The organism is Roseobacter sp. HKCCD6576-2 (assembly GCF_013179285.1).
Classification (GTDB): Bacteria; Pseudomonadota; Alphaproteobacteria; order Rhodobacterales; family Rhodobacteraceae; genus Rhodophyticola; species Rhodophyticola oceani.
The window spans coordinates 1-55,093 of sequence record NZ_WVNW01000007.1 but is presented as its reverse complement, the minus strand read 5'-3'; the positions used below and the strand labels follow the sequence as shown (position 1 = coordinate 55,093).

Annotated in this window: 59 protein-coding genes and 1 pseudogene (1 of these 60 cut by a window edge); 34 read left to right on the top strand and 26 right to left on the bottom strand. The window is 61.1% G+C overall.

The genetic code is table 11. From position 1 onward, the window contains the following. On the bottom strand, positions 1 to 5,020 hold the 5' portion of the coding sequence (locus tag GTF44_RS18615) for an inverse autotransporter beta domain-containing protein (protein WP_171562379.1). 5,270 nt of this gene lie to the left of the window's left edge; only the first 5,020 of its 10,290 coding nucleotides appear in the window; the start codon lies at positions 5,018 to 5,020; the stop codon falls past the left edge of the window. 542 nt (positions 5,021 to 5,562) lie between these two features. On the opposite strand from GTF44_RS18615, the gene GTF44_RS18610 reads away from it, so the two are divergent. Beyond that, a complete protein-coding gene (locus tag GTF44_RS18610; RefSeq protein ID WP_171562378.1) occupies positions 5,563 to 6,090 on the top strand; it encodes an invasion associated locus B family protein in 528 nt (175 codons plus the stop codon). 97 nt (positions 6,091 to 6,187) lie between these two features. On the opposite strand, the gene GTF44_RS18605 is transcribed toward GTF44_RS18610, so the two are convergent. Genes GTF44_RS18605 through GTF44_RS18595 form a run of 3 tightly spaced genes read right to left on the bottom strand, consistent with a single transcriptional unit; the run spans position 6,188 to position 10,673 of the window. Further along, on the bottom strand, positions 6,188 to 7,219 hold the full coding sequence (locus tag GTF44_RS18605; protein WP_171562377.1) for a YeiH family protein: 1,032 nt from the start codon (positions 7,217 to 7,219) through the stop codon (positions 6,188 to 6,190). A gap of 12 nt (positions 7,220 to 7,231) precedes the next feature. Then, positions 7,232 to 9,013 (bottom strand): sulfoacetaldehyde acetyltransferase, encoded by a 1,782-nt coding sequence (xsc, locus tag GTF44_RS18600; protein WP_171562376.1) that lies wholly within the window; start codon positions 9,011 to 9,013, stop codon positions 7,232 to 7,234. Positions 9,014 to 9,038: 25 nt separating this feature from the next. Then, entirely contained in the window at positions 9,039 to 10,673 is a 1,635-nt protein-coding gene (locus GTF44_RS18595) for a GMC family oxidoreductase (RefSeq protein WP_171562375.1), read from the bottom strand. A 120-nt stretch (positions 10,674 to 10,793) separates the two neighbouring features. Between GTF44_RS18595 and GTF44_RS18590 the strand changes: the two genes are divergently transcribed. From GTF44_RS18590 to GTF44_RS18575, 4 genes are all read left to right on the top strand, one after another. After that, the gene (locus GTF44_RS18590) at positions 10,794 to 12,029 is read left to right on the top strand and encodes a TRAP transporter substrate-binding protein (RefSeq protein ID WP_145215805.1); all 1,236 of its coding nucleotides are present in this window, start codon (positions 10,794 to 10,796) and stop codon (positions 12,027 to 12,029) included. A gap of 123 nt (positions 12,030 to 12,152) precedes the next feature. After that, positions 12,153 to 12,821, top strand: coding sequence for a TRAP transporter small permease (locus tag GTF44_RS18585; protein WP_171562373.1), 669 nt, complete (start codon positions 12,153 to 12,155; stop codon positions 12,819 to 12,821). 1 nt (position 12,822) lies between these two features. After that, the gene (locus GTF44_RS18580; RefSeq protein WP_145215799.1) at positions 12,823 to 14,181 is read left to right on the top strand and encodes a TRAP transporter large permease; all 1,359 of its coding nucleotides are present in this window, start codon (positions 12,823 to 12,825) and stop codon (positions 14,179 to 14,181) included. Between the two features lie 15 nt (positions 14,182 to 14,196). Beyond that, the gene (locus tag GTF44_RS18575) at positions 14,197 to 14,988 is read left to right on the top strand and encodes an IclR family transcriptional regulator (RefSeq protein WP_171562371.1); all 792 of its coding nucleotides are present in this window, start codon (positions 14,197 to 14,199) and stop codon (positions 14,986 to 14,988) included. Positions 14,989 to 15,068: 80 nt separating this feature from the next. Here the strand turns inward: GTF44_RS18575 and GTF44_RS22580 are convergent, their stop codons facing one another. Further along, on the bottom strand, positions 15,069 to 15,989 hold the full coding sequence (locus GTF44_RS22580; RefSeq protein WP_171562369.1) for a helix-turn-helix domain-containing GNAT family N-acetyltransferase: 921 nt from the start codon (positions 15,987 to 15,989) through the stop codon (positions 15,069 to 15,071). 101 nt (positions 15,990 to 16,090) lie between these two features. On the opposite strand from GTF44_RS22580, the gene GTF44_RS18565 reads away from it, so the two are divergent. Continuing rightward, positions 16,091 to 16,279: a DUF6324 family protein gene (locus tag GTF44_RS18565; protein ID WP_145215790.1), complete on the top strand. Its 189-nt coding sequence runs from the start codon at positions 16,091 to 16,093 to the stop codon at positions 16,277 to 16,279. Positions 16,280 to 16,340: 61 nt separating this feature from the next. Next, positions 16,341 to 17,516, top strand: a complete 1,176-nt coding sequence (locus tag GTF44_RS18560) for a cation:proton antiporter (protein ID WP_171562367.1) — start codon at positions 16,341 to 16,343, stop codon at positions 17,514 to 17,516. On the opposite strand, the gene GTF44_RS18555 is transcribed toward GTF44_RS18560, so the two are convergent. Next, positions 17,509 to 17,961, bottom strand: a complete 453-nt coding sequence (locus GTF44_RS18555; protein ID WP_171562365.1) for an MmcB family DNA repair protein — start codon at positions 17,959 to 17,961, stop codon at positions 17,509 to 17,511. The two genes, GTF44_RS18560 and GTF44_RS18555, sit on opposite strands and share 8 nt — an antisense overlap. Before the next feature lie 109 nt (positions 17,962 to 18,070). On the opposite strand from GTF44_RS18555, the gene GTF44_RS18550 reads away from it, so the two are divergent. Beyond that, entirely contained in the window at positions 18,071 to 18,394 is a 324-nt protein-coding gene (locus GTF44_RS18550) for a helix-turn-helix transcriptional regulator (protein ID WP_171562364.1), read from the top strand. After that, a complete protein-coding gene (locus GTF44_RS18545; RefSeq protein WP_171562363.1) occupies positions 18,391 to 18,807 on the top strand; it encodes an SRPBCC domain-containing protein in 417 nt (138 codons plus the stop codon). Before GTF44_RS18550 ends, GTF44_RS18545 begins: the two co-directional genes overlap by 4 nt. A gap of 265 nt (positions 18,808 to 19,072) precedes the next feature. Here GTF44_RS18545 and GTF44_RS18540 read toward each other — a convergent pair whose 3' ends face one another. Next, a complete protein-coding gene (locus tag GTF44_RS18540; protein ID WP_145215776.1) occupies positions 19,073 to 19,381 on the bottom strand; it encodes a hypothetical protein in 309 nt (102 codons plus the stop codon). A gap of 203 nt (positions 19,382 to 19,584) precedes the next feature. On the opposite strand from GTF44_RS18540, the gene GTF44_RS18535 reads away from it, so the two are divergent. Next, positions 19,585 to 20,868, top strand: coding sequence for an alkaline phosphatase (locus tag GTF44_RS18535; RefSeq protein WP_171562362.1), 1,284 nt, complete (start codon positions 19,585 to 19,587; stop codon positions 20,866 to 20,868). Positions 20,869 to 20,936: 68 nt separating this feature from the next. Here the strand turns inward: GTF44_RS18535 and GTF44_RS18530 are convergent, their stop codons facing one another. The 7 genes from GTF44_RS18530 to GTF44_RS18500 all read right to left on the bottom strand — a co-directional run bounded on the left by GTF44_RS18530 (position 20,937) and on the right by GTF44_RS18500 (position 25,219). Continuing rightward, positions 20,937 to 21,479, bottom strand: coding sequence for a hypothetical protein (locus GTF44_RS18530; RefSeq protein ID WP_171562361.1), 543 nt, complete (start codon positions 21,477 to 21,479; stop codon positions 20,937 to 20,939). An 81-nt stretch (positions 21,480 to 21,560) separates the two neighbouring features. Then, the gene (gene nusB / locus GTF44_RS18525) at positions 21,561 to 22,046 is read right to left on the bottom strand and encodes a transcription antitermination factor NusB (protein ID WP_145215767.1); all 486 of its coding nucleotides are present in this window, start codon (positions 22,044 to 22,046) and stop codon (positions 21,561 to 21,563) included. Continuing rightward, a complete protein-coding gene (locus tag GTF44_RS18520; RefSeq protein WP_171562405.1) occupies positions 22,043 to 22,591 on the bottom strand; it encodes a 6,7-dimethyl-8-ribityllumazine synthase in 549 nt (182 codons plus the stop codon). Before GTF44_RS18520 ends, nusB begins: the two co-directional genes overlap by 4 nt. Further along, positions 22,591 to 23,727, bottom strand: a complete 1,137-nt coding sequence (gene ribB / locus GTF44_RS18515; protein ID WP_171562360.1) for a 3,4-dihydroxy-2-butanone-4-phosphate synthase — start codon at positions 23,725 to 23,727, stop codon at positions 22,591 to 22,593. The genes GTF44_RS18520 and ribB overlap by 1 nt, the downstream gene beginning before the upstream one ends. Positions 23,728 to 23,835: 108 nt before the next feature. Next, positions 23,836 to 24,408, bottom strand: a complete 573-nt coding sequence (locus GTF44_RS18510) for a hypothetical protein (RefSeq protein ID WP_171562358.1) — start codon at positions 24,406 to 24,408, stop codon at positions 23,836 to 23,838. Further along, positions 24,405 to 24,632, bottom strand: a complete 228-nt coding sequence (locus tag GTF44_RS18505; protein ID WP_171562357.1) for a hypothetical protein — start codon at positions 24,630 to 24,632, stop codon at positions 24,405 to 24,407. The genes GTF44_RS18510 and GTF44_RS18505 overlap by 4 nt, the downstream gene beginning before the upstream one ends. Continuing rightward, on the bottom strand, positions 24,629 to 25,219 hold the full coding sequence (locus tag GTF44_RS18500; RefSeq protein WP_171562356.1) for a riboflavin synthase: 591 nt from the start codon (positions 25,217 to 25,219) through the stop codon (positions 24,629 to 24,631). Before GTF44_RS18500 ends, GTF44_RS18505 begins: the two co-directional genes overlap by 4 nt. A 165-nt stretch (positions 25,220 to 25,384) precedes the next feature. Here GTF44_RS18500 and GTF44_RS18495 point away from each other — a divergent pair, with 165 nt between their 5' ends. The 3 genes from GTF44_RS18495 to GTF44_RS18485 all read left to right on the top strand — a co-directional run bounded on the left by GTF44_RS18495 (position 25,385) and on the right by GTF44_RS18485 (position 29,953). Then, positions 25,385 to 26,659 (top strand): capsule biosynthesis protein, encoded by a 1,275-nt coding sequence (locus tag GTF44_RS18495; protein WP_253261350.1) that lies wholly within the window; start codon positions 25,385 to 25,387, stop codon positions 26,657 to 26,659. A gap of 86 nt (positions 26,660 to 26,745) precedes the next feature. Further along, positions 26,746 to 27,879 carry a polysaccharide biosynthesis/export family protein gene (locus tag GTF44_RS18490; protein WP_145215752.1) on the top strand — a complete coding sequence of 378 codons (1,134 nt, stop codon included), beginning with the start codon at positions 26,746 to 26,748 and terminating at the stop codon, positions 27,877 to 27,879. A 7-nt stretch (positions 27,880 to 27,886) separates the two neighbouring features. After that, positions 27,887 to 29,953: a capsular polysaccharide biosynthesis protein gene (locus GTF44_RS18485; protein ID WP_171562355.1), complete on the top strand. Its 2,067-nt coding sequence runs from the start codon at positions 27,887 to 27,889 to the stop codon at positions 29,951 to 29,953. Here GTF44_RS18485 and ribD read toward each other — a convergent pair. Both ribD and nrdR read right to left on the bottom strand, forming a co-directional pair. After that, positions 29,950 to 31,056, bottom strand: a complete 1,107-nt coding sequence (gene ribD, locus GTF44_RS18480; protein ID WP_253261349.1) for a bifunctional diaminohydroxyphosphoribosylaminopyrimidine deaminase/5-amino-6-(5-phosphoribosylamino)uracil reductase RibD — start codon at positions 31,054 to 31,056, stop codon at positions 29,950 to 29,952. The genes GTF44_RS18485 and ribD overlap by 4 nt on opposite strands. 3 nt (positions 31,057 to 31,059) lie before the next feature. Beyond that, positions 31,060 to 31,527, bottom strand: a complete 468-nt coding sequence (nrdR, locus tag GTF44_RS18475; protein WP_171562354.1) for a transcriptional regulator NrdR — start codon at positions 31,525 to 31,527, stop codon at positions 31,060 to 31,062. A gap of 227 nt (positions 31,528 to 31,754) precedes the next feature. Here nrdR and GTF44_RS18470 point away from each other — a divergent pair, with 227 nt between their 5' ends. Beyond that, positions 31,755 to 31,958, top strand: coding sequence for a dodecin family protein (locus GTF44_RS18470; RefSeq protein ID WP_145215741.1), 204 nt, complete (start codon positions 31,755 to 31,757; stop codon positions 31,956 to 31,958). Here GTF44_RS18470 and GTF44_RS18465 read toward each other — a convergent pair. Next, positions 31,955 to 32,371, bottom strand: a complete 417-nt coding sequence (locus GTF44_RS18465; RefSeq protein WP_171562353.1) for a secondary thiamine-phosphate synthase enzyme YjbQ — start codon at positions 32,369 to 32,371, stop codon at positions 31,955 to 31,957. The two genes, GTF44_RS18470 and GTF44_RS18465, sit on opposite strands and share 4 nt — an antisense overlap. 52 nt (positions 32,372 to 32,423) lie before the next feature. On the opposite strand from GTF44_RS18465, the gene GTF44_RS18460 reads away from it, so the two are divergent. Beyond that, on the top strand, positions 32,424 to 33,098 hold the full coding sequence (locus GTF44_RS18460) for an SDR family oxidoreductase (protein WP_171562352.1): 675 nt from the start codon (positions 32,424 to 32,426) through the stop codon (positions 33,096 to 33,098). A 26-nt stretch (positions 33,099 to 33,124) separates the two neighbouring features. Here GTF44_RS18460 and GTF44_RS18455 read toward each other — a convergent pair whose 3' ends face one another. Continuing rightward, positions 33,125 to 33,349, bottom strand: coding sequence for a hexameric tyrosine-coordinated heme protein (locus tag GTF44_RS18455; protein ID WP_145215732.1), 225 nt, complete (start codon positions 33,347 to 33,349; stop codon positions 33,125 to 33,127). A 113-nt stretch (positions 33,350 to 33,462) separates the two neighbouring features. Between GTF44_RS18455 and GTF44_RS18450 the strand changes: the two genes are divergently transcribed. Further along, positions 33,463 to 33,927, top strand: a complete 465-nt coding sequence (locus GTF44_RS18450) for a MarR family winged helix-turn-helix transcriptional regulator (RefSeq protein WP_253261348.1) — start codon at positions 33,463 to 33,465, stop codon at positions 33,925 to 33,927. Here GTF44_RS18450 and GTF44_RS18445 read toward each other — a convergent pair. Beyond that, positions 33,924 to 34,598 (bottom strand): DUF2161 domain-containing phosphodiesterase, encoded by a 675-nt coding sequence (locus GTF44_RS18445; protein ID WP_171562351.1) that lies wholly within the window; start codon positions 34,596 to 34,598, stop codon positions 33,924 to 33,926. The genes GTF44_RS18450 and GTF44_RS18445 overlap by 4 nt on opposite strands. A gap of 160 nt (positions 34,599 to 34,758) precedes the next feature. On the opposite strand from GTF44_RS18445, the gene rpmB reads away from it, so the two are divergent. The 3 genes from rpmB to GTF44_RS18430 all read left to right on the top strand — a co-directional run bounded on the left by rpmB (position 34,759) and on the right by GTF44_RS18430 (position 36,041). Then, positions 34,759 to 35,046 (top strand): 50S ribosomal protein L28, encoded by a 288-nt coding sequence (gene rpmB, locus GTF44_RS18440; RefSeq protein ID WP_145215729.1) that lies wholly within the window; start codon positions 34,759 to 34,761, stop codon positions 35,044 to 35,046. A gap of 104 nt (positions 35,047 to 35,150) precedes the next feature. Continuing rightward, positions 35,151 to 35,501 (top strand): hypothetical protein, encoded by a 351-nt coding sequence (locus GTF44_RS18435; RefSeq protein ID WP_171562350.1) that lies wholly within the window; start codon positions 35,151 to 35,153, stop codon positions 35,499 to 35,501. A 48-nt stretch (positions 35,502 to 35,549) separates the two neighbouring features. Further along, a complete protein-coding gene (locus GTF44_RS18430) occupies positions 35,550 to 36,041 on the top strand; it encodes a copper chaperone PCu(A)C (RefSeq protein ID WP_171562348.1) in 492 nt (163 codons plus the stop codon). 116 nt (positions 36,042 to 36,157) lie between these two features. Here GTF44_RS18430 and GTF44_RS18425 read toward each other — a convergent pair whose 3' ends face one another. After that, entirely contained in the window at positions 36,158 to 36,850 is a 693-nt protein-coding gene (locus GTF44_RS18425) for an NAD-dependent deacylase (protein WP_171562346.1), read from the bottom strand. Positions 36,851 to 36,892: 42 nt separating this feature from the next. Between GTF44_RS18425 and GTF44_RS18420 the strand changes: the two genes are divergently transcribed. After that, positions 36,893 to 37,360, top strand: coding sequence for a low molecular weight protein-tyrosine-phosphatase (locus GTF44_RS18420; protein WP_171562343.1), 468 nt, complete (start codon positions 36,893 to 36,895; stop codon positions 37,358 to 37,360). Here GTF44_RS18420 and GTF44_RS18415 read toward each other — a convergent pair. Continuing rightward, on the bottom strand, positions 37,318 to 37,596 hold the full coding sequence (locus tag GTF44_RS18415) for a hypothetical protein (protein ID WP_171562397.1): 279 nt from the start codon (positions 37,594 to 37,596) through the stop codon (positions 37,318 to 37,320). The genes GTF44_RS18420 and GTF44_RS18415 overlap by 43 nt on opposite strands. A gap of 141 nt (positions 37,597 to 37,737) precedes the next feature. Beyond that, positions 37,738 to 38,787: a Glu/Leu/Phe/Val dehydrogenase gene (locus GTF44_RS18410; RefSeq protein WP_171562341.1), complete on the bottom strand. Its 1,050-nt coding sequence runs from the start codon at positions 38,785 to 38,787 to the stop codon at positions 37,738 to 37,740. A 127-nt stretch (positions 38,788 to 38,914) separates the two neighbouring features. Here GTF44_RS18410 and GTF44_RS18405 point away from each other — a divergent pair, with 127 nt between their 5' ends. Continuing rightward, positions 38,915 to 39,370, top strand: coding sequence for an Lrp/AsnC family transcriptional regulator (locus GTF44_RS18405; RefSeq protein ID WP_171562339.1), 456 nt, complete (start codon positions 38,915 to 38,917; stop codon positions 39,368 to 39,370). Here the strand turns inward: GTF44_RS18405 and GTF44_RS18400 are convergent. Together GTF44_RS18400 and GTF44_RS18395 are read right to left on the bottom strand one after the other, a co-directional pair. Then, a complete protein-coding gene (locus tag GTF44_RS18400; protein WP_171562337.1) occupies positions 39,367 to 39,615 on the bottom strand; it encodes a ParB N-terminal domain-containing protein in 249 nt (82 codons plus the stop codon). The two genes, GTF44_RS18405 and GTF44_RS18400, sit on opposite strands and share 4 nt — an antisense overlap. Before the next feature lie 372 nt (positions 39,616 to 39,987). After that, complete coding sequence (locus tag GTF44_RS18395; protein WP_171562336.1) at positions 39,988 to 41,202, bottom strand: hypothetical protein; 1,215 nt, start codon at positions 41,200 to 41,202, stop codon at positions 39,988 to 39,990. A 188-nt stretch (positions 41,203 to 41,390) separates the two neighbouring features. Here GTF44_RS18395 and GTF44_RS18390 point away from each other — a divergent pair. Next, positions 41,391 to 41,501 (top strand): annotated as a pseudogene (locus tag GTF44_RS18390) (GTP-binding protein); the annotation flags it as partial. A gap of 166 nt (positions 41,502 to 41,667) precedes the next feature. Continuing rightward, the gene (locus GTF44_RS18385; RefSeq protein WP_171562335.1) at positions 41,668 to 42,489 is read left to right on the top strand and encodes a DUF2189 domain-containing protein; all 822 of its coding nucleotides are present in this window, start codon (positions 41,668 to 41,670) and stop codon (positions 42,487 to 42,489) included. A gap of 559 nt (positions 42,490 to 43,048) precedes the next feature. Here GTF44_RS18385 and GTF44_RS18380 read toward each other — a convergent pair. After that, positions 43,049 to 43,951: a helix-turn-helix transcriptional regulator gene (locus tag GTF44_RS18380; RefSeq protein ID WP_171562334.1), complete on the bottom strand. Its 903-nt coding sequence runs from the start codon at positions 43,949 to 43,951 to the stop codon at positions 43,049 to 43,051. Between the two features lie 639 nt (positions 43,952 to 44,590). On the opposite strand from GTF44_RS18380, the gene tsaA reads away from it, so the two are divergent. The 11 genes from tsaA to GTF44_RS18325 all read left to right on the top strand — a co-directional run bounded on the left by tsaA (position 44,591) and on the right by GTF44_RS18325 (position 53,752). Then, on the top strand, positions 44,591 to 45,076 hold the full coding sequence (gene tsaA / locus GTF44_RS18375; RefSeq protein WP_216365171.1) for a tRNA (N6-threonylcarbamoyladenosine(37)-N6)-methyltransferase TrmO: 486 nt from the start codon (positions 44,591 to 44,593) through the stop codon (positions 45,074 to 45,076). Beyond that, entirely contained in the window at positions 45,076 to 45,888 is an 813-nt protein-coding gene (locus GTF44_RS18370; protein ID WP_171562332.1) for a molybdate ABC transporter substrate-binding protein, read from the top strand. The genes tsaA and GTF44_RS18370 overlap by 1 nt, the downstream gene beginning before the upstream one ends. Position 45,889: 1 nt before the next feature. Further along, positions 45,890 to 46,918, top strand: a complete 1,029-nt coding sequence (locus GTF44_RS18365) for an iron ABC transporter substrate-binding protein (protein WP_171562331.1) — start codon at positions 45,890 to 45,892, stop codon at positions 46,916 to 46,918. Then, entirely contained in the window at positions 46,891 to 47,916 is a 1,026-nt protein-coding gene (locus GTF44_RS18360; protein ID WP_171562330.1) for an iron ABC transporter permease, read from the top strand. The genes GTF44_RS18365 and GTF44_RS18360 overlap by 28 nt, the downstream gene beginning before the upstream one ends. Continuing rightward, on the top strand, positions 47,916 to 48,740 hold the full coding sequence (locus tag GTF44_RS18355; protein WP_171562396.1) for an ABC transporter ATP-binding protein: 825 nt from the start codon (positions 47,916 to 47,918) through the stop codon (positions 48,738 to 48,740). Before GTF44_RS18360 ends, GTF44_RS18355 begins: the two co-directional genes overlap by 1 nt. A 43-nt stretch (positions 48,741 to 48,783) precedes the next feature. After that, positions 48,784 to 48,933 carry a hypothetical protein gene (locus GTF44_RS18350; RefSeq protein ID WP_171562328.1) on the top strand — a complete coding sequence of 50 codons (150 nt, stop codon included), beginning with the start codon at positions 48,784 to 48,786 and terminating at the stop codon, positions 48,931 to 48,933. 42 nt (positions 48,934 to 48,975) lie between these two features. Next, positions 48,976 to 49,728 (top strand): putative sulfate/molybdate transporter, encoded by a 753-nt coding sequence (locus GTF44_RS18345; protein WP_216365170.1) that lies wholly within the window; start codon positions 48,976 to 48,978, stop codon positions 49,726 to 49,728. A gap of 377 nt (positions 49,729 to 50,105) precedes the next feature. Next, the gene (locus GTF44_RS18340; protein WP_171562326.1) at positions 50,106 to 50,423 is read left to right on the top strand and encodes an integrase; all 318 of its coding nucleotides are present in this window, start codon (positions 50,106 to 50,108) and stop codon (positions 50,421 to 50,423) included. A 306-nt stretch (positions 50,424 to 50,729) separates the two neighbouring features. Next, a complete protein-coding gene (locus tag GTF44_RS18335) occupies positions 50,730 to 51,656 on the top strand; it encodes a LysR family transcriptional regulator (protein WP_171562324.1) in 927 nt (308 codons plus the stop codon). 131 nt (positions 51,657 to 51,787) lie between these two features. Next, complete coding sequence (locus GTF44_RS18330) at positions 51,788 to 52,801, top strand: TAXI family TRAP transporter solute-binding subunit (protein ID WP_171562322.1); 1,014 nt, start codon at positions 51,788 to 51,790, stop codon at positions 52,799 to 52,801. 138 nt (positions 52,802 to 52,939) lie between these two features. Next, the gene (locus GTF44_RS18325) at positions 52,940 to 53,752 is read left to right on the top strand and encodes a TRAP transporter large permease subunit (protein WP_171562320.1); all 813 of its coding nucleotides are present in this window, start codon (positions 52,940 to 52,942) and stop codon (positions 53,750 to 53,752) included. 239 nt (positions 53,753 to 53,991) lie between these two features. On the opposite strand, the gene GTF44_RS18320 is transcribed toward GTF44_RS18325, so the two are convergent. Continuing rightward, on the bottom strand, positions 53,992 to 55,020 hold the full coding sequence (locus GTF44_RS18320) for an IS110 family transposase (RefSeq protein WP_171563527.1): 1,029 nt from the start codon (positions 55,018 to 55,020) through the stop codon (positions 53,992 to 53,994). Positions 55,021 to 55,093 lie beyond the last annotated feature (73 nt).

The window sequence follows — 55,093 nt, the reverse complement described above, 5'->3', positions numbered from 1 at the left end:
ATACGCCCGTGCCCGCGGTGGTCGTGACGCTGGCGGTAGTCCCGCTCAGATTGATCGTGCCACCGCCGCTGGCATTGAAGCCAGTGGCCGCGCCGGTGGTAAGGTCGATCCCACCAGAGAAGGTGATCGTCGCGCCGCCATTATTGGTCAGATCGATTGGCGTGTCCGTGTTGGTGACATTCGTGGCACTGACCAAGCCTTCGAAGCCAAACGTGCCACCTGTATTGCCACGCAACTCAACGGCGGATCCGTTACCCAACTGGGTGATCGGACCGCTGAATGTGACCGACCCGCCGGCCACATTGCTGATCTCGACAGCACTTGCTGTTGCTCCTGCGGCCCCGACGCCCTGGATTGTCGCGCCGATCACAATTGTCGCGCTGCCAGAGCTGATATCGACAAGCCGGTCTCTGCTCGTCGCTTGCCAGGTGCCACCCGTGACGTTGATCGTACCGGCTGCGTTCTGAATGGTGAACACATCGGGATTGGCATTGCTGGGCGCTGTCACAGTGATATCGAAATCCGTGAAACTGATCGTGCTGGACGCCGCCTGGTTTTGTATCAAGACGGGGAAGCCGGTACCTGGACCGTTATTGGTGTAAGATCCGCCGCCGATCGTGACGTCGCCCTGCGCGTCTCGGATATCGAGACCCCGGCCGACGGAGTCGACGATGGTGAGATTCGCGAAGCCAATATCGCCGGTGTTGTTGACCAGCGACGCCCCATCTAAGGCTGCGTTTTCCACATTGGTCGTGCCATTGAATGACGCATCGACCGAGCTGTTTAGGATCACGATACCCTGGGACGTGGGCGCACTCACATTCGTTGCACCGGACACCTGGAAGCTGCCGGCGGTACCGACCAACGCAATGCCACTGGTGCCCCCGGTCGAACTCACATCGGTGAAAGTAATTCCCGCCGTCATGCCGTTAAGGTTCACGGCCTGACCCGCCGTGCTGGTCACACTTGCCGTCGTGCCGGTAACACTGATCGTGCCGCCACCGGTGGCGGTGAAGCCCGTGCCACCGACCGTGTCGATATCCAGATCACCGGCAAAACTGATCGTCCCACCGGTGTTGCTTGTGACGTTGACGCCAAGCGCCGTGCTGGACGCGTTGACCGTCACATCGCCGTTGAAGGCTACCGTCCCCGCACTTTGACCGGTCACCGTAAGGCCGGTTGTCGCGCCAGTCGTCGAATTCAACGTCGAATTGGCGTCAAACGTGACATTGCCGGAGTTGTTGCTGAGAGATGCAACGCCGCCATTGCCGCTGATATCGACATTGTTGAAGGCGAGATCACCGCTTGAGTTCGATACACTCAGACCATTGGTGCCCGTCTCGACATTGGTCACCGCAATGTCGGCCAGCGTCAGTGTGGTCGTGATACCGCCGATGTCGACGGCAAAACCACCCAGCCCCGACCCATCGATGTCGAACCCGCCGACCATGCTGCCATCGGCCCCGACAAGGGTCAGCACGCTGTCTGCCAAGGCGACACTGTTGCTTGCCGTCACGGTGTTGCCGGTCAGGGTGCCGCCCACTGGGCCAAGATTGCCGGTGATATTGACAGGCTGGATCAGACCGAAGGAAATCGGTGTGTTGCCGCCGAAGCCGATGATATTCTGGCCAGCGTCCAGCGTGAAGCCGTCCGTCCCGCCGCCACTCATATCGATGGCGCCGCCCGCATCCCCGACAAAGACAAAGGTCTGATCCGTATCGGCCAGCGCTTCGGCATCGGCGACGCTGATCGTCACAACATCCGCGCTCAACCCGTTGGTGCCCGCCGTGATCGTGCCGCCTGCGGTGGAGACAAAGACCGGTGTTGTCGGAGCAACCGGGAAGTTCGCCACATCGCCCGACCCGATAACCACATCAACGAAGTTAAAGGTCGAAGATCCAAGCGTGCCGCCGCCCGCATCCACGGTAAAGGACCCCGCCAAACCGTTCACATCGATGCTGGAACCGGTGTCGGTTGCGCTTTCGCCATCACCAAAGGTGAACTGGACGGCGGCGGTGCTGTCGATGACAACGCCACGATGCAGATCGGTGATCGAGCTGGACGCGCCACCGGCGACCTGCTCGCCAAGTGCAACCGTCTGGTTGCCGGTCAAGCCCGTCAGGTTGACGCCAATCGAGTCACTCGACGTGGCGGGGCCAGAGATCGCCACCGATGTCGTCGTGAAGGCCCCGCTCAACGTCGCGCCTGAGAAATCGATCCCGGTCTGGGTGGTGCCCACGCCCACATCGGTGATCGTCACCGCGCCAAAGCTGATCGCGCCATTGGTGCCGGACACATCGATGCCAGCCGCGTTGGTATCAGTTCCCATGTCAATCGAGACAGGCCCACCAAAACTGACCGAGCCCGCATTGCCCGAGAGCGAAATACCGTTGCCCGGACGATCCGTGATCTGCACTGAGGTGCCCGTCTCAAAGCTCACCGCACCGGCATTGTTCACCAGATTGATGCCGCTTCCGGTGAGCGAAATCGCCGATCCGGTGAAATTGACAGCGCCGCCGGTGGAGTTCTGCACCAAGATGCCGCCTGGTGCCGCGCCGGTTTGGGTGATTGTGCCGGAGATCGTGGTTGTGCCACCCGTTGAATCGACAACAACCGCAGCGCCATCATCCCCGGATTTGATGATATCCGCCCCGATATCGACTGTGGCCGCACCACCTGTTACCCGCAGGGCATCGCCCGCCACCGGGGCGCCGCTGCCGTTGTCTTGGATGATCGTCCCATCCGTGATGGCGATCGAAGCGCCGGCAGTGTTATTGATAATGCTAACCGCATTGCCACCCGCGCTTACGCTGTCGAACTGCGTGAAGGTGAAGCTGCCGCCAGTGTTGGTGGCCACGGTCAGTGCCGAGGTCGTCATCGGGTCGCCAACCGTCCCGATATCGGCATCGCTGACGGTCACAGTGCCACCAGAATTGTCGGAGATGTCGATCCCGCTGCCGGTATCGGCAATGGCCCCAGTCACATTGACCGTACCACCGCTATTATCCGTGAAGCTAAATGACTGACCGACTGTGTTCGTAATCGTCGCGCCAAAATTGACATTGATATCGGAGTTGGTGATCGCCAATCCGGCCGTGGTCGTGCCGGTGATCGCGCCGCCGGTCACGTTGAACGTGCCGGTGGCCGTATCCAGCAACACGCCATGCGCGCCGCCACTGGCATTGACCGTATCCAGGGTCATGTTGAGTGTCACCGGGTCGATATCAACCGCGGTGCCGCCGGTCGTGTTGATCGTGCCGCCGGTGTTGCTCAGCGCGAAGCTGCCGAGTTTCCCCGCATCATCACGCACAAACAGACCCGCGCCGCCGGTATTGGTGATATTAAGCGTACCAAACGCAAGATCGCCCAGAACCTCATTCAGGTTCAGACCAACACCGGTCACCGGAGAACCTACTGAGCCAATTGTCAGGTTACCGCCACTTACCTGGCTGATCCCGTTGCCCGGATTACCGTCGGCATCGAAGGTCACGTTATCGAAGCTGACTCCGCCCGTGCCGGTCACCGTGTTATCGGCAAATCCGGTGACGACCAAATCGCCCGCATTGGTGCCCGAGACATCGATCGCAGGGCCAGCGCCCGTTGTGCTCGCGGTCGTATCGCTGACATTCAGCAGCAAGCCACCCGCTGTCGTGCTCGACGCCGTCAGCGCCGCGCCCGCGCCCCCGTTCAGGGTCGAATTGCTGATGGTCGCGGTCGCGCCGCTGCTCCCAACCAGGTTGATCCCGCCGCCATTGGCCTGCAGGTTGTCTATCGTCAAGTCTTCGGTAAAGCCGGTCGCACTCAACGCGGTTGGCCCGCTTGTGCTGATACCCGAAACGGTTACGCCACCAAAACTACCCACATCGACGCCCGCAATCGTCGGTCGCCCTCCTAAACCGCTGAGTGTCAAGACACTCGCAGCCGCATCACTCAATTGGACCGTCGCCGCGCCTGTATCGCCGCCGCCCACAAGCTGCTGCCGATCCGCGCCAAGCGTCAAAACCGATCCAATCGCCCCAGCCCCATCGACAACGATGAAGATATCACCTGCGCCCGCTTCGGCGTCAGCTTGTGCACCTGCAAATGTGCAGGCTGCAGCATCGGATGTGCAATCCCCGGCTCCCAGATCCGCCGCAGCCACAAAATATGCGTTCAGCCCCTCACCCGAACCCACATCGGTCAATTGCGTGGCGGTAACGTTATCCACCTCTTCCAAATCGGTGAAAATCCAATCGCGTCGCTGCGCGCCACGAGTGATTTCCCGGTTCAGATCGGTCAAGCTGCGGTCCGAGCCGCCCCGTCGACCTCGCTGCCCCAATGGAATGTCCAGACGCAGAAACGCAACAGTGTCGCCCCCCCGGCGGCTATCGTCACGATGCTCCGCGCCGATGCTGAAACGTCCACCGTCAATCCCGAAAGGATTGTCGAAATCGACCCCAAGCCCGATGGACCCACCCTCGAACCGGTCGCCATTCTCGCCGAAATTGTAATAGCCGCCGTTCAGTCGAAAAAGCGTGTCGTCCGATAGCGGGAATTTCAAGCTCGCGGCCAGATCGAGACCGGAATAGGAGCGCTCAACGCTGCTCCGAGTTCCGCTTTGGTTAACAATCTGGGTGCCTTGGACGATAACGCCGCTCAAGGCCTGATTGGTTAGGCTATTCGCGTCTTCGCCAGAGAGATAATAATTTGCAAAAAGATCGAACCGTTCAGTGATCAGTTCGGCACCGAGCGATCCTTGAACATAGGTTTCATCGTTCTGCGATTCCAAAACATCAACAAACGCATTGAGACCAACTATTGCTTCGCGGCCAAACACGCCATTGCGCAGTATCTGACGATAGCCAATACCGACCGATCCTTGCCGCGCCGAGCCGCTCCCGAACTGGCCGCGCAGATCAAAGAAAACCAGTGAGTTGTCATATTGAATCGCCGGGATAAAGAACCGCAAGCTGCCCGACTGCACACCGGAGGATGTGGTCTGAACGCCGCCAGACGCACGTGGCGCCCAACGCGACACCATAGCAAGCCCCCCGTTCACGCCGGACGTGGAGGGCTGCCCTTGCGACACAAGATAACGATCGACAACCGCCGTAGGCAGCGTCCGATCAAATCCTTGCCCAACGGCCTGACCATGGGCAGTCAAAAATACCGTGAGAGATAAGAGGCCCGACCGGAGAATAGTGGACGACCGGAAACAAGCCAAAGAGGCGATCCGACGACGCTTCATATTAACAAACAATCCGACGCATTATCGGAACCCTGAACTCCCAAAAGGACGGATCGCCTTCGCGGTATATATCCCGACCTTAAACACTTCCCCTACGTCACGATAAGACCACTGAAAGGCTAACTATGCAAATGCTAACTGAATAACTGAATTCGAGTATCTCAATAATATCTCTCATGTTCCCGACCGAGACACGCTCGCGGGTCTGACTGGGTCTGACGGGTTGACCCCCTCGCGCATTTGACTTCTGATCTCGAATTAATGGCCAGATGTCCCCGACGCCGGGCCCATATGCGGGGACAAATGCGCCAATGTTGCCTAGTTTGGAGAAGACGATGCAGATCATTCGAACCCGCGATTTCCTGTCCGCACTGGCGCTTCTGGCATCGGTTGCGACCACGCCAAGCGCACTGGCTCAGGCCACCGGCGGCGCCGATGCCGCGCCGCAAGCGGTTGCCGATAGCTCCGGCTGGGGTGTGCAATGCAACAATACCGGCGACAGGTTGCAATGTGCGGCGCTGATGAATGTTGTGTCGGCGGGCGATGGCCAGCGGATCTTGAGCGTGTCGCTTCAAGAATCCGAAGGGGACAACAACCCGACCTTGATCGTGCAACTGCCGCTAGGGCTGAACCTGCCGCGGGGCATCGATCTTAGTGTCGATGGCGGCACCGCTGAGACATATACGATCAATACCTGCCTTCAGACCGGGTGCTTTGTGGTCCAGGAGGCCGACCAATCGTTGATCGACCAGATGATCGCTGGCGAAACGCTCTCGGTCGTGATGGAGTCGAGCAGCGGTGACGAGACACAGCTTGACCTCTCGCTCACCGGGTTCTCCGTCGCGATAGACCGCCTGAACTAAGCCGCCGACTTCGCCAGGAATGGAAACCTGGTTCTGGCGACCCTCTTTCGTACTACGTGGCACCCTCCGGCGTCGGCGCGGCGCTGCACGCGACCTATCAGGAGAGTTCTAGAAAGCTGATACCCGCCAAGACAAGCGCCGCCAGAAACAGGGTCTCGGCAAAGATCAACACGATCGGCGCGGTCCCCACTTGCAGGACATTTTTGAGATCGGTCTTCATACCAACCGCGGCGATGGCTGTCAGCAGCGCCCAACTGGACAGCGCGGCGAGAAAGCCGCCGATAACCGGCGGGATCACTCCAAAGGAATTCAATGTCGCGAGCGCCAAAAAGCCGAGCACGAAGCCGGGAATGATCGGTGGGCGATGACCATCTGTCTCGGCTTCGCTTTGGCGCCAGACAAGCGCGATGATAACCACGACCGGGGCCAGGAAAGACACACGGATGAGCTTAACCAATGTCGAGGTCTCGCCGGCGGTATCCGAGATCGAGAACCCTGCACCGACCACTTGCGCCACATCGTGGACAGTGGCCCCAATAAACGCCCCTGCGGTGACATCGTCGAAGCCAAGGCAGTTGGTGAGGATGGGATAAACGATCATTGCAACGGTCGACAAAACCGTGACACCCAGAACGGTAAATAACAGATTTCGCTCGGACTTTTCGTCCTTTGGCAAAACGGCCGCAATCGCCATGGCGGCCGACGCGCCACAGATCGCCACAGCACCCGCTGTCAAAATTGCAAAGCGCGGCCCTTGGCCAATAAAGCGCGCCAGGACCACGCCGAAGATGATCGTCGCCACAGTGCCGAGAACCAAGAGGCCGATCATCCCCCAGCCAAGCGACATCAGCATCTCCACGCTGATCCGCGCGCCCAGGATCGCGACGCCAAACCGCAAGACGGTGCGGGCGCCAAACGCAATCCCAGGGGCAGCTTTGCCAGATTCACCCAGAAAATTCAGCGCAATGCCGAAAAGCAGCGCCATCAACATCGCTGGCGCGCCGTAATGCTCGGCCACAAACTGCGCCGCCAAGGCGACCAAGGCGGCCACCAAAATGCCCGGCCATAGCGGCTTAATGCGCTCCCCCAAATTCTGGAGGAACGCAGGCAGGTTGTTTCCTGGGATCATTTTGACGCTTTCTTAGACCCGTTGTTGCGGACGCATATCGCTGGCGGAAATCCCTGCCACCGTGACGGGTTTTTTCATCGCGTCGCGGCGGAACGGCTCCCCCAGCTCTTGGTTCAGCACCACCTCGATAAAGGTGGTGACGCCCTCTGTCATCTGCTCTTTGACGGCAGTGTTCAGAACCTCGGTCAATTGCTCCATCGACGTGGCTTGCACGCCTTTCAAGCCGCAGCCTTTGGCGATCTCGGCGTAGTTCACACCCTCGTTCAACTCGGTACCGACAAAATTGTCCTCGAACCAAAGCGTGGTGTTGCGTTTCTCGGCGCCCCACTGGTAATTGCGGAAGATGATCATGGTGATCGGCGGCCAATCGCCCCGGCCACAGGCGGTCATCTCGTTCATCGAAATCCCGAATGCCCCGTCGCCCGCAAAGCCGATCACTGGCACGTCCGGGCAGCCGATCTTCGCCCCGAGGATCGCCGGCAAACCATAGCCACAGGGGCCAAACAGCCCAGGGGCGAGGTATTTACGGCCTTTGTCGAAGCTCGGATACGCATTGCCGATGGCACAGTTGTTGCCGATATCGGACGAGATAATCGCGTCTTTCGGCATCGCCGACATGATCGCACGCCAGGCTTGGCGCGGGCTCATCCGATCCGGCTGACGGTTGCGGGCGCGCTCGTTCCAGGTGACGCCTTCGTCATTGTCCTCTTCGTGGTCGAGGGAGGAGAGTTCCTGCGCCCATCGGGATTTGGTCATGGCAATCAAGTCTTTGCGCTGTTTGCGGCCCTTGTCGCCCGCACCGGTGCCGAGTTTCTCCAGCAACTGCTCGGCCACGCGTTTGGCATCGCCTTGGATCGCCACATCGACCTTCTTGGTCAGGCCGATCCGGTCGGAGTTGATATCCACCTGGATGATCTTGGCCTCGGTCGGCCAGTAGTTGATGCCATAGCCCGGCAGCGTCGAGAAGGGGTTCAAACGGTTGCCGAGCGCCAGAACCACATCGGCCTTCTGGATCAACTCCATGGCCGCTTTCGAGCCGTTATAGCCAAGCGGGCCGACAGCCAGCGGATGGGAGCCAGGGAAGGCATCATTGTGCTGATAACCACAGGCCACGGGGGCATCAAGCGCTTCGGCCAACTTCACACTGGCGTCGATCGCATCCGACAGGATCACACCGGCCCCGTTCAGGATGACCGGGAACGCCGCGTCGCTGAGCAGTTTCGCCGCATTGGCCACGGCCTGTTCGCCGCCCTGCGGGCGTTCCAGACGGATGATCTGCGGCAGGTCGATATCGATCACTTGGGTCCAGTAATCGCGGGGGATGTTGATCTGCGCAGGCGCCGAGCCGCGCCAGGCCTTCTCGATCACCCGGTTCAGCACTTCGGCCATCCGCGAGGGGTCGCGCACCTCTTCCTGATAGCAGACCATATCCTCGAACAGCTTCATCTGTTCGATCTCTTGGAAACCGCCCTGCCCGATGGTCTTGTTGGCCGCTTGCGGCGTGACCAAGAGCATCGGCGTATGGTTCCAATAGGCCGTCTTCACCGGCGTCACGAAATTGGTGATGCCCGGCCCATTCTGCGCAATCGCCATCGACATTTTGCCCGAGGCGCGGGTGTAGCCATCAGCAATCATCCCGCCAGAGGTTTCATGGGCGCAGTCCCAGAACTTGATCCCCGCCGCCGGGAACAGATCAGAGATCGGCATCATCGCCGAGCCGATAATCCCAAAGGCATTGTCGATCCCTTGCATCTGCAAGACTTTCACAAATGCTTCTTCAGTGGTCATTTTCACTGGCGTATTCCTTCGCGTTTCGGGGTTAGGCGTGAACCGGACGGGCGGCACCCGCCCGGCGATCTTCAAGGATCAGATCGGAGGCTTTCTCGCCGATCATGATCGCAGGAGCGTTGGTGTTGCCCGAGACGATCTCGGGCATGATCGAGCAATCGGCGACGCGGAGACCATCAATCCCGTGGACCCTGAGCCGCGCATCGACGACCGCGTCATCGCCACTGCCCATCTTGCAGGTGCCCGTTGGGTGATAGATCGACACCGAGTTATTCCGTGCCCAATCAAGCGTGCCCGCATAATCGTCCATCTCAAGCGCAGCAGTGGGCCGGAACTCTTCAGCAATTTTGCTGTCGAGCGGCGCGTGCCGGGCGATTTTGCGCGCGATCTTGACGCCTTCAACGATGGTTCGGCAATCGGTCTCGGTCGCCAGATAGTTGGGGTGGATTTTCGGGTAGACGCCTGGATCATGCGAAGCCAAGCGGATCTCACCCCGGCTTTCGGGACGCAACTGACAAACCGACATGGTGAAGGCCGAAAATGGGTGCACACCCTCCCCCGGGCTATCCGCCGACCAGGGTTGGATATGGAACTGAATATCAGGCGTTTCCACATGGTCGCTGGTGCGCAAGAACCCAGTGGCGAGGCTTGCGGCCATCGTCATCGGGCCGGAGCGGAACATGGCGTATTTTAGGGCAATACGCGCTTGGTTGAACAGGCTCCGCACCTCATCGTTTAGCGTCGGCTCATTGCATTTGAAAACCAGACGCGCTTGCAGATGGTCCTGGAGGTTCTTGCCCACGCCCGTCCTGTCGCGCAGAACATCGATCCCGTGATCGCGCAACTGATCCGCCTCCCCGATGCCAGAACACATCAGGATTTGCGGCGAGCCAATGGCGCCAGAGGACAGGATGACCTCCGCATTGGCACGCACGATCTGTTCTGCGCCGGATTTGTCGCGATAGACCACACCCGTGGCACGGCCATCTTCGATCAGAACCCGTTGCGTCTGCGCATGGGTCAAGATGGTCAGGTTCTGGCGCCCCCGCGCCGGTTTGAGAAACGCAACCGCGCTTGAGCAGCGGCGGCCCTTCTCGGCGGTCAGTTGGAAATAGCCGACGCCTTCTTGGGACGCCCCGTTGTAATCGGGATTGAACGGATAGCCCGCCGTCTGCGCCGCCGCGACCCAAGCGTCGCAGATCGGCCGTTGCAGCCGCATATTGGAGACTGCAAGCGTCCCTTGATCACCATGGAACTCATCGGCGCCGCGCTCTTGCTTCTCCGAACGCTTGAAAAGCGGCAAAACATCGTCCCAGCCCCAGCCCGGATTGCCCATTTGCCGCCAGCGGTCGTAATCCTCCGGCTGCCCCCTGACATAGAGCAACCCGTTCAGCGACGACGATCCGCCGAGCACCTTGCCGCGCGGCCAATCAAGCTGCCGTCCGTTCAAACCAGGGTCCGGTTCGGTGCGGTAACACCAATCCACCGACGGGTTATGCATCGTCTTAAAATATCCGACCGGAATATGAATCCAAGGGTTCCAGTCACGCCCGCCCGCCTCAAGCAGCACCACTTTGATCGACGGATCGGCAGACAACCGATTCGCCAAAACACAGCCCGCAGAGCCCGCCCCGACAATCACATAATCTGCTGATATATCAGACATTTTTTGGGACTCCCTGCCTATCCTTTGCGCAGAAGAAAGATTTTCCTTGCCAGACCGAACATAAAATGAGCAATATTGAGACCGCAAGTATCATTTTTGCGCAATAGGGAGGAAGAGGACATGAAGGCTGCAAAAGTCCTTCAGCAGATCTCGCGTCGGGATCTGCTCAAACTGACAAGTACATATGGGATGTCATCCGTTGTGATGGGGGCCGCCACGTTCACTGGTGCCATCACGCTGCCGTCGCTCGCGCGGGCAGTGGAATCGACCTATGAACGCCGCTATTCGCGTGAGCCCGAACATCAGCTCACCCTCGGGGCCTCCGGCTTCAATGCGCGAAACCTGTTGATTGAGCGGGCCGGTGTTCTGGAATTCGCCCGCGACCTTGAGGAGCGGACCGACGGGGCGATCCGGATCGAGTTTATCGGCGATAACCAGATCTGCGGCCAGTTGAACTGCCTGGAGAAAACCCAACTTGGTGTGGTGGATATGTATGCCGCCTCGACCCAGAACTCCGCTGGTGCCGCGCCGTATCTGAACGTGCTGGATTATGCGTATATGTTCCGCTCGCGCGCGGATCAGTATCATTTCCTCTACAGCCCGGACTCGATGCGCCTCTTGCGCGATCCTCTGGAACAGCGCCATGGCGTGAAGTTCCTGTTCAGCCACGCAGAACTGCGCGGCATCCAGCTTGGTCAGTCTTTTGCCGACCGCCCAACGGTAACCTCGCTGGAAGAGCTCTTCGGCACGCGGAACCGGGTTACCGGCACGCAGCTTGGCCGGATCGCCATGCAGCTTCTGAACCTGAACCCGACACCGATTGCCTGGGAAGAGACCCTCGACGGTCTGCGCCAAGGCCTGATCGACGGGGCAGAGACTTGGGCCTCGGCCGTGGCGTACGCCAACATGTCGCCGGTGGTCAGCCAGTCGGTCGATCTGAAATTCTTCTGCGGCACCGAGCATACCGGCATGTCGGCGGAGAAATTCGACGCGATGTCGGGCGAACTGCAAGATGCAATCATGGAATCCGCCTATCTGGCGCAGGTCCATGTGCAGGCGGCCAACGAGGCCGCGCTGGTCAACACCGTCGGCTTCTCCGATCCGGTGCTGCCCGGCACGATCTTCGCCGAAAACGATGTGCGTCCGGCCTTCTTGCCCGACGATCAAATCCGGATGGCCGAAGAGATGTGCTCGCCCGAGTTCAACCCAGAACCCTGGGCACAGTGGCGTGAACGCCTCAACGGTTGGGCGGGTGGCATCGACACCTACCAGGAAATCTACGACATCGCGCGGCAGATCCCGGCAGATACCCGCGCCGAGAATGTCGAGCCGCGGCGCTGGTGGCGCACGGCCTGATCCTGGCCTAACATCGCAATATGGGAGGGCGGTCCGCGCCGCCCTCCTGACCAAGAAACGGCCTCCCGCACAAAATGAGGCGGCCGATCTAAGATTAAACGTGTCAAAAGGGAGGGGCCGCAGATGGCTGACTGGTTTGCCGGCGCAGGCGACATATTCTCAGCGTTTTTTGCCAATGATGCCTGGATGATCCGCCAAGCGCTGCGGACGCCCGCGGCTTGGCCCGTTGGGCTCTTGGCCACCTTGCTTGGTGGCCTGATCTTCTATCTGCTTTATCGCTTTATCCCTTGGGTCGAGCGCAAGCTGGAACCCACCATCATGGTGACCTCCTATCTGATGATCGGCGCGATCATCTTTGTCGAGGTGATCCGCCGCTTCACCATCGGCGAGCAGGCACCCTGGTCCACCACGATCCCGCCCTTTCTGTTCCTGATCATGACCTGGGTCGGCTGCAGCTATAACGTCAAACTGCGCACCCATCTGGCCTTTGCCGAATTCCGCTCAGCGATGCCGCGCGCCGGACAGTTCGCGGCGCTGACGATGGATGCCCTGCTCTGGATCGGCTTCTCCTGGGTCGTTCTGGTAACGTCATCCCGCCTGGTTGCGAACTCCGCGTCGAATTTCCAGATCATGCTGGGCACCGACAATATCCTGCAATGGTGGTTCCTAGTCTCGGTTCCACTCAGCTTCTTGATGCTGGTCGGTCGGGTGATCGAGAACTGGCTCATCGATCTCAAGAACTATCGAGAGGGCAACACCCTCATCGAGCAAGCCGTGATTGGAGCCGATTGATATGAGTGACGGAACCATCATCACATTGATCTCCATTGGGGTCACAATTCTCTTCATGCTGGGCACGCCGGTCTTTCTGGTGATTGGCTATTGGGTCATTGGCATGTCCTTCGTCCTTGGCCTGCCGCTCGACAATATCGGCGCGGCGCTGTCGGACGTGTTTACCGACGGCTTCGCGCTTCTCGCCATGCCGCTCTTCATCCTGACCGGTGATTTGATCAACCGCTCTGGCATCGCGCGACGGCTCTCGGATTTCGCCTATGCTTGCCTCGGTTGGATTCGGGGCGGGCTTGCCATGGCCGCGCTTGGCGCCTGCGGGCTCTTCGCGGCGATCTCGGGGTCAAACTCGGCCACCACGGCCACGATCGGCTCCATGTTGCATCCCGAAATGGTCAAAGGTGGCTATGACGAGCGCTTCTCGGCGGCGACCGCCGCGGCCGGCGGCACGGTCGGGATTATCATCCCGCCGTCGATCATCTTCATCGTCTATGGTTTCCTTCTGAACCTGCCAATCTCGGATCTCTTCGTGGCCGGGATCATCCCAGGGTCGCTGATGGTTCTGGCGATGATGCTTGCCTGCTTTATCATCTGCTTCATGAATGGCTGGGGCTATCTGATCCCGCTCAGCCCGCTGCGTGTTCTGAAAACCGGCGTCGGCGCATGGCTTGGCTTCTTCGCCATCGGCCTGGTGCTTTGGGGCATCTATACCGGCAAGTTCTCCCCGACCGAGGCGGCAGGCGTGACCGTTGGGTTCTGCGTGTTGGTGGGCTTCATCTGCTTGCCGCTGCACAAACTGATGGGCAGCACCGAGGCACGACCGGTTGAAAACCGCTCCACGGTCGAAATGCTGGTCGTCCAAGGCTTCAGCCCGCTTGAACTGCCCTCGATCACCATGCGCTCGTCGCAGATCACCGGCATCCTCGCACCGCTGATCGCCGTTTCGGTCGTGATGCAGCAGATCCTGTCGGTCCTCGGCGCGCAACAGATCATCGGCGATTTCGTGACGTCGATGGGCGGCTATTACGCGATCTTGTTCACCGCCATGGCGATTGTGTTTGTCTGCGGCATGGTGCTGGAAAGCTTGCCGGTGACGATCATCCTCGCCCCGATCCTGGCGCCCATCGCCCATTCCGTCGGCGTGGAGCCAGTGCAATTTGCGGTGATCTTCCTGGTCGGCGCGTCGATCGGCTTCATCACGCCACCTTACGGGCTCAACCTCTATGTCGCGTCTGGCGTTACAGGCGTGCCATATTTCCGATTGCTCCGTTACACTTGGCCTTATCTCGTCGCGCTGATTACCGTATGGATCATCGTGGCCCTGGTGCCATCGCTATCAACGGTGCTACTGCCGGGGATCTAAGACGAAGAGGCGAAAATGGACGGCGACAGCCCGCGCGACACGATACCGACCAATCTGAGGCTTCTGATGGTCTTGGAGGAGGTGGCGAAAGCCGGGGTTCCGGTAACGCCGACCGAGGTGAATGCCGCGCTGGAACTGCCCAAACCGACGATCCATCGCCTCTTCGCAACCCTTGAGGAAGAGGGATTCCTGCAACGCGATATGGACGGGCGGACCTATTCGCCCGGCCCAAGGGTCCGAACCCTGGCAGGCGGCATCCTCTCATCCCTGCGTATTCGGACGGCGCGGCAGGCTATCCTGAAACGGCTTAGCAAGGAGATCGGCGAAACCTGCAACATCGCGCTCCCAGACCGCGATGCGATGATCTATCTGGAGCGGGTCGAGACCGAATGGCCACTCCGCATTCAGTTGCCGCAAGGCACGCGCGTGCCGTTTCACTGCACCGCAAGCGGCAAGATGTATCTCAGCTCGCTGGCCAGCAACCACTTCCGGCGTTTCATCAATGCCAGCGACCTGACCCAACACACACCGAATTCCATCAGCGACTCCGCGACCCTGCGCCGAGAGATCAACCAAGTTCGGCAACAGGGATACGCGCTCGACCGTGAAGAGTTCATGACCGATATGATCGCGTTGGCGGTGCCCATTCTGGATACCAATGAGCGGCTGATGGCGACACTGTCGTTCCACGCCCCCCGGCAGCGGTTCGATATCGACAAAGCCCTGACCTATATCGACGCGCTTCGCGAAGCCTCGCAAGAGCTGTCGCTCCTGGTGAAAACACCGCTGGACGATAGCGGATCATAGTCCGGCCGGCGGCGATCACCTCCACTCAGGTGGCCATCGCGTTTTGGTCGGAACACCGCTTCTTGGGGACAGAAAAGACTTCAGCCCGCCAAGTCAATCGACCATTGCTGCTCCACCAGATCGACGCCAAACGACGTCACGGGCACCGCACTGTCGAGAGAGAACCCGTTTTTGCGGTAAAGCGCGCAGGCCGCTTCGTGGCTCTCATGGGTCCAGAGCACCATCCGCCGGTACCCTGTTGCGCGCGCATAGCTCATGCAGGTGTCCAGCAAGCGTTGGCCCAAGCCCAGCCCCCGCGCCTTGGGCAACAATAGGAACATCCGCAGCTTCGCCAGGCCCGGTTCCGGCCCTTTCACGCAGAAGATCGAACCCAACCGCGCCCCATCCTGCCAGGCGATCCATCCACGCTCGCACGCCGGGTCGCGATGCCGGATGAAATCGGCCAGGATCTCGGCGACCAGCGCCTCGAAACTGGCGTCAAACCCTTCATCACGCGCGTAAAGAACGCCATGCTGCTCAACCAACCAACCCGCATCGCCAATCGCCAAATCGCGCAGTTCCACCTCGGGCAAAGGCGCCGATTGCCTGGCTAGGCTCGCCTCGACCGCCTCCATCCGCGCCACCAGTTGGTCCAGTTCCGCCTCTGGCATGCCATCGACCCAGCTTTCGATCTGCGCCCGAGACAGCGCCGTCAGCTCCGCCGCCCGGATCAGGCCATCGCGGGTCAGCCCCAGGATGTGGGCCCGGCCGTCCTGCGGATGTCGCGTCTTTTCCACCAAGCCGGATTTGCTCAACCGGCTCAGCAACCGGCTCAGATACCCCTCATTCAGGCCGAGATGCTGCGACAGCGCACCGGCGGTCCAGCCGATCCCGTCTGCCAGCTCAAAAATGACGCGGGCTTCCGCCAAGCTGAGGCCCGCTTCCAAATACCCCTGGCGCAGGAGGCCCAAACGGCGTGTATGGGCCCGGTTAAAGGCTCGGATTCGGTCAATTTCATCCATCACGGCGCTCCATTAACTTGCTTAAGGCAAGTATTTGCCTCTTGCCCGGGATTCGACAAGGGGCTACCTGGAGCGCCGCACCCAAGCGCGGAGACCCGCTCATGAGCATCAATAAAGAAAGCGACCTGGCCGCGAATTTGCAGATCGGCCCAACCAGTTTGGGCATGGTCCGCATCTATGTGGAGGCCGAGGGGATCGATCTGCCATTGGATTTCGACCCGGAAGAGGCGCTCGAAATCGCCGACGAACTCCGTGCCGCCGCCGAAGCCGCCAGAAAGATGGCCAAATAGGCCAAGCACCGACTTGATCCCCGTCAAGGTGGAGAGAAAAGGCTGCGCCTAGGCTGCCGAGATGGATCTCGCGCTGACCTTTCTCACCCTGGGCGGTCTGTTTCTGGCCGGTCTTGCCGCCGATGAAATCGGTCGGCGCACCCGCCTGCCCCGCGTCACATTGCTTTTGGCGGTCGGGCTGATCGCTGGACGCTCCGGTTTCGACCTGATCCCGCGCGAATTCGAGGCGCTGTTCGAGTTTCTCTCCGTCACCGCATTGACCATGGTCGCTTTTGTCATGGGCAACGCCTTCACCGCCCAGAAAATGCTGCAAAACGGCCGGGTGATCCTTTGGGTCTCCGGCGCAATCGTCACGGCGACTCTCATTATCGTTGGCGGCGGGTTGATCTGGGCCGGGCTGGCACCGGCGACGGCGCTCATCCTGGCCTCCATCGCCACCGCAACGGCACCTGCCGCGACGCAAGACATCATCCACCAATCCGGCCAAACCGGCCCTTTCCCGGACACGCTCAAGGGTATCGTGGCCGTGGACGATGCTTGGGGGTTGATCGTCTTCAGCTTCATCCTTGTCTTCGCAGCACAATGGACCGGGCAGAGCAGCGATGGCATCCTTCTGGGGGCCGCGCGGGAGACCCTGGGCGCGCTGGCGCTCGGCGCAGCGCTTGGCCTGCCAGCCGCCTATCTAACCGGCCGTCTGAAACGCGGCGAACCACAACAGACCGAGGCGCTTGGCCTAGTGTGCCTGACCGCTGGTCTCGCGATCTGGTTCCATGTGTCCTTCTTGCTGGCCGGAATGGTGGCCGGTGCCATCGTTGCCAACCGCGCCCGGCATCATGAACGCGCCTTTCATGAGATCGAAAACCTGCAATGGCCCTTCATGCTGTTGTTTTTCATCTTGGCGGGCGCATCGCTGGAACTGGGCATGTTGGCCGAAATCGGCGCGCTTGGCGCGGCATATGTCGTATTGCGCATCGTGGCGCGCATCCTCGGCGGCTGGCTGGGGGCGAAACTGGGCGGCGCGGCGCGGGCGCAGCGGCCATGGTTCGGGGTCGCCCTTATGCCGCAAGCCGGCGTGGCGGTCGGCATGGCGCTGGTGGCCTCCGAGACATTCCCAGAGCTTGCCCCGGTGATCATGACCTTGACGGTCGGCACAACGGTGGTGTTCGAACTGCTTGGCCCGCCGCTGACCCTTTTGGCGCTAAACCGGGTTGAGCGCAGTAAGACCTCAGTCAGATAACCCCGTCCGGGTCGCGCATCCCCTGCAAGCGCAGCGCGGCGTGACGCGCAAATCTCTGCGTCAGCGCCTTGCGCCGCGCCCCCGCAAGCTTGGTCTCGGGCCCGAAGCGCAAAATCTCGGCATCATAGGCATCGGCAATGATCAACCCCGTGCCCTCGGGCAGCAAATCCGTCGGAAATGCCTCATCCACGGCCCAGAAATACCGATCCGCCCAATCGAGATAGCCTTCCCATTTCCCGTCCGAGGTGAAATCCGCGCGGGAGGATTTGCACTCCACCACCCAAAGCTCCCCCTTCGGCCCAAGCGCCATCACATCCACCCGCTTGCCGCGCTCCGGCGTGAATTCTTCCAGCACCGCAAAATCATGGGTTCTCAGGTGACGGCAGACGCCCCGCGCCAGAAGCTGACCAGGGCGAAGCGTTGGAGCGGTGTGATCGTCGGGCATGAGTCAAACATGAACAATACGTGAACAAAAATCAAGAAGGATAGCACTTGACATAATACCATTTGGTTTCATAATTGCGAAACCAAATGGTATTACTTTAAGAGCCCCGATGACTGTTACTCCACAACCCGCCTTCCGCGCCCTCGCCGATCCGACTCGGCGCGACATCCTCGCGCTTCTTAAAGCACAGGAGATGACCATCGGCGCGGTGGCCGAGCGCTTCGACATGACCCGCCCCGCGATCAAGAAGCACCTGAGCATTCTGGAAGCGGGCGATTTGATCACCATCACGCCCCGGGGGCGCGAGCGGATCAACGCCATCAATCCTGACGGCTTTCGCGCCGTACACAGCTGGCTCGAGATTTTCGATGCCTTCTGGGATGACCGGCTCGCGGCCCTCAAATCAGCTGTTGAAAAGGACCAACATCAATGAGCACCCATCAAATTGAGAAAACCTTGATCCTCGCCGCCCCGCCCGCCGATGTCTGGACCTTTCTGACGGACCCGGAGAAATTGGCGATCTGGTTCCACCGGCCCGAGGCGGCGCTTGATCAACCCGGCCCTTTCGCGATGGGCGGCAGCGATGGCGACCCGCTCTGTTGGGGCGAGGTGCAGGAGGCCGAGGCGCCAAACCGGCTCCGCTATAGCTTCACCGCCCGGCCAATGGACGGGTTGATGACCGATGTGACCTGGACACTGACGGCCATAGAAGCCGGCACAAGACTGCATTTGTTGCATGATGGCATCCCGCAGGGCGCGGCGTCCTTTGGGCTACTCACCGCCTTTGACAGCGGATGGGACGATCACTTGGTCCGATTCCGCAAAGCGATGTCATCGGACGCCTAGCCCCTTGCCCAAGCCCGCCCGTAGGCTTATCTGCCTCAGCAGGCGGGCACTGCTCTTCGCGTCATATGGGGCACGATTCCGGTGGCCTTACACATCTCCGAGGGAGCTGGCTCTGTGCGGATCCTGGTCCGTTTACCTGGCGCCCACCTGTATTAACAGGTCCTCGGGAATGAAAACCCCGACGGTTGTCGTGGTCCCGTCTACTTCAAACGCAAAACGCCAGCCCGATACGGCTGGCGTTTTGCGTTTGATCTTGTGGAAGCGGTCAGCGGCGCTCGTCCACCCGCACCGGGATCGCGACATGATCCAGAACCGGCAGGTCATCACGTTTGCCGCCGTCCTCATCATCGTTTTCTTCGCCCATCGACATGATTTTATAGCCGATTTGCACCGACCCGAAGGTGATCGTGCAAAACACCACCAGCATCAGAACCGCAATTGGCCCCTCACTTGTATGCGTCACCAGATGCCAGAGATTGGCGACATTGAACCAAAGCAGCATCCCCACAAAGGCCAAGGCCACCAGGAAACCATAAAACGCATGGCGCAGGATGAGACGGATGTGATCGGGCATAAGCAGGACTCGCGGTTCAACAGCAGCTACTGGTCAACATAGTGGCCCGCCTAACAAGGGCAAAGGAAATTCCTAAACCTGCGGTCATTGGGCACGTCTCCGCGATCTGTCGCAATTCTTTCACACGGCTCCGGCACATCAATATCGCCGCCCAGCCTATCGCCAAAGCGGATTCAATAGCTCAACCCTATGGGAGCAATATCATGAAACTTGGTTATCTCGGCGCCTCCGCCATCGCACTCTCTTTGGGCCTCAGCGCCCCTGCCGCCGCCCAGGAAACCGGCAATGTCATCTTCTTTCACCCTGATGGGTCGGGCGTGAACCACTGGCTCGCCGCGCGGATGCATACCGTCGGCCCCGATGGCGAACTGAACTGGGACCGTCTGCCGGGCCTCGGCGTCTATACCGGCCATATGGCCGATCGCGTCACCGGAACCTCCCACGGCGGGGCAACTGTGCATGCGTATGGTGTAAAGGTCATCGGGGACAGCTTCGGCCTGAACGGCACCGAAGAGATCACCGCCGCTTCTGGGCAACAGATGTCCATTGCCGAGGAAGCCCTGGCCGCTGGCCGCGCGGTCGCCCTCGTGCAAACCGGCCATATCGCCGAGCCGGGCACCGCCGCCTTCGTCGCCTCCAATGAGAGTCGCGGCAACACCCATGAGATCGCCGCCTCGGTGATTGAGTCGGGTGCTCAGGTGATCATGGCCGGCGGCGAGCGTTTCCTGCTGCCCGAAGGCACGGAAGGCCGTCACGGCATGGGTGAACGCACCGATGGCGTGAACCTGATCTCGCGCGCCGAAGAGCTTGGCTACACAGTGGTCTATGACCGTGACGAGCTGATGGCGCTGAACACCGAAACCACCGATATGGTGCTCGGCGTCTTCGCCCATAACCACACGTTCAACGACCAGGAATGGATCCGCAACGAGATCGATGGCGTGCCGACCTACTGGCCCGATGCGCCGACCATCGCGGAAATGAGCGACGTCGCCCTGGCGATCATCAGCCGCGATGAAGACGGGTTCTTTGCGGTGATCGAAGAGGAAGGCACCGACAATATCGCCAACAACATGAACGCCGCAGGCACGTTGGAAGCGCTGGCCCGCGCCGACGAAGCCACCGGCGTGATGCTCGACTTCCTCGACCAGAACCCCGACACACTTCTGGTGATGGCGGCGGATTCCGATGCGGGCGGCTTGCAGGTGGTTCATGCCGATGAACCCGGCATGCTTGATGCCTCAACCCGCGGCGGCGGCATCCTGCACGGCGTCGAAGGGCAGTTCGGCAATGCCTTCATCACACCCGCGGATGCCAATGGGGTTCAACACCCCTTCGGGATCGGTTGGGTCGGTTATAACGATGTGGCCGGCGGCATCCTGGTGCGCACCGCCGGGTTCAACTTTGACCTGGTGGAGCCGCTGATGGACAGCACAGATGTCTACACGCTGATGTACCGGACGCTGTTCCAAGTCCCGATCGACTGATCCGAAGCGCAAGACATCCAAGGGCCGCGCGGGACACCGGGCGGCCCTTTTCGCGCGTACTCAAACCCCTAACGCCGCACCACTTGCCTAAGCGCGAACGACACGAGCAGCACCGCATAGAGCCCCACAAACATCCAGATCAGACCAAGATAGAGCGCCGGCCCACCAACAGACTGCGTCACGAAGAGAATATGCACGAGGCAGAGCAGAACCGTGACAGCCGTGAACAGGACACAGGCAGAGGTCAAAGGATGATCGGGCAAGCCCCTGAGCCAAGCAATCACATGCCCGGGCCGGGTCCGGGGCAACGCTTTTGCCCGGGTGAGAGCCCGTTTGACATCCGCCTTCACGCCGTCGAAATCCCACAGCGCCAGCGCACCGAAGATGATGCCAAGCCGCAGCAACAGATGCACATAGGCGAAGGTCCCGGTTTTGGGTGTGTCATGGCCGGTCAGCATCATCACACTGGAGAACACAGTGAACAGCGCAAACCCCATGCTGAGGTCTACGAAGGTATCCTCATCGCCCACCAACCAGCGATAGGCGGCTTTGATACGTTTCCATGCTCCGGTCATCGGCAAGGCCTCGGCAACTGCAACGGTCCCATTCATATGGGGGCCCTTTTGCCCTGTGGAACGGCTGGACGCCCGGCGGGATGCTTTGTCGCGACCTCTGGCCCGTGGCCGCGATGCTCAGAACGCCTCGGGCTTCGCCTCGCGCGCCATATGATCCAGCACAGCGTTCACGAATTTCGGCTCGCGCCCTTCGGGGAAAAACGCCCGCGCGACGTCGACGAACTCAGTGATCACGACCTTGGGCGGGGCTGCGCCCTCGACCAATTCCGCCCCGGCGGCGCGGAACAGGGCCCGCAAGGTCGGGTCAATCCGGTCAATCGGCCATTTGGCCACCAGCGCCCGGTCGGTCATCTGGTCGATCTTGGCCTGCCAATCCACCGCGTCGTCCAACAGCTTGCGGAACAAATCCACGTCGCCCTCGGCCATCGCGTCGCCTTCGATCTCTTCGCCGAACCGGAAGGTCTCAAACTCTTTCCGCACCAGATCGGCGCTTTGGCCGGAATGCTCCATCTGAAACAGCGCTTGCACGGCATAAAGCCGCGCCGCGGATTTCATCTGGCGTTTTTCGTCTCGGCTTGGCCCAGTCGGGCGGGGGTCTGTCATGCGGTCGTGGGCCCTTTGCTGTCGCCCGCGATCTGAATGCTCTCACCGCGCGGCTTGAATCCGACGCCGCCTTTAGGCTTCCCATAGCCCCGCGTCAACGCGATGAGGTGCAGCGCCGCCGCCGCCGCGCCGCCGCCTTTGTTCATTTGCGCCGGATCGGCGCGCACAGCCGCCTGTTCGTGGCTTTCCACCGTCAGGATGCAATTGCCGATACAGGCCCCGGCCATCCCCAACATCGTCACGCCCCGGTTCGATTCCTCGCACACCGTGTCGTAATGCGTGGTCTCGCCCCGAATGACGCAGCCAAGCGCCACATAGCCATCGAAATTCGACTGCCGATGCGCGATGCCGATGGCGACCGGGATTTCCAGCGCGCCTGGCACCTCGACCACCTCATAATCTGCGCCAGCGGCCTCCAGCATCGCTTTCGCACCGGCCAATTGCCCGTCGGCGATGTCTTTGTAATAGGGCGCCATGACGATCAGCACTTTCACCGGCGCGTCAAATTCCGGCAGGGGCAATTCGTAATGCGACGGGCCTGCCATCATCCGATCTCCGAGATTTTGCGGGTGCCGATAATATTCAGCCCATAGGCTTCAAGCCCCACCACTTTCGGTTGCGGCGAGTTGGTCAGAAGCACCATATCCGACAGGCCAAGCGAGGAGAGGATCTGCGCCCCAAGCCCGTATTGCCGCAAAGTCTGTGGCGAGACCTCATGCTCCGCGGTCAGTTTCATATGCAGATCGCGCAACAGCACCAAAACGCCCCTGCCCTCCTCGGCAATCAGGGTCATGGCATCGCCAAACTCCCCGGCCCGCCCGGTGCCGCCCGTGCCGATCACATCCAGCATCGGGTCAAACGCATGCATTCGCACCAAGACCGGATCGGGTGTCGTGATGTCGCCTTTGATCAGCACGATATGTTCCGCGCCTTGCGTCTCGTCGGTATAAATCCGAAGCGTCCACTCGCCGCCGAACTCGCTTTCGATGGTCTGCTCCTGGCGCACCTTCACCAGATTGTCGTGACGGCGGCGATAGGCGATCAGATCGCTTATCGTGCCGATTTTCAGATTGTGCCGCTGCGCGAACGCGACCAGATCGGGCAACCGCGCCATCGAGCCGTCTTCATTCATGATCTCGCAGATCACGCCAGAGGGGTTCAGCCCCGCGAGCCGGGAGATATCCACCGCCGCCTCGGTATGCCCCGCACGCACCAGCACGCCGCCTTCGCGGGCGCGGAGCGGGAAGACATGGCCCGGCGTCGCGATATCGCTTGCGCCTTTGCCGGAATCGATCGCCACAGCCACGGTGCGAGCCCGGTCATGGGCCGAAATCCCGGTCGACACACCTTCGCGCGCCTCGATCGAAATCGTGAAAGCCGTCTCATGGCGGGACGAGTTGTAAGACGACATCAGCGGCAGGCCGAGCGCATCAATCCGCTCGCCGGGCAGCGACAAGCAAATCAACCCGCGCCCATGGGTCGCCATGAAATTAATCGCCTCCGGCGTCGCCATCTGCGCCGGGATCACCAGATCGCCTTCATTCTCCCGATCCTCGTGATCGACCAGAATGAACATCCGCCCATTGCGGGCATCTTCGATGATCTCTTCGACCGAAGATACCGCATCGGACCAATCCTGCTCTACAGGGCCGGGCTGTTCGAATGGGATTGGGTCAGACATGCAGGTTCCTCCAAGTTGAGGCTCAGATACCCCAGGGGCGGCCACCTTACCAGGGGCCGATCCGGCAAAACACCCGTCGGACACGACGTCATAACCTGGTTTGCGTCCCTAAGCGGCGGGCTGAAAGAACCGATCCGCGGTTAGGATGCCCGCCATCTGCCCGCCGCCGCACCATTCGCGCTCCACGCTTGTCGCGGCCACCAAGACCACGCCATCGGCGGGCAAGTTGCTCTCGCGAAGTGTCGCCTTGATCCGGTCCCGCATGGCCGCCCAGCTTTCGGTGAAACCGGGCGCCGGGGCCGTCATGTCAATCAGACCGGGATTGGCGGCCAGAACCGCCTGGGGATGCGACGGCCCATAGACCGCAACCACCCGCTCCGCCGCGCCATCCAGCCCGGCCAGTCGGCCTTGCAACCGTTCCGGCACCGCGATCCGCTGTGGCCGCAACTCCAAGGCGTTTCCTGAGAAGAGAAAGCCGACGATATCCCGCCCCGAGGTCGCCCGGATCGTGGCATAGGTTTTGTAGTCCAATCCCAAGCGTTTGGCCCGCGCCACCCGGATGCGCACGATCTGCAGCGGCAGGTTCGGCAGCAGCTCTCTCCGCGCCTTGCCCCAGGCATGTTTGCGAAACCCGAAACCCGGTTCCATCGATGGCCCGCCATTATGACCCAATCCGCTCATCGCGCGACCTCCTCGCTCGTCCATCCCACTGCCGCACGCGCCGCATCCAGCGCTTCGGCTTCCTCTGCAAACGGCCCATGCGGCGGGTCCAGACGCCGCCAGCCATGGGCGTCTTCCGGATCGCGGCGGCATTCCGACCAGAAAAACCCGGCCGCAGCCTGCAGAATATCGACACACCGCTGTTCGCTCCAATCATTGATGGAAAGTGTGACAACCGGTTTCACCCACCCCACTCCTGCAGCCGGGCGACATAGCGGGCCAACGTGTCGATCTCCAAATTAATCTGGCCGCCCACCGCCGCATCGCCCCAGGTTGTGACCTCTTTGGTATGCGGGATCACATTGATGCCAAACTCCGCGCCGTCCACCTCATTCACGGTCAGCGAGGTGCCGTTCAACGCCACCGAGCCTTTTGGCGCGATAAATTTCGCCAAGGCCTCCGGCGCGCGGAAGGTCAACCGGGTGCTGTCACCCTCATCCACCATCCCCACCAGTTCGGCCACACCATCCACATGGCCGCTGACGATATGGCCGCCCAACTCATCGCCAACCTTCAAGGACCGCTCCAAATTGATCCGCTGTCCCTCGGCCCAGGTGCCGATATTGGTTTTCGACACCGTCTCGGCAGAGATATCCACGTCGAACCAGCCTTCGCCAAGCGCCACCGCCGTCAGGCAAACCCCGTCGCAGCAGATCGAAGCGCCCAGATCGATCCCGGTCGTGTCATAGCTGGTGCCGATCCGCGCTCTGAGATCGCCACGATGCTCCAGCGCCTGAACGGTTCCGATATCGGTGATGATGCCCGTGAACATACGCGCCCTCCATTTCCCTTTTTCACCTAACGGGCGCGGGCATCGGCGGCAAGCCATGGCCGCCTTAATCCAGACCAAAACCCGCCCTCATCAGGCCAGACCGCTATGCAACTCTGTTTCAACACGATAAGCGGTATCAGAGCATTTGCTCGGGGAAAGTGACTGTTGCACAAGGTTTTTCTGTTCTTGCAAGGCCCACATGGGCCCTTCTTCCACCGGCTTGGCAGGATGCTGCGTGCCGCGGGGGCGGATGTCTGGCGCGTCGGCTTCAACCAAGGCGACAGCGCGTTCTGGCATCACCGGGAGAGCTATATCGCCTATACTGGCACGGTCGAGGACTGGCCCGATCATTTGCAAAGCCTGATCGCGGACAAAGGCGTGACCGATCTGGTGCTTTATGGCGATACCCGACCGATCCATTCCGAAGCCGTAACCATCGCCAAAGCGCGCGGCCTGACCGTGCATGTCTTCGAGGAAGGGTATCTCCGCCCCTATTGGATCACCTATGAACGCGGCGGCGCGAACGGGCATTCGCGGCTGATGAGCACCTCGGTAGCCCAAATGCGCAAAGCTCTGAAACGGCTTGATCTGGATTTGCCCGACACGCCTTCAAAATGGGGAGATATGCGGCAGCATATCTTCTATGGCGCGCTCTACCATTGGTTCGTGATGTTCTTGAATATGCGTTATCGGCATTTCCGTCCGCATCGCAACATCACCGTGGGCCGAGAGCTTTGGCTCTATCTGCGCCGGATCACATTTATGCCATTTCTCTGGTTCGATCGGGTGCAAGCCACCTGGCGGATCAAGACCGGCGGCTTTCCCTACCACCTGGCACTGTTGCAACTCGAACATGACGCAAGCTTCCGCGACCATGGGCCGTTTGACACGATGGCCGACTTCCTCGCTGTCCTGATCGAAGGCTTTGCCGAAGGTGCCCCAGCGCATCACCACCTGGTTTTCAAGGCCCATCCGCTTGAGGATGGCCGGGTGCCGATCCGGCAAGACATCCGCCGCCTTGCTGCCGAACATGGGGTGACCGACCGCGTGCACTATGTCCGTGGCGGCAAACTGGCCCGGCTCTTGAACGATGCTCGCAGCGCGGTGACGGTGAACTCCACCGCCGCGCAGCAGGCGCTTTGGCGCGGCCTCCCCCTGAAAGCTTTTGGCACGGCGGTTTATCTGAAGCCCGAGTTTGTCTCGACGCAGACGATGGAGGCGTTTTTCACCAATCCTAACCGCCCCGACAGTCGCGCCTATCGCGATTATCGGCACTATCTTCTGGAAACCTCACAGATCACCGGCAGCTTCTATTCATCGCGCGGGCGGCGACAGCTCCTCCGCCAAGTGGTCGATATGATGCTCTCACCGGAAGACCCCTACGATGCGCTCGACGCGGGCCGACCGGCCCCACGGCAACACCTGCAAGTCGTGAAATAAACCAAACACTAGCGCGGTTTGCGCAGATAAGCTAAAGTGACAAAAAAATAAACTGAGGCAGTTTCAGGCAATAAGGAGCCAAACCTGTGAAATCACTGGCTTCCCGAGGGGCGCGCTTGGTCGCGCTATCGCTCGTTGTATCCATAGTTGCGTCTTGTGGCTTGCCGCGATCCGGGCCGACACGGAATGAGATTTTTGCCGGATCGGTGCAGCGCGAAGGCGATGCCTTTGTTGTTGAGGTGAACCAACGCGTCATCGCCGCCACGGCGGTGGTCCCCGCGCTTGGCTTCAGCGAGGCGTTTCAGAACGCGGGCGCGGTGTCGACCGAGGTTATCCGGCCAGGCGATGTGTTAGATCTCACCATCTATGAAAACGTCGAAGACGGGCTTTTGGCCGGCGCCGGATCGAATGCCGCAACAATCAGCGAGGTGACGGTCGACAGTTCCGGATTTATCTTTGTCCCCTATGCGGGCCGTATCCGGGCCGCGGGCAATACGCCCAATCAACTGCGTGAAATCCTTACCCGCAATCTCGATGAACAAACCCCCGATCCACAAGTGCTCATCCGCCGCGCGGCGGGCGATGGGGCCACGGTCTCCGTCGCGGGCGGCGTCGGTGGCCAGGGCATCTATCCTATCGAACGCCCGACGCGCACGCTGACCGGTATGTTGTCTGCCGCCGGCGGCATCTCCGTCGAACCCGACATCGCGCAAATCACCGTTGTTCGGGGCGCCCATACCGGCACAATCTGGTTCGAAGACCTCTATTCAAACCCGCAATTCGATATCGCCATGCGAGGCGGCGATCGCATTTTGGTTGAGGAAGATGGCAGAAGCTTCACCTCGCTTGGCGCCACGGGGCAGCAAGCCCGCGTTCCCTTCGACAGCCAGACGATCTCGGCCATCGAGGCCATTGCAACCGTCGGCGGGCTGAACACCAGCCTCGCTGATCCGACCGGCGTGTTTGTGCTTCGTAATGAACCCGAAGAAATTGCCAGCCAAGTGCTTGGTCGGAGCGATCTGATCGGGGCACAGCGTATGATCTATGTGCTGGACCTGACCGCGCCGACCGGCATGTTCGAGGCCCGCGATTTCGTGATCCGCGATGGCGACACTGTCTATGTAACCGAAGCGCCGTTCACCCAATGGAGCAAAGCTCTGAACGCGCTGACTGGTACACTTGGCACGGCCAACTCGCTCAGCAGCCTCGGCGGCGACTGACAGGCCGATGGCCGGAGCGAGCAAAGAGCCCCCCGCCGGACGCACCCACCGGCGGGGGTTTCATTTCAACGCTGGCTTTTTGACCAACGCCCGGGTGCGCCGCATTCTGACGCTTGCAGGCTATGAGTTGAAACTCGGCAAACCCGGGCCGGAGGATGACGTGCTGGTTTGGGGCCATTCGCCTTATGCCCCGCGCGGCGAGAAGGCCGCCGCTGCCACAGGCGCGCATCTGGTCCGGGTCGAAGACGCCTTTCTCCGCTCCCTACATCCGGGGCGCAGCGGTGAGCCGCCGCTTGGCCTCACGATCGACCGGCGCGGCGCCTATTTCGACAGCACCCAGCCCTCGGATCTGGAACACCTGCTGGCCACGCATCCGCTGGATGACACGGCGCTGATGGACCGGGCGCGCGATGCAATGGCCCGGATGGCGGACGCGCATCTGACCAAATATGCCGCCGTCGATCCTAAGCTGGAGCCGCCAAAGCCGGGCTATGTTCTAGTGATCGACCAAACCAAGGGCGACGCCTCAATCCGGCTCGGCGGGGCCAATGCCGACACATTCCGCGAGATGCTTTATTGGGCGCAGGAGGATCACCCCGGCGCCCAGATCGTGATCAAGACCCACCCTGAGACTCAATCCGGCCATCGCGACGGGCATTTCGGTCAGAGCGATGGTGGCGAGACGGCCACCCTCTGCGACGCGGCGCTTTCGCCCTGGCGGCTGATGGAAGGTGCGCGCGCGGTCTATACGGTCTCCAGCCAGTTGGGGTTCGAGGCGATCCTTGCGGGCCACAAACCCGTGGTGTTCGGCCAACCCTTCTATGCCGGATGGGGGCTCAGCGACGACCGGATGCCGATCCCGCGTCGCCAGCGCGCGCTGACCCGGGCACAACTCGTCGCCGGGGCGCTGATCCTCTATCCGCACTGGTACGATCCTTATCACGACAGGCTGTGCCTGCTTGAGGATGTTCTGGGCGCATTGGAAGCCCAGGCCCGCGCTTGGCGTGCGGATCGCAAGGGCCATGTCGCGGTCGGCATGCGGGCCTGGAAACGCGGACATCTGCAGCAGTTCTATGGTGCCAGCGGGACCAAACTCAGCTTCGCGGACAGCCCTGATGCGGCAATTGCCGCCGAAAAGCCGGTCATGGTCTGGGCCGGGCGCGAAGACGCCGCGCTCCGCGACGCCTGCCGCGCCGCCAACCGCCCCTTGACCCGGATCGAAGACGGGTTTCTGCGCTCCCGCGGCTTGGGGGCCGATCTTGTGCCCCCGCTCAGCCTGGTCCGGGACGATCTCGGCATCTATTACGACCCGACCCGGGAAAGTCGCTTGGAACACCTGATCGCCGAGGCCGCAACCTGGCCCGCCAAACGCCTGGCGCGGGCCGACGCCCTGATCGCGCGGCTCTCCGCCTTGGGGCTCAGCAAATACAATCTCGGCCAGCCTCCCGCTCTGCCCGACCCCGAGGGACGGCCCGTGATCTTGGTGCCCGGGCAGGTCGAAGACGATGCCTCGATCCGGCTCGGCGCGGGCGAGGTCAGAACTAATCTTGACCTTCTGGAAACCGCCAAACGCCTGCACCCACCGGCGATGCTGATCTACAAACCCCATCCCGATGTCGAGGCAGGCTTGCGCCAAGGAACCGTCCCGGCGGAGGATTTGGCCCGGCTTGCTGACCACGTGGCGTATGACACAGACCCGGTGGCGCTGTTGACCCACGCGGATCGGGTCGTGACGATGACATCGCTTTTGGGGTTCGAGGCGCTCCTGCGCGGGGTTCCCGTCACCGTCTTGGGCACACCCTTTTATGCCGGTTGGGGCCTCACACATGATCTCGGCCCCGTGCCCGCCCGGCGGCAGGCCAAGCCGTCACTCGCCGCGCTGGCCCATGCCACGCTCATCGCCTATCCGCGCTATCTCGACCCGGTCACCGGCCTGCCCTGCCCAGTCGAAGTTGCGGTGGATCGGCTCGCTTCGGGCGAGGGTCTGGCGCGGAAACCAAGCCTCCGCGCTTTGGCAAAACTCCAAGGCTGGTTTGCCGGTCAAGCGTGGCTCTGGCGACGCGGGAGCCGTTAGGGCGCCACGCGGGTCCATTCATGAAGAATATCGGCGCCCACAGGCTGGCTGCGCCGCAAGGTGAAGCGCGGCGCTTCAGCAAGCGCTGCCACACCCATCGCGCCGATCGCCGGCTGCCCCTCCGCCCCCAAAACCATCCCGGCAGTGAACCCGACAAGATCATCGACCAAATCGGCCGCCAGCAGGGACGCCGCCAGCGCCCCGCCACCTTCACAGAACACCCGGGTCAAACCTTCGCGCCCAAGCGCTTGCATCACATCCGCCACGTCCAATTGCCCGCCGGGCCCGGCCTTACAGGGGATCATACCTGCCCCGCGCGCGGCCCAAGCCATCCTGTCCTGCGGGTCCGCCGCGTCCCCATAACACAGCCAGAGCGGCACCTCGGGCAGGCTATTCCACAACGCGCCATCGGTCGGAATATCCAGCCGTCGCGACAACACCACGCGCACCAGCTGATGCGCCATGCCCAACCCGCGCACGGTGAGGCTCGGGTCATCCGCCCGCGCCGTGCCCGCACCAATCAACACCGCATCATGGCGCGCCCGCATCCCATGCACATGTCGCCGCGCCTCGGGCCCGGTGATCCATTGGCTTTCGCCGCTGGCGGTGGCAATCCGTCCATCAAAAGACGTGGCAAGCTTTAGGGTCACCGCGGGTCGGCCTCGCATGACACGGCTGAGAAAGCCCTGATGTGCCTCTGCCGCCTGATCTTGCAAAACGCCGGTCGTAACAGCGATCCCGGCGTCTTGCAGCCGCGCAATCCCCTTCCCCGCCACGCGCGGATCGGGGTCTGCCATGGCAATCACCACCCGCGCGACCGACGCTGCAATCAAGGCTTCGACACAAGGCGGCGTGTGCCCCTGATGAGCGCACGGTTCCAAGCTGACATAGGCCGTTGCGCCATGGGCCGCATCGCCGGCTTGCGCCAAAGCCTCCGTCTCCGCATGCGGTCGGCCACCGGGTTGGGTCCAGCCGCGGCCCAGAACCCGGCCCGCTTTCACGATCACACAACCAACCGCCGGGTTCGGCCAAACCCGACCGTACCCCCGCGCACCCAAAGACAGCGCGAGCCGCATCCAGCGGGCATCCTCGCCCGTTGTCATCGCTTAGCTTTCGGTTGTGCTGGGCGGGCGCAGCTCCGCCACGAATTCCTCGAAATCATCAGCCGCCTGAAAATTCTTATAGACACTTGCAAAGCGGACATAGGCCACCGTGTCGATCCGGGCCAGGCTTTCCATGACGATCTCACCAATCGTGCCCGAGGGGATATCGGTCTCGCCCATGCTTTCCAACCGCCGCACAATGCCAGAGATCATCTGATCGATCCGCTCCGGCTCGACGGGACGTTTCTGCATCGAGATGCGGATCGACCGTTCCAGCTTGTCGCGGTCGAAATCCTCGCGCTTACCGTTTGACTTGATCACCACCAGATCGCGCAATTGAACACGCTCATAGGTGGTGAACCGCCCGCCACAGGCCGGGCAAAACCGCCGCCGCCGGATCGCCACATGATCCTCGGCCGGACGGCTATCTTTCACTTGAGTATCGACATTTCCGCAAAACGGGCAGCGCATCCACGTCCCCCTTTTCTGATCCCTTCGCACCCGAGTGACGAGCGCAACTCTGCCTGATAGGGTCTTCAGCCCTGTTATCCACAGGCACTATAGGAGCATGCATAGGGCTTGGGTAGAGGCGAATTGCCCCTACAGGATTTGGGGGGCGAAACTGCGGCACAAAACCCGCAACGGAGCGGCCTTGAGTGGTAAAATACCCCCCTTCAACAGCCAACAGGAGACAGATCATGAGCATCGCCCGCGTGACAGAGATTTCCGCGACATCCACCGACAGCTTCGAGGCCGCCGTGCGCGACGGCATCGCCCGCGCCAACACCACCTTGCGCAATGTGACCAGCGCCTGGGTCAAAGAGCAGCGCGTGTCGGTATCCGATGGCACCATCCAACACTATCAGGTCAATCTGATGGTGACCTTCGTCTTGGACGACTAAGCCTTCAGGAGCATCGCGGCCACATCGCGCCGATGCGGGCGGCGGCGATGCTCCACCACATAAATCCCCTGCCAGGTGCCCAAGGCCAACCGACCGCCCGAGATCGGGATTTGCAGCGAGACAGGCATCATCGCGGCCTTGATATGCGCTGGCATGTCGTCAGGGCCTTCATAGGTGTGGGTCAGATAGTGCATCGACGAGTCGTCAGACGGCGGCACCAGCCGGTCGAAATAGGCCGTCAAATCGGTCTGCACCTCAGGGTCGGCGTTCTCCTGGATCAACAGGCTGGCGGAGGTGTGCCGGATGAACAGCGTCAGCAGGCCCTCACCCTGCCCCGCCACCCAGGCCGCAACTTCGGTGGTAAACTCATAGAGTCCCGGGCCTTTGGTCTGGACTGTAAACGTGGTTTGCATGGCGCTATCTCATGTCATGCGCGCCCGCCTTGCAACCCATTGGAGCCTTATCATGACCCGCAAAACCCTTTTCATCACCGGTGCGTCCACTGGCATCGGGGCCACAACGGCCCGCGCCGCCGTTGCCTCTGACTGGAATGTCGGGCTGATGGCCCGCTCCACCGACAAAGTGGCCGCCTTGGCCGAAGAGCTTGGCGGTGCGGCCTTGGCCTTGCCGGGCGATGTCACCGACCTGGCGACTCAAGAGCAGGCGCTTCTGGCCCTGCAAGAGGCGTTTGGCTCTGTCGATGCGGCCTTTGCCAATGCCGGCATGGGGGCGAATGCACCTGGCACCGAGGCTGGCGATCCGGCGGAATGGGCCGACCTGGTTCAACTCAACATCATGGGGCTGCTCTATACCGCGAAAGCCGCGCTGCCCTATCTTCGTCAGAGCACGGGCCATATGGTCTTGACCGGCTCGATCGCCGGGCGGCGGCATGTCAAAGGCTCGATCTATGGTGCCACAAAATGGTTCGTGCACGGCTTTGCGGGCAATCTCGCCGAAGAAATGGCCGATTGGGGCGGACGCTGCACCGTGATCGCGCCTGGCATGGTGGACACACCGTTTTTCGACGCGCCAAAACCCGAGAAGCTACAGCCCGAAGACGTGGCCGAGGCGGTGATGCTGGCGCTGAACGCACACCCGCGCAACGCCGTGCGCGAGGTGGTGCTGATGCCAACGCAGTGACCTGCCGCAAGTTGCGGTGATCCCGTCTATGGGCGCCAATAATTGTTGGCCGCCGCGACGGTCTGAAAATTGGTTGCCACGACATGAGACGCCGCCGTCAAACTATCTGCGTTATTGGCGTAATCCGGCCGCATCCGTTGACGCGCGGCATCATCGGGCTGGGTCTTCTTGACCGCCATTCGCGAGAGCATGATCGCCAGATCATAGCCCTTCTCTGGGGTTTCGGTGAGCAAGCTTGGTAGCCAGGACATATCGGCCTCCCTGATATATATCGTGCACGACTTATATTGCGGAGGCTTGAATGACCCAAGGCGTCATGTCAAGAACTTATATCGCGTGCGATATAAAACTGATGGAGCCGAGTTTGAAACCCGACCGACTTCCAACTCATGCTGAGGATATGTTCTGCCATGCGGTTTATACCGCATCCCACGCGATCAACCGCGCATATGCACCGTATCTCAAGGCCCTTGGGTTGACCTACCCGCAATACATCACCCTGACCTTGCTGTGGGAGCGGGACGGGCAGAAGATCAACGAGTTGGCGCAGCAATTGCAGATGGAGACAAGCACGCTGACACCGCTTGTAAAACGGCTCGAAGCGCTCGGGCATGTGACCCGCAACCGTGGCAAAAAGGATGGCCGAGAGGTCTTTGTTCACCTGACGGCAAGAAGTGATGCCCTGCGGAAGCAAGCGCCCAACATCACTGCCTGCATGATCGACAAGACCGGCCTGACGCCAGACGAGTTGACCGACCTGCAAAAGCTCCTCGTCAAACTGCGCGACGGATTGCAAGACGCCAAACCGGCCGAGCGCGATCCGCCTTAAGGCCCGTCAGCCCCGCCGAGCTTATACGCCGTTAGGCCCTCGGCCCCTTTCGGGGTCAGCGCATAGACGCCGGTTTCAACCCGCTCAAACCAGCCATAATGATCGTCGCGCATGATCGTCGTCGCCCGCTCGACGCCCGTGGCGGCTTTCACAACCGCGCCCTTGCTCGGCCCCTCGCGGGCCAGATAGGCCGCGCAATTCAGCGCATCTTGCCGATAGGCGGTCACGATCCCGCCCCGTGTGCCGCCCGTGTTCGGGTCTCCAACCCGGCGGGCAAACTCGCGCAGCAACCGGGCCTTGCGCGGTTTCGAGATACGCGGCGCATAGGGGCCCGGGTCGCAATGCGCCTCGACAAACCCGTCTTTCAACCGCACCGTCAAAAGCCCCAGCCCCAAGCGCCGGGCCAGCTTAACATTCTCCGCCAAAGCCTTCTGAAACACCCGCCCGGTCTGCCGCGGCACCGCGAGATAAACCACGTCACTGACCGCCAAACGCGCCACGCCCTGATGAAACAGCGCCAGCGAAAACCGAGTCTTCAACTCGACGATCACAACACCTTCAGACCCGCGCTGCGCCACCACATCGGCACCCGCGACTTCGGCCTTGACCTCATAGCCCTGCGCTTCGAGATACGCCTTCACCGGCGGGTAGAGTTCGGTTTCCTTCACCATCGCCGCCAACCTATCGGCGCATCCGCCCCCTGTCAGGCCGCAAATCCAACGATTCCCGGCTTGACACCTTGCCCCCCTCGCCTTATCCCCCGCTCAGATTTCCGGGGCGCTGACAACGGTCACGCGCCCCCTTCCGTTTCTGAAACCCGAGGGTAGCCCCATGTCTCGCGTCTGCGAATTGACCGGCAAAGGTCCGATGACTGGCAACAATGTCAGCCATGCCAACAACAAAACCAAGCGCCGCTTCTTGCCGAACCTGAGCGAAGTGACGCTCGGCTCCGACACGCTGGATCGCCGTTTCAAGCTGCGCATCTCGAATGCCGCGCTGCGCACCGTCGACCATCGCGGTGGCCTCGACGCGTTCCTGGCGAAGGCGAAAGACAGCGAGCTGTCGCCCAAAGCGTTGAAAATCAAGAAAGAGATCGCCAAGGCCCAGGCCGACGCCTAATCGCCTTGATCTTGGTAAGATAGACGGCCCCGCATCCGCCGATGCGGGGCCGCTGTCATTTTGTCGCTTCCCATTTTCGCCCGGCTCGGCATAGACCTATGCCCATGCACCGGATGATCCGCTCCATAACTGCTCTCAGCCTCGCGCTGATCCTGTCGCTCACCAGCGTCAGCATGGCTTTGGCACGCGGCGATATGGCGGTGCATGGCACGATGATTCTCTGCCTCGGCGGTATGCAGGTCACGGTCGCCATCGGCCCCGATGGCCAGCCGATCCTGCACGAGCATGTCTGCCCGGATTGCACCATCGGCGCGCTGGCTCTCAGCACCGATCGTCCCGCCGCAGAACCAACCGGACTCTCGCGCCGCCTGGCGCAGACGCCACACGCGCTCTCGATCCATCCCTCTCCCGTGCACGGAGGTCAGGCCCGCGACCCGCCCGCGAATCTCGCCTGACACCCAACAACCCAGTTTTCAAAACTTGCACGTATGGAGGGACATCTCATGTCCATCAAACCGCTGGCGCTTGCCGCCGCCATCACCCTTGGCCTCACCTTGCCTGGCACTGTTCAGGCCCATATGATCGTTGAAGATGCCTATGCCCGCTCGGCCAGCGCCGTGGCGCAAACCGGCGCGGCCTTTATGGCGATCACCAACCATAGCGATATGGATGACCGCGTGATCTCCGCCACGTCCGACGCCGCTCAGCGGGTCGAGCTGCACACGCATATCGAAGACGGCAATGGCGTGATGCGCATGGTCGAGGTCGAAGATGGCTTTTCGATTGCCGCTGGGGAAACGCATATGCTCGCCCGTGGCGGCGATCACATCATGTTCCTGGGCCTGACAGCCCCGCTTGTGCATGGCGAAGAGGTCGAAGTCACGATCACCTTCGAACATGCCGATCCGGTGACGATGATGATCCCGATCGACCTGGAACGCCAGGATCATGGCAGCATGGATCATGGCACGATGAGCCACGGCACCGACGGCTGATCCGGTTGGAATTTCGGCCGCTGTGGCTCTGTCCCTGCCATTGTGAGAAGCGGTCGAATAGCGGCGTGCCATTATGGTCCATCTTCGATGGCGCGCCGCACCTACGAGGCCAGGGCTCAGCCCCGCAACACCGCCGCGACCCAGGCAGGCACCTCCGTGCTGGCCGCCCCGGCGAAGACCTGATCGAACAGGCCCGGCCTGCGGGTTGGTTCCAGATTAATCTCCACCGTTTCCGCGCCCGCGATCCGCGCTTCCTCGACCAGCCCGGCGGCGGGATAGACCTCGCCCGAGGTGCCAATCGACACAAACAGATCCGCCACGGACACCGCCTCGTAAATCGCCTCCATCTGATACGGCATCTCACCGAACCAGACGATGTCGGGCCGCGTCGCAGGTTTGGCGCAGGATGGGCAGGCACCCTCCGGCGCCATCGCACGCGGCGCCGGCCATCGGTGCCCACAAGCCGCACAAAGCGCGCCGGTCAGGGCACCATGCATATGGATCACCCGGTTTGATCCGGCGCGTTCATGCAGGTCGTCCACATTCTGAGTGACCAACAACACCTCGCCCGGCCAATCCCGCTCCAGCTGCGCCAGCGCCTCATGGGCGGCATTTGGCGCCGCATCCAGCGCATTGGCCCGCCTTGCGTTATAGAAATCATGCACCAGCGCCGGATTTCGGGCGAACCCTTCGGGCGTCGCGACCTCGGCCAAGTCATATTTCGTCCAAAGCCCGTCCTTGTCGCGAAACGTGCCAAGACCACTCTCGGCGGAGACCCCCGCGCCCGTCAGAATGACAATCCGTTCCATCTGCGCCCCTTTCATGGCAAACCTGCCCGAAAGGAGGGGCCGATGACCACCCGTATCTTATGTGTCTGCCTGGGAAATATCTGCCGGTCCCCGACGGGCCAAGCCGTCCTGGCCAGCACCCTGCCTGGGATCGAGATCGACAGCGCGGGGACCAGCAATTGGCATATCGGTGATCCGCCCTATGGCCCGATGATCGCGGCCGCTTTGAAACGCGGATACGACCTTTCGGATCAACGGGCACGGCAAATCGGCCCGGATGATTTCAACGCCTTCGATCTGATCCTAGCGATGGACCGCAAGAATCTGCGCGATCTCGACGCCATGCGCCCCGCCGGTTCACACGCGCAATTGGCCCTTTATCTGAGCCTTTCGCCGGACACGCCCGAGGACGTGCCCGACCCGTATTACACGCGGGATTTCAACGAGACCCTGGATCTGATCGAGATCGGCGCGAAAGCCTGGGCGGCTCAGCCGCACATCGCCTCAGCAGTATCACCGAAGGAGCGGTAGCGGGTCCAAAACGCCTCATCGCTGGCGCGGTCCGATGTCCGCATGTCCTGCGCCCGCTGCGGGTCCGAGAAGAACCGCGCCGCTTGGCGCTGATCCGACCGGTTGAGCGTCATATCCGCCACCGTACCAATACAGTTGCAAAGCTGCCGATTGGCGGCGCGGCGATCCGACTGATTACAGGCGCGTTCGATCACATTGGCGGAAACCGGGGGGGCGATGGGGGCGGTGGCCATCATCAGCGCCACGGCCACTAGGGCGAATTTCTTCATCTCGAAGCCTCATTCTTGCACGCAAATCGCGGGTCTGATGCCCGCCTCATTGCCCGCAAGAATGCCTCAAGACGGATGATTTTTCAACTGACAGGCACGTGACGCGCATCAAGCCGCCCGGGGCCTCTGCATCTTGCTGGCAACGGTCTCATCGGCCACACGATCTGGCCCCACACTGCGGTCTGCCGCGCGGATGAAAATTGCCTCCAGCGTCGCGTCCAGCGCTGTCAGCTTCTCGCTGACAAACCCCTCCCGGTCTTCGATCCGCAGAATCTCCGTCGCCACATTGATGATGCCCCCGGCATTGGCCACATAATCCGGCGCATACAGGATGCCGCGCTGATGCAGCGCCGCGCCATCCGCCTCGGTGGCCAGTTGGTTATTCGCGCCCCCCGCCACGGCCTGCACCCGGAGCGCCGGGATCGTTTCGGCATTCAGCACCCCGCCAATCGCGCAAGGCGCCAGAACATCGGCCTCAACCGCCAAAATCTCGTCAGGTGCCACCGTTGCCGCGCCAAAACTCTGCGCCGCCCAGGCGACACGCGCGGCATCGATATCGGCCACCGTCAGATCCGCCCCCGCCGCGCGGAGCAGCTTGCACAGATGCCAGCCAACATGGCCCAACCCTTGGACCGCCACATGACGGCCCGCCAAAACCGGGCTGCCAAAGCGATGTTTCGCGGTGATCCGGATCGCATTGAAAATACCCCGCGCGGTGATCGGCGAGGGGTCACCACTGGCAAAATCGCCATCCGGCAGCCCCGCCACATAAGGCGTCACCGCCGCCATCACAGCCATATCCGCCGGGCTCATCCCCATATCTTCCGCCGTCCAATAACGCCCGGAAACGCCATCGATTGCCCGTGCGAAAGCCCGCAGCTGCGCCGCCGTCTTCGTCTTCGGATCGCCGATGATCACCGCCTTGCCCCCGCCCAACGGCAGATCGGCGGCCGCATTTTTGAACGTCATCCCGCGCGACAGCCGCAACACATCCTCCAGCGCCGCCGCCTCACTGGGATAGTGCCGCATCCGCAGCCCGCCCGCCGCCGGCCCAAGCTCCGTCGAATGAATGGCGATAAACCCGATCAACCCGCTTTCGCGGTCTTCAACCCGGATCACCTCTTCATGGGTGGGCGCGGCAATAGCTGTGACGTTCATGGGGGACCTCCTCTTTGCCCCAAGCCTAGCGTGACCAGATTAGGGATAGTCGGTAAAGATAAGCTTTGCATGCGCCGGTTTTGGCGATTATCCCCAACAGATGACCATTCCTTGGAGATTTCCAGCCATGGACGCCATCGACAAACGAATTCTCACCACATTGCAAGAGGATGGCCGAATCCCGATCATCGACCTGGCCGAGCGTGTCGGCCTCACACCCACCCCCTGCGCCCGCCGGATCGCCCGGATGGAGGCCGAGGGCATCATCACCGGCTACACCGCCCGCGTGGATCAGACCAAATTGGGCTACCCACTAACCGTTTTTGTCTTTGTCGAACTGGACCGCCAAAGCCAGGACACGATCCGCGCTTTCGAGCGTGCTGTGGCTCGGTTTGACGAAGTCGTGGAGTGCCACCTGATGACCGGCACCCGCGATATCCTCCTGAAAGTCGTCGCCCCGGACCTCACGGCCTTCGATCAATTCCTCGAACACAGCCTGATGAACGTCCCCGGCATCCGCGCCACCCGGTCGAGCTTCTCGCTGAGGCAAATGGTGGCGAGGGAGGTCGTGCCGGTGGGTTAATGTAACCGGGCGTGGACGATATTTGCGGTGACATCCGCCTCGCCCAACGCCTTGAGCGCCTCCAACCGATGATACCCTTCGATCAACACATACCGCCCCTTGCCCTGCCGCACACGGATCGGCGTTGTCTGCCCGTTCTCCAGAATGTCATTGGCCAGTGCCTCGACCTTATCGGCCTCCAACGTCTTGGCCCGTTTGACGGGGACATAAACTTCAGCGATCGGGACGGAGATGGTCTTGGGCATGATTTCAGCCCTCTAGCGGAAACGAGTGACGATAGCATCGCGGAATGAGAGCCGAAAGACGGAACCCAGGTTTCCAGAGGCATGCCAGCGACAATCGCATCGGATTCCAAACCGACCTTCGGATTAACCACAACGCAAGCCGGGCGAATGGCCTGCCCGTGGGATGGCGCAGCACCGGTCTTGCGGGTCGATTTACGGCAGCCAAGCCCCTCCATCCTATGAAGAAAGCGGAGGTTGCAGAAGCGCCAGCCCGACCGAACGGGCAGGCGCTCGCCCGGCGCCTTCGGCTTGCTCCCGGGCGCTCCGCGCATCCAGCCAGCTCCGCCACTGTTCCGCATGGCCCACACAAAGACGCGTCAGCGGCATTGCGCATCAAGGGGCGAGAAACGGCAGCCAAGCCTGAGCAGCCTTCAACACGGATTCTGCCTTTGCAGGATTCAGAAAGAAGTAACCTCCACCAGCGGCTGGCACACCCCACTTGATCGTCGTATCGATCATCAGATCGGCCTTTCGTCCGCACCAAGCGATGATGAATCTTAGAGCGGCGGCGATTCGATCAATCAAGCCCGCGACGCGCTCGGTATCCGGCTCATCCGCGTCGACTTCTTCCTTAAGGCCCTTGATGCTTTCCCAAAGAACGATAACCTGTTCAACGGTCTCTCGATCATCGATTTCGATGGGTGGGTTGTTGCCGCCCATGCCAAGGCGCTTTTCCTTAATCAGGGCTTGATCGACCTCGAGCTCAGCAATTCGCTGCCGCAGGTCGAACTCTGCTTCAATCCGCGCGATCTCCTCAGCCACCGCCTCCGGCCCGGCCTCCCAGACCTTATCCGGGATCAGCGCAATCTGTTCCTGCAGATCCCAAGGCAACGGATCGCCCGCCATCGCGCGGTCATACCATTTCGCCCAAAAGGTCCAAGGACCGCCAATGGTTAGGGCACTATCGACCGATTGCGTTACCGGCGTAACGATGTTGCTCAATGGAGCGGGTAGGTCGATGCGAAACGCGGCCAGACGAAGAGAATCCATTTCGTTGGCGGCAACGCGGGCGACATCGGCAGCGACACAAGCGACGACGGCATCGGCGGGAAAAACCGTCGTTGCAGCGGCGTCCGCTGCAACGATTGCGAGATCATTAGTGAGTACTGCGCCAGCTGGAAAAGCCGCGACAGCGGCGGCGTCGGCAGCACGGAAGGCATCGGCAACAGCGCCGCTATCGACCGCACAAAGGGCGGCTCGGGCGGCAGCACGCGCGGCCGGACTCGCCGCTCGAGCAGAAAGGTGGATCGCCGAAGGTCCACGGATCGAGCCAGCGACTGGCCCGGAAAAAAACAAACCAATCGACGCCCCGCTAGCGGCGGCACAAGCTGTGAGTTTGACATCCCGACTAGATCGCGCCGCGATGACCCCAGATGTTAAGCCCGCCCGCAAGCTAGCTAGCGTCAAATGCGGCGCACCCTCAAACCCATCCACGCGCGTGGCGAACGGTAAAACCCGCATTGTTGCACGATAGGCAATCGCAACCGAAACCTCTTGCGGCTGCGTCTCCAAAAAGACCCGGAGCTCATTTTCGCTGGTAACCATCATATAAACCCTCGCAGCGGTGAAACTTAACGCCGACCGTTCCGCACACAAGCCACTTTCAGATGGATGTCGAGTTTTGGCCTGCTCGCGGCTCGAATGTGCCGTTCGATCCTCTTCTGGCTTTCGACCGAACCGTGGCCCGCCCCGCCTCTCGGCTACATCCCGTTGAAACACACACCCAAGGGCCGTCCATGACCAACCTCTCCCGCATCCGCAATTTCTCCATCGTCGCGCATATCGACCATGGCAAATCCACCCTGGCCGACCGGCTGATCCAGCTCACCGGGACGGTGGCCGCGCGGGGTCGCATAATGGCAAGATAACGGCTTTGCGGATTTGGCCGCCCAACTCCCGCCTTGCCCTTGTGCTCCACCTGATGCAGACTTCCACCCTGGGACGGCATGGCTGTTTCCGCTGCTCTGTTAGCAAACGGAACAATGCGGATTCATACTTTGGGAGGAGTATGTCATGACATCCAAGACCGCAGGGGCCACACCTCCGGACAACGTCACGCCGCAGCCGCGGGCCCTGCCCAAGGTCAACAAGATAACTGCACGCGATATCACCGCGTCGCTGAAGGCCGGGGTTTCCGACTTTCTGGCCCGTCCCGTCATGAGCGGCTTTTTCGGCCTATTCTACGCCATGTTCGGCATCCTGTTCATCTGGACCCTGATCTGGCTCGACATGATCTGGATGACCATTCCCGCCGTCGTTGCCTTTCCGCTGGTGGCCCCCTTCGCCGCCGCCGGGCTTTATGAGATGTCCCGCCGGTTGCAGAAGGCAGAGAGCTTCGGCTGGTCAGACATCCTCACCGTCATGGCCCGGCAACGCAAACGCGAGATGGGTTGGATGGCCTTTGTCACCCTGTTCGTCTTCTGGGTGTGGATGTACCAGGTTCGGCTTTGGCTGGCGATCATCCTGCAGGATGCCGCCTTCTCGGATCTTGACGGATTTTTGACCGCAGTCCTCTTCACGCCCCAGGGATGGACCTTCCTGGCCATCGGCACCGTCGCAGGCGCGTTCTTGTCCGCCGTTCTCTTCACGGTGACCGTCGTCGCCATGCCAATGCTGCTTGATCGGGAGGACATCGATTTCGTGTCCGCCATGCTCACCTCCATTCGTGTGGTTACGGAGAACCCAGTGGTCATGCTCACCTGGGCCGCAATCATTTCGGTCACCATGCTGGTGTCGCTGGGTCCAGCTTTCCTGGGCCTGATCGTCACCCTCCCGATCCTGGGCCATACCACCTGGCATCTCTATCAACGAGCTGTGACACCGGCGGAGGGGTGAGCGAAAGCACCCGAGGGCACGATTTGGGGCCGCCGAGTCCGTGTCCAGAAGGTCCACACGGGACAGGCGCGCGCCTTACTTTCGGCCCATTCTGGACCTTCGCTCTACCTTCACGATACTGTGATCGCAGCGCGCATACATGCCGTTCGCTGCGAATGCGAAATCCAGAGCTGACCGACCTCACAATCTGCAGGACGAAGCCGTCGCTTGGCTAACAGATGTCGATGTTTGCTCGCTGCTGATACTGAACATTCGAGACGAGCTGGACAGACGTGCGCACACGAAAGTCGCCTCCATCATCAAGCTCCTCGCGGGGGTCTGATCTCGGTCCAGATTAGGCGCAAGGGCTGCGAGATGCGCGAGACGTGCCTTCGTACCGACAGCGTCCATCGTTGGGCTCGGCCCGAACGGCGCCGGGCGGATCTGGGCTTGGCAGCTACATGGATGTCATCTCACGGCATCTGACAACCTCACCGACATTCATATGGCCGATATGTCCGCGATCGGGAAACCAACCCCGGCGAGCCACGGCCGCCACGCTCCCGACGTTCAGAGGTTGCTATCGGGCGTTCCAGATCACCTTGCCGAGTTCCGCCGTATCATAGCCGCCATAGGCCTGCGCCCTTCTCTCGAAATCCGTGGTCGCGCAGAACCTCAGCAGTTTTTGCATCGCCGTGTCGAACCAGGATTTGCGGTCCACAATCAGAGCGAATTGTTCCTCGATAACGGGCAAAAACTCCAGACCGTAGCTCTGCGCGACGGCCTTTAGCCCGAAAGTGACATCCGCATTGCCGCGCCGAACCGCCTCGACGGCCTCGTCCTCAGTGCGTGCCACGTCCGCAAGTTTCAAGCGGGACAGGTCCAACCCCTCTTTCTTCGCGATTTCGCGAAACAGGGTCTCCGTGCCGGATGTCGTCTGACGCGGAACGAAACGGCCGCCCGCAAGATCGGACAAACCGGCAGGAACAAATCCGTCCGCATGATAGACCAGCCCCCGCTGTCGCGCAGCGAACGTGACAAGCACCGCATTTTGATCTGCGGCCATCGCCGACACGGCCGGCACATTCCAACGATCTGATTTCGCATCATGAATGTGCAACCCCGCGGCAACCCCCTCGCCCCGCGTGAAGCGGTCGAGCCCGTCGAGCGACCCGTCATAGTAGCTTGCCAGGCCGCAGCGTGACTGGCGGATCGCCCAGTCGAGCAATGGATCGTGGCTGCCCAGGATAATCGGCGGGCGCGCCTCGGCACGGCGTTCCGGCGGCGCAACACCGCCGGATTTGGCCTGCTCAATCCAGGCCCGGATCTCGGCGGCGGGAAACAGCAGCTTGCCAGTTGCCCTGGAACACGGGACGCTACCGGACGAGGCCAGGTCGTATATCTTGCGCTCCTTCAGCCGAAGGAGATCGGCCAGTTCCTTGACTGTCAGGTATTCGTGATCCGGTAAGACAAAATCTTCCATGGCATCTTGGTCGGTTAGCGGGGCTGTATTCTATCCGCCTTCTCGACCAACTTATCAAGTATGCCGCACGGTTGGGAAGAACAGCTGCTGGTCATCAGGCAGGTCGGATGATCGATTTTCCGCCGACGGTGATCACCGCGCCGGGCCCGGCGAGAGCGCGGCGGAACCGGGCAAGACCCGCTGTCACCAGCCGCAACGGACATCCCTGAAACACTTGTGAGTGGAGTGCAGCGGTCTACGACACAGCGCGCGGACCATCTCGGCACACTGAAAAGACGGCGATGGTCATCATCACTGGCGCATGTTCCACACCCAAAAACCAGCGCCCCGAGCCAAAAAATGGAGGGAGAAGAGAATGCCGATGTTCCCTGTGGGAGCCCTCTCAGAGCGCTCATGCCGATTAGAGCTGCGTTGCGTCGTGGCAAGCGCTCGAAGGCGAGGTCGAAGGCTGAACTGTTCTTTTGCAAAGCCCTCTCGGTTCGCATTTTTTCCGGAGCTTTGTCAAAGCTACGACGCTCAAATGAGATTTCAAGGCTAGATTCAGGCCAAAATTCCGGCCAAAATCACAAAAAGAGCGTCGTTGGGCGAGAAGTGTATACGCAAATTGTTGCATAATTTACCGAGGGACTCGTGACAAATCTGAATGATCTGCGGACCAATGAACAAGCGGTCGATCTCTCGCCCGCGTCCGATGCGACCCTGCGTTTCATCGGGACAATCCTAACGCCGTGGCAATCCCGCGACGATTGTCCGCGTCAGGGCCGCCTTGACGGGCCAGAGTGTCGACTGGTGCTCAATCCGCTGTGGCGCGGCGCTCTGCGTGGTCTCGAAGACTATGAGATGATCGAGGTGCTCTATTGGCTGGACAAAGGCCGACGCGACCTGATCCTCCAAAGCCCGAAAAGCGATGGGCAAACCGTCGGAACCTTCGCCCTTCGCTCACCCGTGCGGCCCAATCCTATCGGCACCTCCATCGTCAAGCTCGAAAGGATCGACGGGGGCGATCTGTATGTGCGCGGCCTCGACTGTCTCGACGGGACGCCTCTGATTGACCTCAAGCCGGACCGCTGCGCGTTCACACCCAAAGCGCCTGCGAAATCGGGCGACACACAAAGCGAAGCATAATGATTAGTGCGGGATCAGCATGCGAGAGTCGCGCAATCCGGGAGCCACGCTCGCGCTTGCGGTTACACCCCTCATTGGCGGAAGAGGTTTCGCTTTTCGCGGCAGGCAGCCTGAAAGCCGCCCTGTCGGATATGGCGGCTGACTACAGCGCGACCCACGGAACAGCGGTTGCCATGACTTTTGGGCCGTCGGGTCTGATGCATGACCGTATCGAGGCCGGGGAAACCGCCCATGTCTTCGCCTCTGCGAACATGTACCATCCGAAGACGTTAGAAGGCGCGGGACGGGGCGGTCCTGTCACGGCGTTCGCACGCAATCATCTCTGCGGGTTGGCAAGACCGGAGGTGAGTGTGTCTTCCGAAGCGCTGCTTGAGGTGATGCTGTCAGGCAACGTGCGCGTGGGCATATCGATGCCGAAAGCTGATCCGTCCGGTGACTATGCCTTCGAGTTGTTCGACAAGTCGGGACATGCGGACACCCTCAAGCGAAAGGCGCTGCACCTCACCGGCGGCGCTGACAGCGCCGAACCCCCAGAAGGCCACAACGCGTACGCATGGGTGCTGGACAGCGGTCAGGCCGACATCTTCCTGACCTATCGCACCAACGCGGTGCTTGCGCAGAAGGAGAGCCCCGACCTGCAAATCGTGCCGGTGCCGGAGGCCTTGTCGGTCGGTGCGGATTACGGGCTGATCGTCCTTGATGGCGCGCCGGAAAGCGCTTGGACGCTCGCGCGGCACATCCGGTCACCGGCCGGTCAATCGGTCCTGGCCGAACACGGTTTCGACACAGCGGCCGCCTCGGAGGAGAACTGATATGCGATACTTGTTGTTACTTCTTGTCGTACTGGCTCTGCCCGCACAAGCGCGCACGATCACCGACAGTGCCGGGCGCGTTGTGGAGATCCCCGACGAGGTGAACACCGTCTTTGCCGCGGGCCCACCGGCGTCGATCCTTGTATACATCATGAAGCCTGAGGCACTCACCGGCTGGCCACGCGCCCTGCGGCCAGCGGAACGCGATTACATCGCAGCGCCCTATCGCGACATTCCCGAGACAGGGCGCATCACCGGGCGCGGCGGTGAAGCAAACCTTGAGCGTGTCCTGGAGATCCAACCCGATCTGATCATTGATTTCGGTTCTGTTCGCGACACCTATGTCGACCTTGCCAACCGTGTTCAGGAGCAGACCGACATTCCCTATATCCTGATCGATGGCCGGTTCGAGAATACACCCGCCGCGCTCCGGCTGCTTGGCGAAGCGCTTGGCGTGCCGGAGCGCGGCGAGGAACTGGCGGCAGATGTCGAAGCGACCTTCGCCCGGATCGACGCCATCCTTGAGAACGTCCCCGAGGAAGAGCGGCCCCGCGTTTATCTGGCGCGAGGACCGGAAGGGCTCGAAACGGGCATGAAGGGCTCGATCAATACCGAGATTATCGAACGTGCTGGCGGGCGGAACGTCGCAGACGATGGGGGCACGACACGCGGGCTTGTCCAGGCCTCGATGGAGCAGGTCATCGTGGCCAACCCCGATACCATTGTGACCTGGGATCCGAACTTCTACGGATCGGCGTTCGACGACCCGCTCTGGCAGGGCATCGACGCCGTGCGTGATGGTCGGGTCTATCTGTCCCCCACAGCGCCTTTCGGTTGGATCGACCGCCCGCCATCGCTCAACCGGATGATAGGGCTGATCTGGATGGCGGGCCTGCTCTATCCAGACCAATGGCAGGGGGATCTGCGCGAAGATACCCGCGCCTTCTATGAACTCTACTATCATGTCGATCTGACCGAAGAAGAACTAGAGAGGCTGCTCGAATGGGCCGAGGGACGACCGCCGATGTAACGCAGCGACGACGTCCGGTCCTGACGCTGACGAGTTGGCTGGCGCTGTGTTTGACGGCGCTGGTCTTCATGGCGGTGATGATCGGGCCCTTCGGCCTGACGCCCGGTCAGACGCTGATGGCGCTGCTGGGACGCGGCGATCCCCAAGCCGAAATCGTGGTCTGGAACATTCGCATGCCGCGTGTCGCCGCGGCGCTGCTGGTCGGCGCGGCGCTGGCCGCGGCTGGGGCGAGCTATCAGGCGCTGTTCCGAAACCCTCTTGTGTCTCCGGATATTCTGGGGGTTTCGGCGGGGGCCGGCCTTGGCGCGGTTGCCGGCATCTTTTTCTCAATGCCGGTCGCCGCGATCCAGGCTTCGGCCTTTGTCGGTGGCATGGTCGCCGTTGGGTTCGTGATGCTGGTGGCATCCATGGTCCGCAACACCGACCGGACGCTGACTCTGGTGCTGATCGGTGTGGTGATCGGCGCCCTGGCCGGTGCTGCGACCTCTCTGCTGAAGGTCATGGCCGATCCGTATGATCAGCTTCCCGCGATCACCTTCTGGCTGCTGGGCTCGCTCGCGGCGATCACCACCGAAGATATCCTGCCCGCGCTGCCCATGGTGCTGATCGGGCTTGTGCCGCTGGCGCTGCTGCGCTGGCGTATCAATGTCCTGAGCCTTGGCGATGAGGAGGCCCGCGCCCTCGGGATCGAGGTCGGGCGCACCCGCTTTCTGGTCATCGCGGCGGCCACGCTGATCACCGCGAGTGTCACCGCATTGGCCGGTGTCGTCGGCTGGGTCGGCCTTGTCATCCCGCATATCGCGCGGATGCTTGTGGGCCCTGGCTTCGGGCGGCTGCTGCCGGTCTCGATTCTGATCGGGGCGGGATACCTGCTGATCGTCGATACGCTTGCCCGCACCATGGCTCAGGTCGAAGTGCCGCTCGGCATTCTGACCGCCGTTATCGGTGCGCCGTTCTTCGTCTGGCTGCTGGCCTTTGGACGGCGGGGGTGGACCTGATGCTTGAGGCGCGGGATTTGGCGATCGGATACGGCAAGACCGAGATCGGCGCGGGCCTGACCCTCGCCGTGCACCCCGGAGATATTCTCTGCCTTCTGGGGCCGAACGGATGTGGCAAGACAACCTTGTTCTGCACGCTGCTTGGGCTTCTTCCCGCGCTGTCAGGGCAGGTTCTGCTTGGCGAGAAATCGATCACAGCACTGAGCCGTGCCGAGATTGCCCGGCGGGTTGCCTATGTGCCCCAGGCCCACGCACCGCCCTTTCCGTTCGACGCGCTTGAGGTGGTGCTGATGGGACGCACCTCGCGCCTCGGGATGTTCGAGCAGCCCGGACAACAGGACCGGGACATTGCCTTGAACGCGATGCAGCAACTCGGCATCGGGGATCTGGCGCACAGGGATTATTCGCGGCTGTCCGGCGGACAACGGCAGCTTGTGCTGATCGCACGTGCGCTGGCGCAAGAAGCGCCCCTGATCGTGATGGATGAGCCGACCGCCAGCCTCGATTTCGGCAATCAGGCTCAGGTGCTGGCGCAGATCAAGACGCTGGTCAGAGATGTCGCGGCGGCCGGGCGCAGCGTCATCCTGTCGACCCACGACCCCGACCAGGCGTTTGCCCTGGACGCCCGTGTCTTGCTCATGAAAGACGGGCGGACGCACGCGGAGGGTCGCGCAACCGATGTCCTGACAGGGCCCAATCTGAGCCAGGTCTACGATCTTAAGATCACTGTCGAAACCACCGGTTCAGGCCGCAAAGTCTGCCTGCCGTCGCTCGGCCGCCAGGCCGCGCCGATGACGACATCCGATGCCGTGGTAAATGTCTAGGCAGTCTTGCCCATCAGTAGCCTCAGATCGTCTGACCTAGGCCTTGGTGATCATCGCCGTCACCGACACCGATCCATATTTCGAAATGGACAATACCTTGTCGGTTGCTCAAGCAGGTTCGGTCAGCCTGTTCGGTGCAGACAGTTTCATCTCTCACGCCGGCCTTGGTTTGCGGTTGCGGCCGGACCTATGATCAGGCGTGGGAAATCCAGCATGTCCCTTATGATAAAGAGATGTGAGTGAAGGGTCAGCAGATTCCCAGCTGCCGCTTCGATCTTCGCGAAGCCAGTGGCGCGCTCGGCGATATCGGGACGCTGTTGCCGTTGATGATCGGCGCGATCGCGCTGATTGGCTGCCTGCGTCGAACGTGTTGCTGTGTTTCGGCCTGTCCTATATCGCCACGGGCCTGATCTATCGTCCGCCAATCCCGGTCCAGCCAATGAAGGCAATCGCCGCGATTGCGCTGGTGAGCGAGATCACACCCGGCGCCATCGTCCTGAGCGGCGTATTGATCGGCCTTGTTCCCCTGGCATTGGGTGCCAGCGGCCTTATCGACAAGCTTGCGCGTCTGGTGCCGCAGTCTGTCCTCTCCGGGCTGCAACTGGGGCTTGGGATGGCTCTGGGCTGGATTGCGCTCGGCCTGATGACAGACCATGTCGGTGTTGGTATCGTTTCACTAGGTGTCGCGGTCGCCGCTTTGCGCTTCGGGGCAGGCTTGCTGGTTCTCGCTCTGGTGCCGGATCCGTTGAGACAGATCGTGCTGATGTCGATACCGATGACCACATTGGGGGCGCTGCTGCTGATTGCTTCGGTGGAGTTGGCGGCCAGCCAACGGCTGATCGACGCACGACCATCCTGCAGACCCGTCATGGCCGTTACCGCACTGGGCACGGTCTTGGGGACACCATTGACAGGCTTGATCCTTGGCACGCTCGCGGAAATCGTGCGAAAGCGCATCTTGCGTCACGCGACGAACGCTTTTCGGTAGCCGGATGTCCGCTGCGCCAATCGCACGAGGCTGTTGGAACGACCCAGAAAGCCGCAATAGATCAAGAAGAAACCCAAAACGCGATCATCGCGACAGGGCAATAGGCCACGCGATCGAAGGGTGAACATGTGTTGCGCAGGGACTCGCCGGATTTGTTGAAATCAGGCACCAATCGCTGTCATCCATCACGGAACTAGCTCACCAAGCGTCTTGAACGGCGGCTTTGATCGACCTTTCATAAGTCGGTGCGGAAAGCAGTATCTGGGAGGTTTGGGCTCCATGCCAACCTCGGAGGCAACGCAGAATGTTTTGATAGAATGCTCTGGTCAACGTCGGGTTGTCGTTTTGGAAGGTCATGGCAGATCGGAGGATCAGTCATGGAAACACCAAACTTATCTGCAATACGTGCCCTACACCGCTCCGGGAACAAGGGCCGCATCGTTGGTCAGAAGCGACCAGTGAAACCAAAGCACGTCTGGTCAACTCGGGTGCGACTCGAATTGGTCAAGAACCATCGCAACTTTGCTCTTCTCAACATGGCAATCGACAGCAAGCTGTGCGGCTGTGAGCTGGTGAAGATGAAAGTGGCCGACGTGATGGTGTCGGGTCAGATCAAGGAACGCGTCTCTGGCCTGCGAAGCAAGATTCAGAAGCCAGTGCGCTGTGAGATAGACGCGATCACGAAATCCCTTTGATCCCTTTGCTTTCGGGTGCAGTTCAAGCAAGACCTCGCAAATTGGTCAATGACCAGCTTGGACGCAGCGCCCGCATTTGCGGCCAAAAACTCGATCACGCGACAGTTCATACTAAAAAAGCTGTGAGTGCCCGACTTGGGAAACGGCCGATATCAGTGCGCGGGAGGACATGCTGGAATAGTCCTTGGAGGCAGTCTGCTCCGCGGGAGCTCCGCCTTTCGGTTGCGGGCAAGTGGGCGAACAGACCCGGCCCGGCCCGATCGGTGCTTGCTTTACTCCGCAGGGTGGGGCGATAAAACTGGTCGCATGGCAAAACAGAAACAGGTCACGCTGACACAGCTGCGCTCTTTCGTTGCGGTGGCGCGCCAGGGGTCGTTCACGCGGGCGGCGGAAACGCTGGGCATGTCTCAGCCTTCGGTCACCGCTGCGATCCAGCAGTTGGAGCAAACGCTGGGGCTCACACTCTTCGATCGCTCGACCAAGACGCTGCGCCTTGCGGCGGCGAGCCGATCTTTCCTGCCGGCGATGGAACGCGTCCTGAACGATATGGACACCACACTGTCCGGCGTCCAGTCGATTGTCGAAGGGCAATCGGGCCATGTCGCGGTGGCCGTTTTGCCCTCGGTTGCAACGAGGATCCTGCCTGAAACGATCAAGGGGTACTCGAAGGCGTTTCCCGGTATTCGCCTGGCATTGCGCGATGATAACTCGTTCGGAATATGTGAAAAGGTCGCCAATGGCGAGGTCGATATCGGTGTCGCCGGGCGCACGGATCAAGTCATGGGGCTGGAGTTCGAACCGATCATACGCGACCCGTTTGGTGTTGCGATGCACCGATCCCATCCGATGGCATCCGAACAAGGGCCGGTCCGTTGGCAGGAGTTGGCGGCGTACCCGTTTATCTCATTCGCATCCGACACCGGCATCCGGCCGATCCTGGATTCCCTTGACCCGGTGCCCGAGAACATCTCGGTTCCCTGGGTCGAGGTGTCGAACATTGCCACGGTTCTGTCCCTGTTGAAGGCAAACCAGGGGATTTCGGCGCTGCCGCAAATGTCGGTCGACCCGCGGGATCGCGATATCGCCTTTCGCATTCTGATCGACCCGCCCAAATTTCGGGAACTGGGTCTAGTTACGCGCAAGGGGCGGTCCCTGCCTCCGGCGGCGCAAAAATTCGTGGACTACATGAAAGCCGCCCTACGGCCCTATTGGGAGCGCGGGCCGGGGTCCTAGAGCCGCCTCGGGCTATTCACTTATACAGAAAATCTATGAAGGGCTCAATTTTATCTGAACTTCGCATGAAACTCGTTGAGTTGTTGCGCAATTCGCCCGCTACTCTCCTGACCATCTCAAGGGAGGCGACAATGACAAGACACTTTGGCCGACGCGGCGTTTTGACCGCAGCCGTTGCACTGACGACGGCATGGATGCTTGGGCCGACCACTGCCCAGGCCGAAGATCCGGCTTTTCTCAACATTGGTGGCGGACCAAGCGGCGGCACGTTCAACGTTGTGGCCACGGGTCTTGGTGACCTGCTCCGCGAGGAATTCCCGGATAGCATCGTCGGGGTGCAGCCGGGTGGCTCTGGCCCCAATCTTCTCCGCGTTGGCGCGGGCGATGCCGATTTGGGCCTGACCTCGGCAAGCAATGCCTCCGACGCCTGGGCGGGTCGCGATCCGGCGACGCCAGAGGCCCCGATCCAAAACGTGCGCGGGCTGATGACCTTCTTTCCGAGCGCAATCCAGATTTGGGTGGACGCCGACTCCGACATCCAGTCGGTCGAGGATCTTGTCGGACGCCAGATCAGTGCGGGCCAGCCTGGTCAGACTTCCTGGAACGCCTTCAACAATCTGCTCGCGGTTTATGGGATGAGCATTGAAGACTTGGAGGTCGATGGCGGCCAGGTCCACCACCTGAGCTGGAGCGAGTCGCAAAGCGCGCTGCGCGACGGACAGCTCGATGCCGTGATGTGGGTGGCGCTCTATCCGCATTCCACAGTGCTGGCGACCGAAACGGCCCGCCCAATCCGGGTTCTGTCATTGGATGAAGACCGGGTGGAGGCGTATCTTGCTCAATATGGCAGCGGGTTTGAGCAGGTCACCCTGCCTGTGGGCCTCTACCAGGGGCAAGCTGAACCGGCCATTTCGGTTGGGACCAATACTTTCCTCTTTGCCACAGACGAGATGCCGGACGAGACGGCCTATCGGGTGACGTCTGCGATCTGGAACAACCTGGAACGGTTTCAGCAGACCCATGCTCTGCTGCAATTCATCGAAGCTGACACAGCCGGTCGCGGCATGTTGGTGCCGTTGCATCCTGGCGCTGCACGTTTCTACGCGGAACAGGGCATCCCCATAGACGATCCGCGCCTGAACTGACGGCGGGTCCGACGACACCAAGCCGCGCGTGTCCCCGCGCGCGGCTTTTCGGAGACGGCACGCCCGATCTCCGTTGCCACACCGCGATGCAAGCTCGGCTCGTCGCGCCCCCAGTTACAAGCGAAAGACAACGCCCTCATGCCGATCAATGTGGATAAAGCCATTGCCATTCTGGCTGTGTCGATGGGCGTGTTTCACCTCATCGTGGCGTCTCCTTTCACCCTGTTTCCCGATCTGGTGGTGCGGGGCACACATCTGCTCTTTGCGCTCATGATCGGGTTTCTGGTCTATCGCCTTTCGGGCGGCTGGCGGCGGAATGGCATTGACGCCGTGCTCATTGCCCTGTCGATCATCTGCGTCGGCTATATGATCATCTTCCACGCCTCGATTGTGGTCCGTCCGCCCTGGACGCAGCAGGCCAGCCCGATCGAGCTCTTTGTAGCCTTTGGCACCATCGCGGTTGTGCTGGAACTGACCCGGCGCTCGCTTGGCATGGCCATATCCGTGCTTTGCCTGATCTTCATCTTCTATGGGTTCATCGGCCCGCATCTGAGGCACGTGGATTTCCTGCGACCGCTGGCGCATAGCGGGCTCAGTATCAACGAGTTCGTCGACCAGATGTATTTCAGCTTCGAGGGCATTTTTGGCGTCGCTCTGGGCGTTTCGACAAACTTCATCTTCCTTTTTGTGGTCTTCGGCGCGTTGTTGCAGATCACCGGCGGCGGAGACTTCTTTGTCAACGTCACCAAGGCGGCGACTGGGGCGACCCGGGGCGGCCCCGCCAAGATGGCGGTCGTGGCAAGTGCTCTGATGGGCACGATGTCCGGCAGTTCTGTGGCCAATGTGGCAACGACCGGCGCTATCACGATCCCGATGATGAAGAAGATGGGCTATCCCAAGACCTTTGCCGGCGCTGTTGAGGCCGTCGCATCAACCGGGGGGCATGTATGAACTGCCTCCCCCTGCAAGTGGTTTTTGATGCACCTTTGACCCTGCTTCTATGTATTCGGTCTGTTTGTGGAGCATCGGTTTGCCCCTGACCAAGATGGGAAGTCGCGCGGCATGTGTCTCATTAGATCATCGGCTCTCGAAGGCCATGCCCCCCGCCAGACTTACACACCGCCGATCAGGTCGTTGGTCCATCTCCTATCACTCGCAGATTCCTATGTCTCCTTTGCCCCTTGCTTCAACTACGCCGCTTCCAACGCACTGGGCCTGTAACGTTCCCCCTTGGTCAACACAGCCCATGCGATCCGTGCCAACTTGTTGGCCATGGCAACACCGGCGACATTGGCGTGGGTGCGCTCCTTCAAGGCATCGACCCACTTTGCCAATGGGGTCGAGCGGTCGCGCACGAGGTGCAAAACGGTTCGAGCGCCATGGATAAACAGCTTTCGCAGGTAACTGTTGCCATGCTTGGAAATGCCGATCAGGCGCGCCTTTCCCCCGGTAGTGATCTGCCTTGGCACCAGACCAAGCCAGGCCGATAGATCTCGTGCTTTGTTAAAGCTGCTGCCATCGCCAATCGCTGCTACCAGAGCGGTGGCAATGGTCGGACCCACGCCGGGAATCTCCATCAAACGCCGCATATCCGCATCTTCGCGCGCATGGGCACGGATCTGCGCATCAAGGCCGGTAATGCGGTCGTTTACTGCGGCCAACTCAACGGCCATTTCAGACAACATGTGAACCATACCTGGCATTAAACACTGGTCATCATCATCCAACATCAGCTTCAACTCGCGCTGAAAGACATGGCGGCCAGTGCCGATGCGAATGCCCCGTTCCATCAGGAACCCACGGGCCTGGTTCACCAAACTTGTGCGGTTCTGAACGAGACGCTCCCGAGCGCGATGCAAGGCCTGAAGATCAAGCTGCTCAAGAGACTTCAGCGTCACGAATGACATGGTCGGGCGTGTTGCTGCTTCCGCGATCGCTTCAGCATCCCTGTCGTCGGTCTTGTGGACCTTTACATAGGGGCGGACGTAGAGCGGCGACATCAATCTTGGCTCATGTCCATGCTCAGCACAGAAATGGCCAACATGGTGGGCTCCGCCACAGGCCTCCATGGCCACAATGCACGGCGTCAATTCCGCCAGAAAATTCAAAAGCCGATGACGTTGAATGCGTTTGCGCAGCACCACCGTACCGTCACCATCCAGACCAGCCACGCTGCAAATCGTCTTCCCAAGATCAATGCCCAGAACCGCTATATCCATCAGAATGCTCCTCTCTCCGCTGTTTCCGCGACAATAGCCGCGGTCTTGGCGGGAAGGCAGTTCATCCCATTAG

Excerpts from the sequence above, each read along its gene's own strand:
- GTF44_RS18610 (WP_171562378.1), top strand. The coding sequence starts at position 5,563 with ATGCAGATCATTCGAACCCGCGATTTCCTGTCCGCACTGGCGCTTCTG.
- GTF44_RS18605 (WP_171562377.1), bottom strand. The coding sequence starts at position 7,219 with ATGATCCCAGGAAACAACCTGCCTGCGTTCCTCCAGAATTTGGGGGAG.
- GTF44_RS18595 (WP_171562375.1), bottom strand. The coding sequence starts at position 10,673 with ATGTCTGATATATCAGCAGATTATGTGATTGTCGGGGCGGGCTCTGCG.
- GTF44_RS18590 (WP_145215805.1), top strand. The coding sequence starts at position 10,794 with ATGAAGGCTGCAAAAGTCCTTCAGCAGATCTCGCGTCGGGATCTGCTC.
- GTF44_RS18585 (WP_171562373.1), top strand. The coding sequence starts at position 12,153 with ATGGCTGACTGGTTTGCCGGCGCAGGCGACATATTCTCAGCGTTTTTT.
- GTF44_RS18580 (WP_145215799.1), top strand. The coding sequence starts at position 12,823 with ATGAGTGACGGAACCATCATCACATTGATCTCCATTGGGGTCACAATT.
- GTF44_RS18575 (WP_171562371.1), top strand. The coding sequence starts at position 14,197 with ATGGACGGCGACAGCCCGCGCGACACGATACCGACCAATCTGAGGCTT.
- GTF44_RS22580 (WP_171562369.1), bottom strand. The coding sequence starts at position 15,989 with ATGGATGAAATTGACCGAATCCGAGCCTTTAACCGGGCCCATACACGC.
- GTF44_RS18565 (WP_145215790.1), top strand. The coding sequence starts at position 16,091 with ATGAGCATCAATAAAGAAAGCGACCTGGCCGCGAATTTGCAGATCGGC.
- GTF44_RS18560 (WP_171562367.1), top strand. The coding sequence starts at position 16,341 with ATGGATCTCGCGCTGACCTTTCTCACCCTGGGCGGTCTGTTTCTGGCC.
- GTF44_RS18555 (WP_171562365.1), bottom strand. The coding sequence starts at position 17,961 with ATGCCCGACGATCACACCGCTCCAACGCTTCGCCCTGGTCAGCTTCTG.
- GTF44_RS18550 (WP_171562364.1), top strand. The coding sequence starts at position 18,071 with ATGACTGTTACTCCACAACCCGCCTTCCGCGCCCTCGCCGATCCGACT.
- GTF44_RS18545 (WP_171562363.1), top strand. The coding sequence starts at position 18,391 with ATGAGCACCCATCAAATTGAGAAAACCTTGATCCTCGCCGCCCCGCCC.
- GTF44_RS18540 (WP_145215776.1), bottom strand. The coding sequence starts at position 19,381 with ATGCCCGATCACATCCGTCTCATCCTGCGCCATGCGTTTTATGGTTTC.
- GTF44_RS18535 (WP_171562362.1), top strand. The coding sequence starts at position 19,585 with ATGAAACTTGGTTATCTCGGCGCCTCCGCCATCGCACTCTCTTTGGGC.
- GTF44_RS18530 (WP_171562361.1), bottom strand. The coding sequence starts at position 21,479 with ATGAATGGGACCGTTGCAGTTGCCGAGGCCTTGCCGATGACCGGAGCA.
- nusB (WP_145215767.1), bottom strand. The coding sequence starts at position 22,046 with ATGACAGACCCCCGCCCGACTGGGCCAAGCCGAGACGAAAAACGCCAG.
- GTF44_RS18520 (WP_171562405.1), bottom strand. The coding sequence starts at position 22,591 with ATGGCAGGCCCGTCGCATTACGAATTGCCCCTGCCGGAATTTGACGCG.
- ribB (WP_171562360.1), bottom strand. The coding sequence starts at position 23,727 with ATGTCTGACCCAATCCCATTCGAACAGCCCGGCCCTGTAGAGCAGGAT.
- GTF44_RS18510 (WP_171562358.1), bottom strand. The coding sequence starts at position 24,408 with ATGAGCGGATTGGGTCATAATGGCGGGCCATCGATGGAACCGGGTTTC.
- GTF44_RS18500 (WP_171562356.1), bottom strand. The coding sequence starts at position 25,219 with ATGTTCACGGGCATCATCACCGATATCGGAACCGTTCAGGCGCTGGAG.
- GTF44_RS18485 (WP_171562355.1), top strand. The coding sequence starts at position 27,887 with ATGGCCGGAGCGAGCAAAGAGCCCCCCGCCGGACGCACCCACCGGCGG.
- ribD (WP_253261349.1), bottom strand. The coding sequence starts at position 31,056 with ATGACAACGGGCGAGGATGCCCGCTGGATGCGGCTCGCGCTGTCTTTG.
- nrdR (WP_171562354.1), bottom strand. The coding sequence starts at position 31,527 with ATGCGCTGCCCGTTTTGCGGAAATGTCGATACTCAAGTGAAAGATAGC.
- GTF44_RS18470 (WP_145215741.1), top strand. The coding sequence starts at position 31,755 with ATGAGCATCGCCCGCGTGACAGAGATTTCCGCGACATCCACCGACAGC.
- GTF44_RS18465 (WP_171562353.1), bottom strand. The coding sequence starts at position 32,371 with ATGCAAACCACGTTTACAGTCCAGACCAAAGGCCCGGGACTCTATGAG.
- GTF44_RS18460 (WP_171562352.1), top strand. The coding sequence starts at position 32,424 with ATGACCCGCAAAACCCTTTTCATCACCGGTGCGTCCACTGGCATCGGG.
- GTF44_RS18455 (WP_145215732.1), bottom strand. The coding sequence starts at position 33,349 with ATGTCCTGGCTACCAAGCTTGCTCACCGAAACCCCAGAGAAGGGCTAT.
- GTF44_RS18445 (WP_171562351.1), bottom strand. The coding sequence starts at position 34,598 with ATGGTGAAGGAAACCGAACTCTACCCGCCGGTGAAGGCGTATCTCGAA.
- rpmB (WP_145215729.1), top strand. The coding sequence starts at position 34,759 with ATGTCTCGCGTCTGCGAATTGACCGGCAAAGGTCCGATGACTGGCAAC.
- GTF44_RS18435 (WP_171562350.1), top strand. The coding sequence starts at position 35,151 with ATGCACCGGATGATCCGCTCCATAACTGCTCTCAGCCTCGCGCTGATC.
- GTF44_RS18430 (WP_171562348.1), top strand. The coding sequence starts at position 35,550 with ATGTCCATCAAACCGCTGGCGCTTGCCGCCGCCATCACCCTTGGCCTC.
- GTF44_RS18425 (WP_171562346.1), bottom strand. The coding sequence starts at position 36,850 with ATGGAACGGATTGTCATTCTGACGGGCGCGGGGGTCTCCGCCGAGAGT.
- GTF44_RS18420 (WP_171562343.1), top strand. The coding sequence starts at position 36,893 with ATGACCACCCGTATCTTATGTGTCTGCCTGGGAAATATCTGCCGGTCC.
- GTF44_RS18415 (WP_171562397.1), bottom strand. The coding sequence starts at position 37,596 with ATGATGGCCACCGCCCCCATCGCCCCCCCGGTTTCCGCCAATGTGATC.
- GTF44_RS18410 (WP_171562341.1), bottom strand. The coding sequence starts at position 38,787 with ATGAACGTCACAGCTATTGCCGCGCCCACCCATGAAGAGGTGATCCGG.
- GTF44_RS18405 (WP_171562339.1), top strand. The coding sequence starts at position 38,915 with ATGGACGCCATCGACAAACGAATTCTCACCACATTGCAAGAGGATGGC.
- GTF44_RS18400 (WP_171562337.1), bottom strand. The coding sequence starts at position 39,615 with ATGCCCAAGACCATCTCCGTCCCGATCGCTGAAGTTTATGTCCCCGTC.
- GTF44_RS18395 (WP_171562336.1), bottom strand. The coding sequence starts at position 41,202 with ATGATGGTTACCAGCGAAAATGAGCTCCGGGTCTTTTTGGAGACGCAG.
- GTF44_RS18385 (WP_171562335.1), top strand. The coding sequence starts at position 41,668 with ATGACATCCAAGACCGCAGGGGCCACACCTCCGGACAACGTCACGCCG.
- GTF44_RS18380 (WP_171562334.1), bottom strand. The coding sequence starts at position 43,951 with ATGGAAGATTTTGTCTTACCGGATCACGAATACCTGACAGTCAAGGAA.
- GTF44_RS18370 (WP_171562332.1), top strand. The coding sequence starts at position 45,076 with ATGATTAGTGCGGGATCAGCATGCGAGAGTCGCGCAATCCGGGAGCCA.
- GTF44_RS18365 (WP_171562331.1), top strand. The coding sequence starts at position 45,890 with ATGCGATACTTGTTGTTACTTCTTGTCGTACTGGCTCTGCCCGCACAA.
- GTF44_RS18360 (WP_171562330.1), top strand. The coding sequence starts at position 46,891 with ATGGGCCGAGGGACGACCGCCGATGTAACGCAGCGACGACGTCCGGTC.
- GTF44_RS18355 (WP_171562396.1), top strand. The coding sequence starts at position 47,916 with ATGCTTGAGGCGCGGGATTTGGCGATCGGATACGGCAAGACCGAGATC.
- GTF44_RS18340 (WP_171562326.1), top strand. The coding sequence starts at position 50,106 with ATGGAAACACCAAACTTATCTGCAATACGTGCCCTACACCGCTCCGGG.
- GTF44_RS18335 (WP_171562324.1), top strand. The coding sequence starts at position 50,730 with ATGGCAAAACAGAAACAGGTCACGCTGACACAGCTGCGCTCTTTCGTT.
- GTF44_RS18330 (WP_171562322.1), top strand. The coding sequence starts at position 51,788 with ATGACAAGACACTTTGGCCGACGCGGCGTTTTGACCGCAGCCGTTGCA.
- GTF44_RS18325 (WP_171562320.1), top strand. The coding sequence starts at position 52,940 with ATGCCGATCAATGTGGATAAAGCCATTGCCATTCTGGCTGTGTCGATG.
- GTF44_RS18320 (WP_171563527.1), bottom strand. The coding sequence starts at position 55,020 with ATGGATATAGCGGTTCTGGGCATTGATCTTGGGAAGACGATTTGCAGC.